This is a genomic window from Limosilactobacillus urinaemulieris, assembly GCF_932750685.1.
Lineage (GTDB): Bacteria > Bacillota > Bacilli > Lactobacillales > Lactobacillaceae > Limosilactobacillus > Limosilactobacillus urinaemulieris.
Genome location: NZ_CAKOBX010000001.1, coordinates 230685 through 288355 on the forward strand (window position 1 = coordinate 230685; position 57671 = coordinate 288355).

The 57671-nt window shown below is 40.2% G+C and carries 54 protein-coding genes, 1 tRNA gene, 1 other RNA gene, 2 pseudogenes and 1 other annotated feature (2 of these 59 cut by a window edge); of the genes and pseudogenes, 13 read left to right on the forward strand and 45 right to left on the reverse strand.

Features of this window, described 5'->3' with window-relative positions; genetic code table 11:
• The 3 genes from MR181_RS01040 to MR181_RS01050 form a co-directional block, all read left to right on the forward strand.
• Nucleotides 1-1593: the 3' portion of an ABC-F family ATP-binding cassette domain-containing protein gene (locus MR181_RS01040; protein ID WP_242333840.1), read on the forward strand. The gene continues 360 nt to the left of window position 1, outside the view; the window shows 1593 of its 1953 coding nt (coding positions 361-1953); the start codon falls outside the window, past its left edge; the stop codon is at nt 1591-1593.
• A 223-nt stretch (nt 1594-1816) separates the two neighbouring features.
• Nucleotides 1817-2617, forward strand: coding sequence for a glutamate 5-kinase (gene proB / locus MR181_RS01045; protein ID WP_369807494.1), 801 nt, complete (start codon nt 1817-1819; stop codon nt 2615-2617).
• Nucleotides 2618-3050: 433 nt separating this feature from the next.
• A complete protein-coding gene (locus tag MR181_RS01050; RefSeq protein ID WP_242333846.1) occupies nt 3051-4292 on the forward strand; it encodes a glutamate-5-semialdehyde dehydrogenase in 1242 nt (413 codons plus the stop codon).
• Between the two features lie 111 nt (nt 4293-4403).
• Here MR181_RS01050 and tsaD read toward each other — a convergent pair whose 3' ends face one another.
• The 19 genes from tsaD to tadA form a co-directional block, all read right to left on the reverse strand.
• Nucleotides 4404-5429 (reverse strand): tRNA (adenosine(37)-N6)-threonylcarbamoyltransferase complex transferase subunit TsaD, encoded by a 1026-nt coding sequence (gene tsaD / locus MR181_RS01055; RefSeq protein ID WP_242333849.1) that lies wholly within the window; start codon nt 5427-5429, stop codon nt 4404-4406.
• A 2-nt stretch (nt 5430-5431) separates the two neighbouring features.
• Complete coding sequence (gene rimI, locus MR181_RS01060; RefSeq protein ID WP_242333852.1) at nt 5432-5992, reverse strand: ribosomal protein S18-alanine N-acetyltransferase; 561 nt, start codon at nt 5990-5992, stop codon at nt 5432-5434.
• A complete protein-coding gene (gene tsaB / locus MR181_RS01065) occupies nt 5976-6701 on the reverse strand; it encodes a tRNA (adenosine(37)-N6)-threonylcarbamoyltransferase complex dimerization subunit type 1 TsaB (RefSeq protein WP_242333855.1) in 726 nt (241 codons plus the stop codon). The genes rimI and tsaB overlap by 17 nt, the downstream gene beginning before the upstream one ends.
• Nucleotides 6702-6859: 158 nt before the next feature.
• Nucleotides 6860-7855 (reverse strand): UDP-glucose 4-epimerase GalE, encoded by a 996-nt coding sequence (gene galE, locus MR181_RS01070; RefSeq protein WP_191911940.1) that lies wholly within the window; start codon nt 7853-7855, stop codon nt 6860-6862.
• A 135-nt stretch (nt 7856-7990) separates the two neighbouring features.
• Nucleotides 7991-8956 carry a Ppx/GppA family phosphatase gene (locus MR181_RS01075; RefSeq protein WP_242333858.1) on the reverse strand — a complete coding sequence of 322 codons (966 nt, stop codon included), beginning with the start codon at nt 8954-8956 and terminating at the stop codon, nt 7991-7993.
• A complete protein-coding gene (locus tag MR181_RS01080) occupies nt 8949-11201 on the reverse strand; it encodes an RNA degradosome polyphosphate kinase (RefSeq protein WP_242333862.1) in 2253 nt (750 codons plus the stop codon). Before MR181_RS01080 ends, MR181_RS01075 begins: the two co-directional genes overlap by 8 nt.
• A gap of 1 nt (nt 11202) precedes the next feature.
• Complete coding sequence (locus MR181_RS01085) at nt 11203-12720, reverse strand: exopolyphosphatase (RefSeq protein ID WP_242333865.1); 1518 nt, start codon at nt 12718-12720, stop codon at nt 11203-11205.
• 147 nt (nt 12721-12867) lie between these two features.
• Entirely contained in the window at nt 12868-13623 is a 756-nt protein-coding gene (locus tag MR181_RS01090; RefSeq protein ID WP_242333869.1) for an acyl-[acyl-carrier-protein] thioesterase, read from the reverse strand.
• An 8-nt stretch (nt 13624-13631) separates the two neighbouring features.
• A complete protein-coding gene (gene rsmI / locus MR181_RS01095; protein ID WP_242333871.1) occupies nt 13632-14498 on the reverse strand; it encodes a 16S rRNA (cytidine(1402)-2'-O)-methyltransferase in 867 nt (288 codons plus the stop codon).
• Between the two features lie 10 nt (nt 14499-14508).
• Nucleotides 14509-14862, reverse strand: coding sequence for a DNA replication initiation control protein YabA (locus MR181_RS01100; RefSeq protein WP_191911945.1), 354 nt, complete (start codon nt 14860-14862; stop codon nt 14509-14511).
• 13 nt (nt 14863-14875) lie between these two features.
• Nucleotides 14876-15880 (reverse strand): DNA polymerase III subunit delta', encoded by a 1005-nt coding sequence (gene holB / locus MR181_RS01105; RefSeq protein ID WP_242333874.1) that lies wholly within the window; start codon nt 15878-15880, stop codon nt 14876-14878.
• Nucleotides 15881-15898: 18 nt separating this feature from the next.
• Nucleotides 15899-16222: a cyclic-di-AMP receptor gene (locus tag MR181_RS01110; RefSeq protein WP_102168639.1), complete on the reverse strand. Its 324-nt coding sequence runs from the start codon at nt 16220-16222 to the stop codon at nt 15899-15901.
• A gap of 31 nt (nt 16223-16253) precedes the next feature.
• Nucleotides 16254-16895, reverse strand: coding sequence for a dTMP kinase (gene tmk / locus MR181_RS01115; protein WP_242333877.1), 642 nt, complete (start codon nt 16893-16895; stop codon nt 16254-16256).
• Nucleotides 16896-16906: 11 nt separating this feature from the next.
• On the reverse strand, nt 16907-17158 hold the full coding sequence (locus MR181_RS01120; RefSeq protein ID WP_242333880.1) for a YaaL family protein: 252 nt from the start codon (nt 17156-17158) through the stop codon (nt 16907-16909).
• 3 nt (nt 17159-17161) lie between these two features.
• A complete protein-coding gene (gene recR / locus MR181_RS01125; protein WP_003717549.1) occupies nt 17162-17761 on the reverse strand; it encodes a recombination mediator RecR in 600 nt (199 codons plus the stop codon).
• A gap of 2 nt (nt 17762-17763) precedes the next feature.
• Nucleotides 17764-18072 carry a YbaB/EbfC family nucleoid-associated protein gene (locus MR181_RS01130; RefSeq protein WP_003717548.1) on the reverse strand — a complete coding sequence of 103 codons (309 nt, stop codon included), beginning with the start codon at nt 18070-18072 and terminating at the stop codon, nt 17764-17766.
• A gap of 16 nt (nt 18073-18088) precedes the next feature.
• Nucleotides 18089-19915, reverse strand: a complete 1827-nt coding sequence (gene dnaX / locus MR181_RS01135) for a DNA polymerase III subunit gamma/tau (RefSeq protein WP_242333883.1) — start codon at nt 19913-19915, stop codon at nt 18089-18091.
• Nucleotides 19916-20073: 158 nt separating this feature from the next.
• An RNA gene (gene ffs, locus MR181_RS01140) (signal recognition particle sRNA small type) lies at nt 20074-20160 on the reverse strand.
• Nucleotides 20161-20188: 28 nt separating this feature from the next.
• Nucleotides 20189-20710 (reverse strand): tRNA adenosine(34) deaminase TadA, encoded by a 522-nt coding sequence (tadA, locus tag MR181_RS01145; protein WP_242333886.1) that lies wholly within the window; start codon nt 20708-20710, stop codon nt 20189-20191.
• A 244-nt stretch (nt 20711-20954) separates the two neighbouring features.
• On the opposite strand from tadA, the gene nrdH reads away from it, so the two are divergent.
• From nrdH to adhE, 4 genes are all read left to right on the forward strand, one after another.
• The gene (gene nrdH, locus MR181_RS01150; protein WP_003717545.1) at nt 20955-21185 is read left to right on the forward strand and encodes a glutaredoxin-like protein NrdH; all 231 of its coding nucleotides are present in this window, start codon (nt 20955-20957) and stop codon (nt 21183-21185) included.
• A gap of 143 nt (nt 21186-21328) precedes the next feature.
• Nucleotides 21329-23500, forward strand: coding sequence for a class 1b ribonucleoside-diphosphate reductase subunit alpha (nrdE, locus tag MR181_RS01155; protein ID WP_191911952.1), 2172 nt, complete (start codon nt 21329-21331; stop codon nt 23498-23500).
• Nucleotides 23501-23608: 108 nt separating this feature from the next.
• Nucleotides 23609-24628, forward strand: a complete 1020-nt coding sequence (gene nrdF / locus MR181_RS01160; protein ID WP_102168633.1) for a class 1b ribonucleoside-diphosphate reductase subunit beta — start codon at nt 23609-23611, stop codon at nt 24626-24628.
• Nucleotides 24629-24992: 364 nt separating this feature from the next.
• Nucleotides 24993-27623 carry a bifunctional acetaldehyde-CoA/alcohol dehydrogenase gene (adhE, locus tag MR181_RS01165; RefSeq protein ID WP_102168632.1) on the forward strand — a complete coding sequence of 877 codons (2631 nt, stop codon included), beginning with the start codon at nt 24993-24995 and terminating at the stop codon, nt 27621-27623.
• A gap of 65 nt (nt 27624-27688) precedes the next feature.
• On the opposite strand, the gene menC is transcribed toward adhE, so the two are convergent.
• Genes menC through MR181_RS01180 form a run of 3 tightly spaced genes read right to left on the reverse strand, consistent with a single transcriptional unit; the run spans nt 27689 to nt 31372 of the window.
• Nucleotides 27689-28795 (reverse strand): o-succinylbenzoate synthase, encoded by a 1107-nt coding sequence (gene menC, locus MR181_RS01170; protein ID WP_242333889.1) that lies wholly within the window; start codon nt 28793-28795, stop codon nt 27689-27691.
• An 18-nt stretch (nt 28796-28813) separates the two neighbouring features.
• On the reverse strand, nt 28814-30019 hold the full coding sequence (locus MR181_RS01175) for an MFS transporter (protein ID WP_242333892.1): 1206 nt from the start codon (nt 30017-30019) through the stop codon (nt 28814-28816).
• Between the two features lie 18 nt (nt 30020-30037).
• Nucleotides 30038-31372 (reverse strand): M20/M25/M40 family metallo-hydrolase, encoded by a 1335-nt coding sequence (locus tag MR181_RS01180; RefSeq protein WP_242333895.1) that lies wholly within the window; start codon nt 31370-31372, stop codon nt 30038-30040.
• A gap of 111 nt (nt 31373-31483) precedes the next feature.
• On the opposite strand from MR181_RS01180, the gene MR181_RS01185 reads away from it, so the two are divergent.
• A complete protein-coding gene (locus MR181_RS01185; RefSeq protein WP_242333898.1) occupies nt 31484-32341 on the forward strand; it encodes a LysR family transcriptional regulator in 858 nt (285 codons plus the stop codon).
• A 151-nt stretch (nt 32342-32492) separates the two neighbouring features.
• Here the strand turns inward: MR181_RS01185 and MR181_RS01190 are convergent.
• The 4 genes and pseudogenes from MR181_RS01190 to MR181_RS01205 all read right to left on the reverse strand — a co-directional run bounded on the left by MR181_RS01190 (nt 32493) and on the right by MR181_RS01205 (nt 35236).
• A pseudogene (locus MR181_RS01190) lies at nt 32493-33396 on the reverse strand (metal ABC transporter solute-binding protein, Zn/Mn family).
• Nucleotides 33397-33538: 142 nt separating this feature from the next.
• Nucleotides 33539-34303: a DUF4097 family beta strand repeat-containing protein gene (locus MR181_RS01195; protein ID WP_242333904.1), complete on the reverse strand. Its 765-nt coding sequence runs from the start codon at nt 34301-34303 to the stop codon at nt 33539-33541.
• The gene (locus MR181_RS01200; protein ID WP_242333907.1) at nt 34287-34916 is read right to left on the reverse strand and encodes a DUF1700 domain-containing protein; all 630 of its coding nucleotides are present in this window, start codon (nt 34914-34916) and stop codon (nt 34287-34289) included. The genes MR181_RS01195 and MR181_RS01200 overlap by 17 nt, the downstream gene beginning before the upstream one ends.
• Entirely contained in the window at nt 34916-35236 is a 321-nt protein-coding gene (locus MR181_RS01205) for a PadR family transcriptional regulator (protein WP_102168625.1), read from the reverse strand. Before MR181_RS01205 ends, MR181_RS01200 begins: the two co-directional genes overlap by 1 nt.
• Before the next feature lie 173 nt (nt 35237-35409).
• On the opposite strand from MR181_RS01205, the gene mscL reads away from it, so the two are divergent.
• Nucleotides 35410-35784: a large-conductance mechanosensitive channel protein MscL gene (mscL, locus tag MR181_RS01210; protein WP_242333910.1), complete on the forward strand. Its 375-nt coding sequence runs from the start codon at nt 35410-35412 to the stop codon at nt 35782-35784.
• Between the two features lie 374 nt (nt 35785-36158).
• The gene (locus tag MR181_RS01215; RefSeq protein WP_102168623.1) at nt 36159-36440 is read left to right on the forward strand and encodes a hypothetical protein; all 282 of its coding nucleotides are present in this window, start codon (nt 36159-36161) and stop codon (nt 36438-36440) included.
• A gap of 107 nt (nt 36441-36547) precedes the next feature.
• On the opposite strand, the pseudogene MR181_RS01220 reads toward MR181_RS01215, so the two are convergent.
• The 3 genes and pseudogenes from MR181_RS01220 to rplJ form a co-directional block, all read right to left on the reverse strand.
• A pseudogene (locus MR181_RS01220) lies at nt 36548-37512 on the reverse strand (DUF5692 family protein).
• A gap of 248 nt (nt 37513-37760) precedes the next feature.
• Complete coding sequence (rplL, locus tag MR181_RS01225; RefSeq protein ID WP_191911005.1) at nt 37761-38126, reverse strand: 50S ribosomal protein L7/L12; 366 nt, start codon at nt 38124-38126, stop codon at nt 37761-37763.
• 63 nt (nt 38127-38189) lie between these two features.
• On the reverse strand, nt 38190-38690 hold the full coding sequence (gene rplJ, locus MR181_RS01230; RefSeq protein ID WP_242333913.1) for a 50S ribosomal protein L10: 501 nt from the start codon (nt 38688-38690) through the stop codon (nt 38190-38192).
• Between the two features lie 31 nt (nt 38691-38721).
• Nucleotides 38722-38840 (reverse strand) — a sequence feature (ribosomal protein L10 leader region).
• A gap of 145 nt (nt 38841-38985) precedes the next feature.
• Between rplJ and hemH the strand changes: the two genes are divergently transcribed.
• Genes hemH through MR181_RS01245 form a run of 3 tightly spaced genes read left to right on the forward strand, consistent with a single transcriptional unit; the run spans nt 38986 to nt 41892 of the window.
• Nucleotides 38986-39921, forward strand: coding sequence for a ferrochelatase (gene hemH / locus MR181_RS01235; RefSeq protein WP_242333916.1), 936 nt, complete (start codon nt 38986-38988; stop codon nt 39919-39921).
• Nucleotides 39921-41225, forward strand: a complete 1305-nt coding sequence (locus tag MR181_RS01240; RefSeq protein ID WP_242333918.1) for an Nramp family divalent metal transporter — start codon at nt 39921-39923, stop codon at nt 41223-41225. Before hemH ends, MR181_RS01240 begins: the two co-directional genes overlap by 1 nt.
• Before the next feature lie 10 nt (nt 41226-41235).
• The gene (locus MR181_RS01245) at nt 41236-41892 is read left to right on the forward strand and encodes a phosphatase PAP2 family protein (protein WP_242333921.1); all 657 of its coding nucleotides are present in this window, start codon (nt 41236-41238) and stop codon (nt 41890-41892) included.
• Nucleotides 41893-41945: 53 nt separating this feature from the next.
• Here the strand turns inward: MR181_RS01245 and MR181_RS01250 are convergent.
• The 16 genes from MR181_RS01250 to radA all read right to left on the reverse strand — a co-directional run.
• Nucleotides 41946-42020, reverse strand: a tRNA-His gene (locus MR181_RS01250).
• 166 nt (nt 42021-42186) lie between these two features.
• On the reverse strand, nt 42187-43623 hold the full coding sequence (locus tag MR181_RS01255) for an amino acid permease (protein ID WP_191911009.1): 1437 nt from the start codon (nt 43621-43623) through the stop codon (nt 42187-42189).
• A 22-nt stretch (nt 43624-43645) separates the two neighbouring features.
• Nucleotides 43646-45484, reverse strand: a complete 1839-nt coding sequence (gene tdc, locus MR181_RS01260) for a tyrosine decarboxylase (protein ID WP_242333923.1) — start codon at nt 45482-45484, stop codon at nt 43646-43648.
• Between the two features lie 277 nt (nt 45485-45761).
• Complete coding sequence (gene rplA, locus MR181_RS01265; protein ID WP_102168614.1) at nt 45762-46454, reverse strand: 50S ribosomal protein L1; 693 nt, start codon at nt 46452-46454, stop codon at nt 45762-45764.
• A gap of 95 nt (nt 46455-46549) precedes the next feature.
• Entirely contained in the window at nt 46550-46975 is a 426-nt protein-coding gene (gene rplK / locus MR181_RS01270; RefSeq protein ID WP_003717526.1) for a 50S ribosomal protein L11, read from the reverse strand.
• 423 nt (nt 46976-47398) lie between these two features.
• Nucleotides 47399-47944 (reverse strand): transcription termination/antitermination protein NusG, encoded by a 546-nt coding sequence (nusG, locus tag MR181_RS01275; protein WP_040531564.1) that lies wholly within the window; start codon nt 47942-47944, stop codon nt 47399-47401.
• 119 nt (nt 47945-48063) lie between these two features.
• The gene (gene secE, locus MR181_RS01280) at nt 48064-48240 is read right to left on the reverse strand and encodes a preprotein translocase subunit SecE (protein ID WP_003717524.1); all 177 of its coding nucleotides are present in this window, start codon (nt 48238-48240) and stop codon (nt 48064-48066) included.
• Between the two features lie 16 nt (nt 48241-48256).
• Nucleotides 48257-48406, reverse strand: coding sequence for a 50S ribosomal protein L33 (gene rpmG, locus MR181_RS01285; protein ID WP_003717523.1), 150 nt, complete (start codon nt 48404-48406; stop codon nt 48257-48259).
• 188 nt (nt 48407-48594) lie between these two features.
• Nucleotides 48595-49161: a sigma-70 family RNA polymerase sigma factor gene (locus MR181_RS01290; RefSeq protein WP_277956475.1), complete on the reverse strand. Its 567-nt coding sequence runs from the start codon at nt 49159-49161 to the stop codon at nt 48595-48597.
• Between the two features lie 497 nt (nt 49162-49658).
• Nucleotides 49659-50405 (reverse strand): 23S rRNA (guanosine(2251)-2'-O)-methyltransferase RlmB, encoded by a 747-nt coding sequence (rlmB, locus tag MR181_RS01295; protein ID WP_003717521.1) that lies wholly within the window; start codon nt 50403-50405, stop codon nt 49659-49661.
• Entirely contained in the window at nt 50395-50808 is a 414-nt protein-coding gene (locus MR181_RS01300; RefSeq protein WP_191911120.1) for a Mini-ribonuclease 3, read from the reverse strand. Before MR181_RS01300 ends, rlmB begins: the two co-directional genes overlap by 11 nt.
• A 15-nt stretch (nt 50809-50823) precedes the next feature.
• On the reverse strand, nt 50824-52242 hold the full coding sequence (cysS, locus tag MR181_RS01305; protein WP_242333930.1) for a cysteine--tRNA ligase: 1419 nt from the start codon (nt 52240-52242) through the stop codon (nt 50824-50826).
• A gap of 152 nt (nt 52243-52394) precedes the next feature.
• Nucleotides 52395-53060: a Fic family protein gene (locus MR181_RS01310; protein ID WP_242333933.1), complete on the reverse strand. Its 666-nt coding sequence runs from the start codon at nt 53058-53060 to the stop codon at nt 52395-52397.
• A 669-nt stretch (nt 53061-53729) separates the two neighbouring features.
• Nucleotides 53730-55388 carry a formate--tetrahydrofolate ligase gene (locus MR181_RS01315; protein WP_242333936.1) on the reverse strand — a complete coding sequence of 553 codons (1659 nt, stop codon included), beginning with the start codon at nt 55386-55388 and terminating at the stop codon, nt 53730-53732.
• Nucleotides 55389-55499: 111 nt separating this feature from the next.
• On the reverse strand, nt 55500-56660 hold the full coding sequence (locus MR181_RS01320; RefSeq protein ID WP_242333939.1) for a PIN/TRAM domain-containing protein: 1161 nt from the start codon (nt 56658-56660) through the stop codon (nt 55500-55502).
• A 21-nt stretch (nt 56661-56681) separates the two neighbouring features.
• Nucleotides 56682-57671, reverse strand: the 3' portion of a protein-coding gene (gene radA / locus MR181_RS01325) for a DNA repair protein RadA (protein WP_242333942.1). The gene runs 390 nt beyond the window's last position; 990 of the gene's 1380 nt are visible here — the last part of the coding sequence; its start codon lies off the right edge, out of view — the gene reads right to left on this strand; it ends in the stop codon at nt 56682-56684.

The following is a 57671-nucleotide window of genomic DNA, read 5'->3' on the forward strand; positions in this document are numbered from 1 at the left end:
ACTACGGAAAAATATTCCCAACTCCAATCCGCTTTCAAGAAACAGGGTGGTTTTGAGTACGAGTCGCGAATGCGGGGAATCTTAAAAGGATTTGGATTTGAAGAGGCTGATTACCAAACCGCGATTAATTCCTTATCTGGGGGACAAAAGACAAAGCTGGCTCTTGCTAAGATCCTTCTGCAGTCTCCTGACCTTTTGATCCTAGATGAACCAACAAACCACTTAGATATGAACGTCCTTGCATGGTTAGAAGATTATCTAAAAAGCTACCAAGGCGCACTCCTTGTTGTTTCTCACGACCGGTACTTCCTTGACCGAGTTGTTTCCGATATTTATGATCTCGATAACCATACATTGCGGCATTATACCGGTAATTACACCCAATTTATGCAACACAAGCAGGAATGGCTTACCGCTGAATGGAAGCACTATGAACAGCAACAAAAGAAGATTGCGAAGCTTGAAGACTTTGTCAATCGCAACATTGTTCGGGCATCAACCACAAAACGTGCTCAAGCGCGCCGGAAACAATTAGAAAAAATGGAACGGCTGGATCGTCCCGAGACTGACGATCGGTCAATCCACTTTCATTTTCACAGTGATAAGGATAGCGGTAATGAAGTCCTGGACGTTGATCACGCAGTTGTTGGTTATAATGATCAAAAGCTTGCCGGGCCACTGTCGTTTTCCGTTCGCAAGCCCCAACGAGTTGGAATCATTGGACCTAACGGAATTGGTAAATCAACCCTGTTAAAGTCAATTTTGGATCGGATTCCACTGGTTAGCGGTTCAATTAAACTAGGCGCTAACTTACAAATTGGTTACTACGATCAGGAACAGCAGCAACTTCATCCCGAAAAATCAGTTTTAAATGAAGTTTGGGACGATCATCCAAACATTCCCGAAAAGGATATTCGCTCTCTCCTTGGTAGTTTTCTCTTTGTTGGTGATGATGTTTATAAACTGGTTCATGACCTTTCCGGTGGAGAAAAGGCCCGGCTAGAATTAACTAAACTTTCTTTTAAACCAATTAACTTCTTAATTCTTGATGAACCAACAAACCACTTAGATATTGATAGTCGTGAAGTCCTTGAAAATGCAATCAACGAATTTTCTGGAACGGTCCTGTTTATTTCCCACGACCGGTACTTTATTAACCAGGTTGCTACGGATGTTCTTGACATGAGTGCTACCGGAATTAAGCATTATGAAGGTGACTATGATGACTACCTTGAAGCCGTTAATAAGGAATTAGCTTCATCTACGAACCAGGATAGCCAACAAGTTAACTCTGCAGCTAAACCAAAGAAATCCAGTGCTCAACAATCTTACCAACAAAGTAAGGAAACCCAGCGTGCTCGGCGAAAGCTTCAGCGCCAAGTTGACAAGTTAGAAAACCAAATGGCTTCCCTTGAGGAACAGTCACAAGCAATTCAAGAACAGATGAGTCAACCAGAAATTGCTACTGACATTGGACAACTTGCGGATTTACAAAAACAACTGAATAAGTTAAATGAGCAATCTGAAGAAGTCGAGTTAGAGTGGACTAATGCAGCTGAAGAATTAGAGAAGTTCGATCAAGAAAATAGTTGACTTTTAGCCAAGAAGAAAGTAAACTGCAATCAAATGATCTAAGTAGGAAGTTCCAGAGAATGGTGGTCACCGGCTGAGAGCCACTTACATAATTCCGAATCCTAATCATTTCTAATCCAACACGTAAATAATATTTTTGAAAAAGAGTAAAGCATGTCTTTGAACGAGGATGGTAACGCCGTAACTGGTGCCTCGACATAGGCATGCTTTTTGTTTAGAAGGGATGGTTAATATGGGAAAGCAACATCAACGCATTGTCGTTAAGGTCGGGACAAGTAGTTTAATCTACCCCAATGGTCAGGTTAATTTACGGACAATTGACCGTCTTGCGTATACCCTCGCAACTTTAAATCATCAGGGTTACGAAATGGTTTTAGTTTCTTCCGGTGCGATTGGTGTTGGCCTTGCCAGTCTCGGCTTGACAAAACGCCCAGCTGAAATCGCCCAGCAACAGGCCCTGGCCGCAATTGGTCAAACCGAGTTAATGCGGATCTATTCCCAACGCTTCTTGGACTACCAGACTAAGGTCGGACAAATACTATTAACCCGCGATGTTCTTGATTATCCGGTTAGCCGACAACATATTCTAAATACAATTGAGACCCTTCTCGGTGATGCAGTCGTACCAATTATCAATGAAAACGATCCAGTTTCAGTTGATGAGCTGGATCACCACACCACTTTCAGTGATAACGACGAACTCTCTGCTCAGGTTGCTACTAAAATTAAGGCCGATCTGCTAATCGTTCTTTCTGATATTGACGCTTTCTACGATCGTGATCCGCATAAATTTACCGATGCACACCCCATTCGTCACGTTAGCGAAATGACCCCGGAATTAGAACAAGCCGCAAGTGGTAGCAGTACCCAATTTGGAACTGGCGGGATGGTTACTAAACTCCGTGCCGCTGCTACTATTATGCAAGCTAACCAACACATGGTTCTTTGCAACGGCCGCGATCCCAAAATTATCTTCCAAATCCTCGACGGTAGCAAAGAAATAGGAACGAGGTTCGGAAAATAGAGTGCCTTCGTCTCAAAGAGTTTCCGGAAGGCTAGCAATTTCTCCTGACGAAGGCGGCTTGCGCCTAGGAAGGAGGTTGCTAGCTCTAGGAAACTCAGGCGAAGCACGTTTCGGCTATGCAGCCTAGAACGTTAGCTCAAGGAAGCTTAGGCTGAACGCATTTCGACTAAGCCGCAGTAGAACGTTAGCTCTAGCAAGTTCCTGGCGAACACATTTCGGCTAGAGTGTGAGCCGCGACGAATTAGCCACCGAGTACTAAGAAATCCCGGACGATGATTGTTTGACAATCAAGGACGGGATAGTTAGACGGAGGTGGCGGTCGCGGCAAACACGTTTCAACTCAGTCGCCTAGAACGTCATCTTGAGGAAGCCCAGACTGAGCAGAGCTTAACCATATAACAGTAGAAAAAACTCAACCAAGGAGGATCATATCATGACATCACTTAATCAAATTGGTCAACAAGCCAAAACTGCCGCACATAAATTAGCACTTCTCGATACTACTACTAAGAATCATGGACTCCAATCAATGGCTAATGCTTTAATTGCCAACCAAGCTACTATTCTTGAAGCTAATAAACAGGATCTAGCAAATGCTAGTGAAATGCCAAAGAAGTTCGTTGATCGTTTAATGCTTAACGAGCAACGGATCACTGATATGGCAAATGGTCTTCGTTCTATCGCCCAGCTTCCTGATCCGACTGCACAAATTGATCGGGGATGGATCAGTGATGATGGTCTTCAAATCATTCAACGACGAGTTCCGCTTGGTGTCATCGGAATTATTTTTGAAGCTCGACCAAACGTTACTGCCGATGCAACTGGCTTAACCTTTAAGAGCGGTAATGCCGTCATTCTTCGTGGCGGTAAAGAAGCCTTACAAACTAATCTGGCAATTGCTAAGACTCTCCGGGAAGCATTGGTTCAAGATAACCTTCCCGCTGATGCCGTTCAAATGGTTGCCGATCCGAGTCATGAAAGCGCCCAGGAAATGATGAATTTAACAAACTACATTGACGTTCTGATTCCGCGAGGTGGTCGTGGGTTGATCCAACGAGTAGTAAAGACCGCCACTGTTCCAGTAATTGAAACTGGAGCCGGTAACTGTCATATTTACATTGATAAGGATGCTGATCTCAAGATGGCTACCGCGATTACCGTCAACGCAAAAGTACAGCGTCCTTCCGTCTGCAACGCTGCCGAAAAACTACTAATTCACAAAGACGTCGCTAAGCAATACTTACCAACTGTTGCCCGTGCTTTAATCGATCATGGTGTTCAATTACGCGGTGACCAAACTGCCTGTGAAATTGTTCCAGAAATTGCACCAGCAACCACCGAAGACTGGGACACCGAATACAACGATCTCATCATGGCAGTCAAAGTAGTTGATGACCTTGATAAAGCTATTAATCACATCAACAATCACAGTACTCACCACTCCGAAACCATTATTACTAATAGTCTTGAACGGGGTCGCCAATTCCAAGAACAAATCGACTCCGCGTGCGTTTACGTTAACGCTTCTACCCGTTTTACCGATGGCGGAATGTTTGGCTTCGGGGCTGAAATTGGTATTAGTACCCAAAAGCTTCATGCTCGCGGACCAATGGGATTACACCAATTAACTACCATTAAATATGAGATTACTGGTAATGGTCAGGTAAGAAAATAGTTAAGAAGACGACAGTGCTTTCATCTTTCCATCTTTCACAAGTACAAATAGGGACTCCAGCATTCGGATTTACCGGATACTGAAGTCCCTATATTTATTACATATCTATCCTTACTTCATTCGCCCATACATTAATCCCGGCTCTGCATTCAAATCCATTCCAGCACGATCACCGTGTTGATAGCACATATATCCAGCCGCACCGATCATTGCTGCATTATCACCACATAATTTCAGTGGTGCCTGAAGCATCGTTACGTCTGGATGATACTTATGCATATCATGGTCTAATCGAGAGCGAAGGCCATGGTTAGCAGCAACCCCGCCAGCTAAGATCAGTTGTTTTACCGGATAGCGATCAAGTGCCCGCATCGTTTTTTCTGCCAACACATCAACAACGCTTTGTTGAAAGCTAGCTGCTAAGTCATACTTATTTAGTTTTTCGCCCCGTTGATCAGCATTATGAACCGTATTAATAAAGGCACTCTTTAAGCCACTAAAACTAAAGTCATAGTTTGCTTCTTTTTCCATTGCTCGTGGGAAGTGGAAATTATCCTCCCCCTTAGCTGCCCATTCATCAATCGTTTTTCCAGCAGGATAATTAACCCCAAGGACTCGGCCAATTTTATCATAAGCCTCACCTGCAGCATCATCACGAGTTTCACCAATGATTTCAAATTCATGTTCAGCTTTCATGTAGACTAATTCTGTATGACCGCCCGAAACAAGCAATGCCATTTGTGGGTATTTAAACTCGCCAACATAGCGGGCAGCATATAAGTGACCAGTCATATGGTTTACTGGCACTAATGGTAATTTGTGTGCCCATGCAATTGCTTTGGCTGCAGTAACTCCAATTAATAATGAACCGACAAGTCCCGGACCATAAGTAACCGCGACAGCTGCTATATCGTTATATGAAACGTTAGCTTCTGCTAGTGCCTGATCAGTGCACCGGGTAATCCATTCAATGTGGTGCCGACTAGCCACCTCTGGAACAACCCCACCAAATCGTTGGTGGCTATCAATCTGAGTTGCAACAATATTTGACAAGATCTTGGTGCCATTTTCGACAACCGCGACACTTGTTTCATCACAGCTCGTTTCAAATGCCAAAATTAACGTTCTCTCTGCCATAACTAAGTATTTTCCCCTCTACTTTGCAATTTTACTTCCATCTCAACCGCGTCTTCGCGATTATCAATATAATAGTGCGCTTTTATACTGGTTTGATGAAATCCAAGTTGTTCATACAATTTTCGTGCTCTTAGGTTATGAATCCGGACTTCTAGTGTCATTCGCGGATAACCATGGTTGCCAGCATAGGTCTTTAAAATTTGGATCAAATTAGCACCAATCCCCTGATCCTGATAAGCCGGACTTACACCAATATTAGTAATGTGGCTTTCATGTTTATACCAGTTAAATGAACAACCAGCATAGCCAACCACTTGTCCGTCATAGACTGTTACAAGATACAATCGATCGTGATCCCGTTCTAGTTCAATTTGAAAAGCATTGGCGTTCCAGGGAGCCGTCCCGTAAATCAATTCTTCAATCCTAATAATTGAAGGGATATCAGTGAATCTTGCACGACGAATGGTAAACTGACGTCCGTTGATTAGCTTCGGTTGTTGATCAAATGTTAATTGATCTGCTTCCTGATGATGTTTAAGCCAGTTTTTAAACTTCGCGAACATAATTTTGCCTAGTCTCACCCGGATGAAGTTTTTGCCAGTTAGCCTCAGCCTCTGTAATCCGTAGATAATGCGGAATCAGTGAATCAATATCCGTAACTGGCTGAGCATTTTCTCCAGCAAGTGCTAACTGGTAAGTTGAAGGAATGGCAAATGGTCGTGGAGCTAACTGGATGTTGGCTGGCATTTCTCCCATTGTCTTCTCAATTCGTTCAGTTAAGTGTCCAACTAACAAGATTGGCTGTTGTAATTGATCAAGTTGCTGGAGGAGGTCCTTCATTGCCAGATGTTGATCTGGAATCCGATTAACCAATTTTCCATCTTGCCACTGGTATGCACCTGCAAAAACATTACCGCGCCGGGCATCAAAAAATGGCACAATTACTTCTTTAGTTGTTGGCACAACATTCCGTGCTAGTACTTCAAGGCTCGAAATACCAACTAGTTCCTTCTTCAAAGTATCAGCGAGGACCTTGGCGGTTGAAACTGCAATTCGAATACCGGTATATGATCCCGGTCCCTGAGCAACAACGATCCTGTCAACGTCTTCTGGTTGCCACTTAACAAGGTTAAATAGCTTATCAATTGTTGGCATCAAATAAATACTATGGTTACGCACCATGTTCAATGTTTCAGTTGCCAAAAGCTGATCATCCTCAACTACCGCAACACTCATTGGATGGTTTGACGTATCAATGGCAAGTACTTTCATTTCTTCGATCATCCTTTCAATCATCTAACATCTTATCACACCAACCACTTTTTGCATTAATTTAGGCCAAAATAAAAAGCAGCGTTTAGCTAAACTCCCCCTGCTAAACGTTACTTTTTGAAGGTTTATTATTATGAATACATTCTAAACTTTTCTAATTAGTCGCGGTCATCATAGCCCTTTGGGTGAGTTGAATGCCACTTCCATGCTGTTGCGATAATGTCATGAACATCATCGTATTTTGGATCCCAGCCAAGAACGTTCCGGGCCTTGTCACTAGCGGCAACTAATGAATCAGGGTCTCCTGGACGCCGTGGAGCAATCTTTGCGGGAATTGGTTCGCCAGTAACTTCTCGAGCTGCTTCAAGCATTTGCTTATTAGAGAATCCGGTTGAGGAACCTAAGTTAAAGGCATTACTTTCATTGCCAGCTTCAAGGTACTTAATTGCTAAAATGTGGGCATCAGCCAAGTCCATAACATGAACATAGTCACGAACATTGGTCCCGTCTGGTGTGTTGTAGTCGTCACCAAAGATACTCAACTCGTCACGCTTACCTTGAGCAACTTGCAAAATAATTGGAACTAGGTGGGTTTCAGGGCCGTGATCTTCACCAATGGTTCCGTCTGGTGCGGCACCGGCAACGTTGAAGTACCGAAGAGCAACAAACTTAATTCCGTAAGCCTTGTCAGCCCAGTGCATCATCTTCTCCATCATCAGCTTACTCAAACCATACGGGTTAATTGGATTTTGTGGATCCGTTTCCTTAATTGGCATATGCTCTGGAACGCCATAGGTAGCAGCGGTAGAGCTAAAGACAATGTACTTAATATTGTGATCACGCATTGCTTCAAGCAAGGTAATCATCCCACCAGTATTGTTATCAAAGTACTTCAATGGCTTGCTCATTGATTCGGGAACAATTGAGAAAGCAGCGAAGTGTACAACTGCTTCAATGTTTTCATTATCAAAGATCTTGTCCAAGAACTTCCGGTCGCGAATATCCCCTTCGTAAAATTTAGCCTTAGGGTTAATTGCGTCACGGTGACCTGTAGAAAGATTATCAGCAACAACAACATCTTGCCCATGTTCTACTAAATCCTTAACCATGTGTGAACCGATATAACCGGCACCACCAGCAACTAAAATTGCCATGTTGTTTCCTCCTTATCCGACAACATCTGCTAATACCAGACTGTCTACTAATTCCTTGTTCAAATACGATTGTAGCACTTTTATAATTGGCCGTTTAGTAAAATTAAGTAAAATTTTAGTGAATAGTGTAACCGATTACAGGGTGATTAAATTTTCTAAGCTGGTTTCATGTTCAAGATACCGAAATAGTAATCCTTCACGAAGACCACTATCACTAAATTGGATTTGTTGAATTTGCTGCTGACGAACAATACTCATTAATGGCAATAGACCACCTACAATAACATCAGCCCGTTCCTTGTTAACGCCACGAATCTTAGCCCGTTCACTTCGCGAGCTTCTTAATAGCTGCTGCATAATTGTGGATGCCTCATCGGGACTCATCGTTAACCCGTGGACTGGTGCGACCCGACTTGAATTAACTGCTTGTTGCCAACGGAAAATTTTTGCCAATGCTCGGTTACAGCCCCCTAGTGCAACCAGTTCACCATGGCGAATACGATTTAGCCATAACTCCTTACTTAGGACCTGATCAACTTTCACAATCGCGTTAAACAGGTTGAGAGCACTAACTTGATCCCCAAGTCCATACCGTTGCGAAAGTAAAACTGAACCGAGTGGGATACTTACTACTTCTTCAGCCTGCCCGTCATTAACCAGGATAATCTCCATACTAGCACCACCGGTATCTAGGATGGCACCATTTTTCAGGGCTAAAGTATGACTAACCCCGATATAATCAAGGTAGGCCTCCTGTTCACCGGAAATCACGTGAATTACAAAGCCAGTTTTTTTCTGAACTTGCTGTAAAAAATCACTTTGATTCTGTGCCTGACGAACCGCTGCTGTCGCTACAGCAAGAATTTTTAGATGCTTATATTGATCACAAATCTGGCGAAATTCGGTAAGCGCTCTTAGCGTTCGTTTAATTGGTTCCGGTTTTAAAATCTTTTCTGGTCCCATATCTGATGAAAGACGAACATATCGTTTCTCGTACTGTTTTGTCTGGTATGAACCATCAAGGTTAATCTGATCAATCTTTAAGCGGACAGAGTTAGAACCAAGATCGATGATTGCTAGGTATTGAGAGTCCTTACTCATGGTGTTCACCCTTTCGTGAATCAAGGTGGAGACTTGGAACGTGGCGACTTAACGTTTCAAAGACATTTGAAAAATGACGTTTCGACTTTTCTTGGCGTTTCGTTTGTTTGCTTTCAACATTTGCCCGTTGAACAAAGAATTCTTGTGCATTAAATGGCTCTTCACCACGATTATCAATCCGCTCATAGTGATCGCCAACAAGGATCCGGGCCTTGACGTTATCCTTCCACATATCGTCAAGGATTGAAATTGCCTTGGCCTTTGTATCTGCCTGTTCTACTGGATAAAGTTCCTCAACCCGCCGATTAAGGTTGCGGGTCATCATATCAGCACTTGAAAGGTAAATTTCTTCATTACCGTTACCTTCAAAGTAGTAAATCCGGGAGTGTTCAAGGAACCGACCAACAATTGAGTGAACCTCAATATTCCCGTGCAGCTCCGGCAAATCATTCCGCAAACAGGTAATTCCCCGAATAATCAGCTGAATCTTAACTCCCTTAGATGCTGCTTCATACAGGTGTGCAATAATTTGTTTATCCGAAAGTGAATTCATCTTCATTCGAATCAAGGCTGGATTGCCGCTCTCAGCAATTTTAATTTGTTGATCAATCTTCTGGTTAATAAAGTTCCGAATTCCGTTTGGCGAAACACGAATCTTATTGAAGTATGGTGGCCGAGCAAACCCGGATAACATGTTAAAGAGGTTTGTCATATCCATCCCAATTTCCTGATCACAGGTAAGAAGCCCCATGTCAGTATAGAAATGGGCAGTCACATCATTATAGTTCCCAGTCCCCAGGTGCATGTAACGACGAAGACCATCCTCATCGCGCCGAATAACCAGAGCAACCTTACAGTGTGTTTTAAGGCCGACAAGTCCATAAATTACGTGACAGCCCATTTGCTCTAATCGTTGAGCCCACCGAACGTTGTTTTGTTCATCAAACCGAGCCTTAACTTCTACCAGGACAGTTACTTGTTTTCCTCGTTGAGCAGCCATCCCTAAATACTTAATAATCGGTGAATTTCCAGATACCCGGTAAAGGGTCATCTTGATCGCAAGGACTTCTGGATCAAGGGCCGCCTGGTGAATAAAGTTAACTACTGATTGAAAACTATCATACGGGTGCTGCATTAAATAATCGTGCTTCCGGATAGCAGCAAAAATATTATGTTCCATGTCTAAAGCAGGGTTTTGATAAGCATGGAATGGTGGGAAGCGGAGATCGTCATGCCCATCAACCATCCCCGAAAGCTTCTTCAAGAAGGTTAAATCTACTGGACCATTTACCCGGTAAATTGAACGTTCATTCACGTGTAGGTTGTCAATCAGCTGATCTTCTAGCCACTCATCAATCGAGTTTTCTACTTCAAGCCGCATTACTTCACCGTGTTCCCGTTCACGTAACTGGTGCTTAACGGCTCGTAATAGGTCAGAAGTATCTTCTTCTGCCACATCCAAGTCCATATCCCGCATTACTCGGTAAGTTGCTGAAGCTAAAATTTGATAACCAGGAAAAAGCTGCCCAAGGAACCGTTTAATCACTTCATCAATTAAAATAAAGTTATTCTCTCCCGGCAAACGAACTAGCCGCTTGTAAATAGATGGAACACGAACGGTAGCAAATTTAATGTCCGATTCCCGGCTATCATCGTGAGGTTCAAGCTGGCGACTCTTAACTTCCTGATCGCCTTCAAGGATTTCCTGTTCCTGGACAGCTTTCTTTTGCTTTGGATCCCGCCGTAATTGAATAGCAATGTTAAGTGAATTGTTAGCAATAAACGGGAATGGCCGTGATGTATCGTCAGCCATCGGTGTTAATACTGGCATTAGTTCATCACTAAAGTACCGCCGAATAAATTCCTTTTGCCGATCATCTAAATCAGCTAGTTGCATGATCTTAATATGGTGTTGTTTTAGGTCAGGAATAATTTGCTTGTTGTAGACTTCGTAGCGTTCCTTTACCATTTCATGTTCTTTCTTATTAACAGCCGTTAACTGCTCCTCAGGTGTCATTCCTGATGCATCCGTCGTCGTTACATTAGCAGCTGCCAATTTATGAAGTGACGCAACCCGTACCATGAAGAATTCATCAACGTTACTTTGGGTAATTCCTAAGAAATTTGCCCGTTCAAGAAGCGGGTTACTAGTATCGGTTGCTTCTTGAAGAACCCGACCATTAAAATCGATCCAACTAAGTTCCCGGTTAACGTAATTTTGTGGTTTATAAAATTCCTTGTACATTTTACCGCCCCTCTTTTTCCTTTAACACCGGTTTAATACCAAAGACATCACCAAATAGTTGCGACTTATGACTAAATGACCAGCTTTCTAGCACTAAATCATCTGAGCTAGTCGCTTTGATAATTAATCGGCCGTTCTTTAACTTCAACTGAATTCGACTAATCTTCTGCTGCCGTGAATCATCTAAGGAATCAACTAACCTTAAGATTGCTGCTAACTTAGCAACTGGCAATTGAATATCTTCGTCCAGATGACGATAATGTGACTGATTGATGGTTGGACTTTCCGTACTGTGATAACGGGCAACCTCAGCAATAATCAAGTTATCTTCATCTGAAAGCCCGATCATCGGGTTAGCCTCCAAGATATATGCTGAATGGCGATAGTGGCCTTGTTGATTTATAAAATTCCCAATATCATCAACCTTAGTTGCCACTTCCAACAGCAACCGATAATGGTTACTTAACCGGTGAATTGGTCGTAATTCGTCAAAGAATTGGAGCGCATACTTCTTAACAAAGTCTGCATGAGCAAAGTCAATTCCATACCGTTTAGCAATATTATCTGCAGATGTCCGGATCATATTATTTACGGTAGCTTGAGAAACGTCATTATCTGTCGCAATCCCGTTTGCAATCCCATCCATAATTGAAAGGTTGGTAACGTAAAGGCTTGACGGGTTAATCAATTCTGACATTCGAGCAATTACCAAATAGTTCGGTAAAATATATTCATCTTGTGCCTCTGCCAGATCAATATCATTGTTGTACATATACCGATCTTGAGGAATCAGTAGGTGATTAAACGTTTCCCGAAACTTTTTCCGATCAATTTCACCAATCTTTTGGTGTTTATCTACATAGTGTTTTGCTAACGACGGTGCATTCTGGACAATCATCGTTGTCTTCTGCTGTTGTGTTAGTTCAGGCGCTAAGTAACCAAGCTTACTACCAATATAATCCTGAATAATTTCTGTTGGATTAGTCGTTGTTTGTCGCAGCTGGTTAACTAAGCGGTGAATCTGGGCACCACCAAGATCAATTTCCCATGAAGTTTCAAAGTTACCATGGTGGAAGAATGCCAATGTTGAGCTGTCTAAACCAATACTCAAAATATACAAACAGTGTTTACTGAGCTTCTTAAATTCTGGTAACTGATCAACAATATAACTCATTGACTGGGCCATTAATTGATTATTATTCAGCCACTCAATTTTTAGCCCTGTACGAACCTTTAGCTGGTCAGCAACATAACTAGCAGTGACACTATCCATGTCTTCATAGGCACCATAGAATCTAATATTATCAACTTGATAATCACTGATTAGTTCCTTAAATCCTTCTATATTATCAGTAATCGCTGCCATATTTTTACGATAATTAGCGGTTTTATCATCTTCACCGATATCAAATAACCCTGAACGGACGTCATTAATTACTTTAAGGCTTGGGAGCTCAATAATCCGTAAGAAAATCTGGTCCGGTTGTAAATAAATTACTGCCGTCAACGAATTTTTCATTCTAATCACCCCTCAATGTTTTTCCACTTTAAGTCTACCATTAATGAACAAAAAGAGAGTGCTAAAAAGGGTTCAGAAAAAACAAAATGTCTTTTCTGAACCCTTTTTTAGTACAGTAGTTTTCGAACGGCTTAATTCGACAATTTTTTAACTTAACCAGCCAAACTCAGCCATTGTACAAAGTGTACCGTTACTTTTAATCTGGTGAAGACTAGTATGCGGATCTGCCATCGTGAATTCACTAATAATATCGTGGTCGGCACGAACTTCTTGGTGGTATTGAATTGAAAATGACTTTAATTGGTGAGTCGTTAAAAATTCCTCACCAAGCGGATCTAAAAGCCAATCAAAGTAACGAGCATTATTAACATGTCGATTAGCATCTAAATCAAAATAGCGAACATGATATTGTTTTTCTGATAATAGTGCATCTTCTGCAATCGGCTTAGGGCGCTTGCCCCGTGATACCCGCTTAACTTTTGGCGCTTGATAAGCTGCAATTACCTTTTCAGGAATCTGCTCCATCTTTCGACTAGTTAAATTCATAAATACTAGTAACGCTTGTACATGAGCATATTCTTTTTGACTATCCTTATCACGAACCCAAAACTCACGGGTAGCGAAAAAACGGTTATATCCTGTTGCTCGTGTCCCCAGAATAACAGTGTCACCACTTCTCAAAGATTGAAGATCAAGCTTCCCTTCAAAATTCACAAAGACCCACGAGCCACCTGTCGATTGAACAACTTCCTGATTTAATCCTAGTTTGTTGCTTTGTTCATCAGCAACAACAGAGAGCATGCTCATTACCATACTCAAAGTAGGGTGATCTAATTCATCACACTCATAGTAAGTTAGTTGATGTGGAATTTCATATTCTTGTGCTGATTGTTTTAATTCCATTTTTACTCCTAAATATTATGGTACTGCTTATAGAGTTCCTGACGGTTTAGCTTATTCTTCTTGGCAACCAATTTAATTGCTTCATTAGTGGATAACCCTTCACTAATTTTCTGGTCAACCTGTTCAATTGGCGTTCCAGTCTCATTATTTTGAACCTCTTCGTCAGGATGAGGATTCCCTGCTATTAACACAACATATTCCCCTCGTGGCTGGTGTTCATCATAAAAAGCAGTTATCTCAGCTAAGCTTCCCCGACTAAACTCCTCATACCGTTTAGTCAATTCACGAGCTAAAACGGCTTGTCGATCGTCACCAAAAACCTCAGCCATCACTTTAAGAGTTTTCTTCAACCGATGGGGTGCTTCATAGAAGATCATGGTCTCTGAACGATTCCGTAATTGTTCTAATTCCTGAACTTGCTGTTGGTGCTTCCGTTCAAGAAAACCATAAAAGTAAAACGGCTGGGGAACGAGACCGGAGGCAATTAATGCGGTCAAGCCGGCGTTAGCACCTGGCAATGGCACAACCGGGATCCTCTCTTTTACTGCTGCTGCAACTAATTCTTTTCCGGGATCAGAAATTGATGGCATCCCCGCATCACTACATTGAGCAATCGTAATTCCAGCTTTTAACTTACCAATTAATTCTGGAATCCGTTGTTCTGTATTATGTTCGTGGAAACTAATCTCAGGCGTGTGAATATCAAAATGGTTTAATAATTGTTGAGTATGCCGCGTATCCTCAGCTGCAATCAAGTCAGCCTCCGTTAGCACCTTAACTGCCCGAAATGTCATATCGTCCAAGTTGCCGATCGGTGTTGGTACAAGGTATAACGTTCCCGAATCCTGATTTTGAAAACTACTAACTTGTTGCATTTTCCTCTCCCTACTTAATTGTTGGCTGATCATGACCAAAAATCGTGTCTAAGCAAAAAGTACACGATTCATTCTGCTCAAGCCGCTTACCAAAGTATTCACTGCAAACATGAAAACCCTGCTGGTACAACTTTTTTAAGTTTTCCCGTGAACCGGAAAGGTGATCATCATCATGCTTTTGTTGATGCATCTTCTTTAGCATCGTTCGTAAATGATCATTTTCAATTGAAAGTTCAGCATTAGTTTCCATTAATTCTGTCACCTGGGCCTGGAGCTGTTCCATATTAGCAACTAGGTCATGTGTTTGCTTAGTTACCTGAGCGAAGCGATCATAAATATTACTTGGATTACTATGTTCACTCATTGTGATTATCCTCCTATGCCGAAAGTGCTTGAGCAATTTTGATGGTTAACTGTTCTGCAACGTTCTGAAATGCCATGTTTTGGTCTAAAAGGTGTCGACTAGCCAATGTTTCCTGACTAATTTCCAACAATGTCTGTACAGAATATTGTTGAGCGGTTGTTGTTAGGAGTTCTTGATCCTGTAAAAAGTGCAGATCCTCTTCAGCAGTCATTCCGTTTGCAACCAGTAAAGTATCTCGCCAAATTAATGCCATGAGATCGAGAATCAGCTGCTGCTTCTCACGATCAGTTGCTAACTTAACGATCTCTGTTTGAACATCAACGAAGCCTAACATGTTTGCATTACTGATATGCCGGTACCACAATGAGATTACTGCAATTGCTTGCTTTAACCAGTCATCTTTTCGCCATTCCAGAATTTCGCTTACAGAATCAGTTAATCCGATAGCAACGCTTCGTTCTGTTCGGGGAATTTCTTGCTTAGCTAAAGCTTTTTCAAGCTCAGCCCGCGCTAATGGACGCAACTCAATTACTTGTGTCCGCGAACGGATTGTGGGTAACACTGCGCTCTTATTAGTGGTTAACATCAAAATATAAATTCCTGGACCCGGTTCTTCAATAAACTTTAACAAGCTATTGGCAGCATTATTCGTCATCTTTTCGGCATCATGAATCACAAAGAGCTTTTTATTTCCCTCAACAGCACTTTTAGTAAATTCATCCTTCAAGTGACGGATCTCATCAACCTTAATTTGCCGTCCCTCAGGTTTAGCAACGACCACATCAGGATGGTTGCCGCTTAAAATTCGCTGGCATTCTGGACAGGTAAGATCAGGCTCACCATTTTGTAAATGGAGACAGAAAAGCCGTAGTGCTAACCACATGGCCAATTGACTTTTTCCTGAACCGGTTGGACCAACAAAGAGGTAAGCATGCGCTAGTTCATGATTTTTTATTACCGTTTGCAATTGTTTAACAATTAAGGGCTGCAAACGTTCTGCCTGCAATTGGTCAGCCACTTCTTTTCACCTACTCAACTAAAACTTATGGAACTGCTCTACTGGCATTACAAAGACAGTTGCTCCACCAATTTGGACATTAACCGGAAAGGCAGAGCCACCTTCAACATCCATGTGCATTTGTGACGTAACATATTGTTCACGAGATTTAGCGTTCTTCTTAATAATATCAAGAACATCTTGAACGCGCTCATCTTCAATCCCGATCAAAAATGTTGCGTTCCCTTCACGGAGAAAGCCACCGGTTGTAGAAAGTTGAGTCATTTGGATATGGTTGTTGGCAAATGCTTTCCGAAGCCGATTACTGTCCTTGGATTGAACAATCGCAATTATCATTTTCATAATAAATCACCTTTCCTTAAATGCCACTGCCTTAAAATAAATCATTAAACTTTGCATGAATTGTTTGTTTAACATCGCTAATTACCTTAGGCAGCGACTGACTAGCATCAATCAACTTAATTCTTTCTGGATCTTCTCGTTGAAGACGAAGAAATGCTTCACGAACGGTTTTGTGGAAACTTAGCTGTTCTTCGTCTAACCGGTTAACTTGGTTGGCTCGGTGTTTAGCAATTCGCTGTAAACCTAACTTTGACTCAACATCCAAATAGATAGTTAAGTCAGGCAGCAACCCGTCAATTGCATACTGGTTAATTTGCCAAATCTTTTGCTCACCAAGATGGCGCCCAGCTCCCTGATAAGCAATTGAACTATCAACATAACGATCACAAAGAATTACTTTACCTGCTTTTAAGGCTGGCAAAATCTCCGAAACGATGTGCTGACGACGGGCAGCCGCAAATAATAACGCCTCCGTCCGGCCATCCATATCAGTGTTATGCTCGTCAAACAAGACCCGGCGAATCTGCTCAGAAATATGGTTGCCTCCAGGTTCACGCGTATACATTACTTTTTCATTGCCAAGCTGTTGCTCTAACTCGGCTTGAATTGCGGTAATTACACTTGTTTTTCCAGCACCATCCGGTCCTTCAAATGAAATAAATTTTCCTACCATTAATCCTCTTCCTAACGATCGATTACGCTCTGGTTTAGTTCACCATGTACTTTAAATTTGCGCGCAATTCGGTAAAGGTACAAATACTTTTGCTCTTGTAAGCGACTACGATAATGAAGTTCCGTACTTGCATTGGCCTCATAAACAGCTCGCTCGGTTTCCTTTGCGTGATCCCAGCTTGCCTTTGTTTCATAAATTAAGTTCAATAGTCGCTGGTCACGCTCTTGCTTTATCTCTTCTTGATTCCGACGATGAAAAAGCATTCGTTACATCTCCGTTCGTCCTTGAACAGCCTTAAACAGGGTTACTTCATCCGCATAATCAATATCAGCCCCGACAGAAAGTCCGTGGGCTAACCGCGTAACTTTAATTCCGGCAGGCTTAATCAATTTTGCAAGGTAACTAGCAGTTAGCTCACCATCCGATGAAGCGTTAGTTGCAATAATCACTTCTTTTATCTCATCGTCCTTTTTCAAGCGATCTAATAAGCTAGTAATATTAATATCCTCTGGGCCAGTTCCCGCAACGGGTGAAATCACACCATTTAAGACGTGATATAAGCCGTGATACTCATGCATTCGCTCCATTGCCATAACATCCTGTGACTGCTCAACTACAAGGATTTGTGAACGATCACGAGTCTTATCTTGACAAATTGGGCACGGATCATCTTCAGTAATGTTGCCGCAAATACTACAACTATGAAGATCGCGCTTGGCTGACAACAATGATTTAGCAAAGTTCGTAACATCATCGCCTTGCATCGTCAGTGTATAAAAAGCTAGCCGGGTAGCCGTCTTTTGACCGATACCCGGTAGTTTGGTGTAGCTTTCAATTAGCTTTGCTAGCGGTTCAGGATACTGCACTCTTACATCCCCAAGCCACGAGTGTACTTACCCAAAGTACTTTGGGTAGCATCGTTGACCTTCTTCATTCCATCATTAACGGCTGCCAATACAAGATCTGAAAGCATATCAATGTCATCAGGATCAACAGCTTCTGGCTTAATTTCCAAGTTAACCAACTTATTATCACCAGTAAAGGTTGCGGTTACCATGCCATCTGGTGCTTGACCAACAAATTGTTGCTTAGCAAGTTCTTCGTGTTCAGCCATCATTTTCTTTTGCATTTCTTTAGCTTGTTTTACCATTTGTTGCATGTTCATACCGTTCATCATAATTTATCATTCCCCTTTAATTATTTTCTACCTTAACAATATCACTGCCGAACAGCTCTTGGGCAGTCGTAACCAAATCTTTTTGCTCGTCCGACTTTGGTTGTGGTTCTTGAACCGTTACCGGAGCAGTTGAAACCGGCTCCTCTGCTGGTTCCTCAGCACTGGCTGCCGTAGGTTGAGAATTATCACTAGCAGGACGAGAAGTCCCTTTACCTAAACCATGACTTTGAATATACTCTTTCCGTATTTGCGGCCATTGATCCTTAGGGACAAACACAACTTTTCGTTGATCACCACTCAGGCGTTGAAGACCATCTTCCATCGCTTGAATTAAAGCTTGATCATCAGTTGCCTGCTGAAAAAGAAAAGCATAGTCAAACGCTACGATAATCCCATCCGGGCTGGCAGCCACAGGTTGAGAAACGTGTAAGAGCGATCGCTGGGGGACACTAAGCATATTCAGCATATCTCCCCAGAGTTCTTTCATTTTAGCAAGATCCTGACGCGTGGCTGCACCAAGAACTGGATAAATCTGGTGCAAATTGACACGGTTACTTCGTGATTTAACACGTGGCTGCTCTTTAACCGTTTTAGAAGGACTTTTTGCAACCGGCTTAATAGTTGTGGTTCCTTGTTGCTGAAGTTCTTTAACGGTTTGCTGAAGAGCTTGAACCTGTGCTTGAAGTTTATCAACTTCCGTTTGATTGGCTTCTTGATTAGCTTGAGTTGGCTTTGGCACGCTAGTAACAGGCTGATCTGCTTCCGGCTGAGATAGCTTAACTGTTAGAACCTCTAAATAGACATCTGGATGGGTCGTAAACCGCATTTCCATCTGAATATTATTTAGGTCATCAATCATTCGGTATAGCGTTGTTGACGAAGCTGCTTTACTTAGTTCTGTAAAGTCCTCATCTTTTAATCCCGTACTCTCAACCTTGACCAAATCAGGCGATTCCTGATACAAAAGGACATCTCGAATAAACGAGATTAAATCTTCAATAAATCGCTGACCATCTTTCCCTTCGCCGAGAATCTGCTTCATTGTTTCCAGCGCAGAGGCACTTTGACTTTGACAAACTTCCAAAAAGTACTTCTTTAGCAGCTGCTTAGTAACACTCCCAGTTACTAAAAGGGCATCATCGAGCTTAACCTGGTTATCACTGAAGGAGAGGACCTGATCCAGAATACTTAATGCATCCCGCATTCCACCTTCTGCAGCATTTGCAATCACCCATAACGCTTTTTCGTCATACTTCACCCTTTTCTGGTCCAAAATGTACTTCATGCGTTCAAATGAATCAGTAGCCGAAATACGACGGAAATCAAACCGCTGAACCCGAGAGATAATTGTAAGCGGAATCTTGTGCGGCTCAGTTGTTGCCAAAATAAAGATTACATTAGCAGGCGGTTCCTCCAGTGTCTTAAGTAAAGCATTAAACGCCCCTGTTGAGAGCATATGAACTTCATCAATAATGTAAACTTTATAGTCCGCTTGCGTTGGTGCATACTTCGCCTTATCGCGAATATCACGAATCTCCTCCACACCGTTATTCGATGCAGCATCAATTTCAATAACATCATTTAGTTGACCATTAGTAATTGCTTTACAAGTATCACACTCATTACATGGCTCACCATCTTGAGAATGATGACAATTAACAGCCTTGGCGAAAATCTTAGCCGCAGAAGTCTTCCCAGTCCCCCGTGGCCCAGCGAAGAGGTAGGCATGACTAATTTGGTGAGTAATAATGGCGTTTTTGAGCGTCCGGGTAACAACTTGTTGACCAACCATATCGTCAAACCGCTGTGGACGCCATACACGATATAATGCCTGGTAACTCATTAATCAGCTTCCTTTCCGTAATTTTAATGCTGCTTAATATTATACTAGCTTTTATCAAAAGAAAAATCATTTGAACTGAATTTAAGACAAATAAAATTTTCAATTATAAAATTAAAGAGGCCAGGAAATAAAATCCCAGCCTCACGGTTAATTTCTCAAAAAACTTAGAGCACAAGATACATCAAACTTAGTGCTGCTTCCTTCCGGACCTGACACGGTTCGTAAGCATACCCTTGCTCTAAGGCCTTACGGCAAATATCATCATACAACATTTTAATTAGAATTACTAGTCTTTTTCTTTTTTCGGGCAAGTTTCCTCTTTTTCCTTACTGCCCGAAAAAAATCCTTTAACATTTGACTACACTGTTCACCAAGAACACCAGCAGTCACATAAACCTGATGATTCAATCGCTCATCATCAAGCAAATGATACAAACTATCAACCGTTCCTGCCTTAGGATCAGTCGCCCCGTAAAAAGCATTTCTGATTCGCGCATTTACAATTGCTCCGCTACACATCATGCACGGCTCAAGAGTAACGTATAGGTCACAATCTTCAAGGCGCCAACTATGAAGGTAGGAACAAGCTTCCATAATTGCTAGCATTTCTGCATGATAAGTCACGTCCTGAAATTTTTCCCGCATGTTATGACCACGACCTATAATTTTTCCTTGATAGGTCACTACCGCACCAATGGGAACCTCATCTAACAACGCTGCTTTTTTTGCTTCAGCAATGGCCGCTCGCATAAACTTTACTTGTTCTTCTTGGGGAACCGTTACCCTTTCCCTCATCGTAAAAATTCTCCTTTAATCCATGTTAAATTTCTCTTTTCAGTGTATAATATTAGTTTGTTGATCAATCTATCATCTATCAAGAAATAAATCAAAAAGTTTCACATACATAATTGCCCACCTCATGTGCTATATATTGTGTTTCACCATTTAAAGTCACACAATATATAGCACTTTTTCATTGATTTTTTACATAAGATCGCTATACTAGAAAACATCAAATAAGACGAGCGAGGGGATCAAAATGGTTACTGTGTTTTCTAAAAATAACTGCATTCAATGCAAAATGACTAAGAAATTCTTAAAAGCCCACAACATTAATTTCGTTGAACATAATATTGATGAACAACCAGAATTTATTAACAGTTTAAAGTCAGAAGGTTTCATGGCAACTCCAGTCGTTAAATTGCCAAATGGTAATGCCTTTTCTGGTTTCCGTCCTGACGAATTAAATAAATTAACTCAAGCTATTTAATCTAATCGCAAGGACTATTCAAAATTCATCAACCTATACCGAAATTTGATGATTTTAGAGTGGTTAGTGATAGAAAGTATTTTTTATCGCAGCCACTTTTTTTATTCGCTATTTTTAATGAATGATAGAAAGTGAGAAAAAACATGGCACTGTCTGATATTGATTTAACACAAGTTAAGTACTATGACCTTAACAATGAGGTTAATATTCCTAAAGATGGCAAGATTCAGTTAGACAAGGATCAAGCCGCTCTCAAAGACTTTATTGAGAATAATGTAAAACCTAATACCAAGCAATTTGCCTCCGTAACTGCTCGCTATAAGTGGTTAGAAGACAATGACTACATTGAAGACGGCTTTATGGACAAGTATAGTGATACTTTTATTGAAAAGTTATACGACTACTTGAAGCAACAAGATTTTCATTTTCATTCATTTATGGCCGCTTACAAGTTCTATGCTCAATATGCCTTGCGAACTAACGACAAGGAATATTACCTTGAGAACTATATCGACCGGGTTGCAATGAACGCCCTTTACCTAGCAAACGGGGATGAAGATTTAGCAATGATCTTGGCCGATGAAATTATTCACCAACGCTACCAACCAGCTACCCCAACCTTCTTAAACGTTGGTCGGAAACGGCGGGGAGAGTTCGTTTCATGCTTTGCCATTCAGCCAACAGATAACATGAATACAATTGGTCGGACAATCAATTCCGCACTCCAGCTTTCCAAGATTGGTGGCGGTGTGGGAATTAATTTGAGCAACCTCCGTGAAGCTGGGGCCCCAATCAAGAAAATCGAACATGCTGCTAGTGGCGTTGTCCCGGTAATGAAATTGTTAGAAGATAGTTTTTCCTATTCTAACCAGTTGGGACAGCGTCAAGGTGCTGGAGTTGTTTACCTTAGCGTCTTCCACCCGGATATTATTGAATTTCTAGGTGCCAAGAAGGAAAATGCTGACGAAAAGATTCGGCTAAAGACCCTCTCTCTTGGAATTACCGTTCCTGATAAGTTCTATGAATTGGTTGAAAAAGACGAAGATATGTACCTTTTCAGCCCTTATGATGTGGAACGGGTTTACGGTAAGCCATTCTCCTACGTTGATATTACTAAAGAATACGATAACATGGTTGCCAATGATGAGATTCACAAAAAGAAAGTAAATGCCCGTGACCTCGAAGATGAAATCAGTAAGCTTCAACAAGAGTCCGGCTATCCTTACATTATCAACATTGACACCGTTAACCGGGACAATCCAATTGACGGTAAAATCGTGATGAGTAACCTCTGTTCTGAAATTGCTCAGGTTCAGACCCCATCTGTGGTTGCCGATGATCAAAGTTACGAGACGCTCGGTACTGATATTAGCTGTAATTTAGGTTCTACTAATATTGCCAACATGATGAACACACCAGATTTTGGTCGCTCAATCCGCGCAATCGTTCGTGGCCTAACTCGGATCAGTGACGTTGAAAGTCTCGACGTGGTTCCTTCAATTAAAAAGGGGAACGAGCTTAGTCACTCAATTGGCCTTGGAGCAATGGGACTTCATGGCTACTTGGCAAAGAATCACATTCAATACGGAAGCCCAGTTGCTGTTGAATTCACTAGTGTTTACTTCATGCTACTTAATTACTGGTCACTAGTTGCCTCTAATGAAATTGCAAAGGAACGCCACGAAACGTTCCATAATTTTGAAAAGAGCAAGTACGCTGATGGTTCATACTTTGACAAGTACGTAAGTAAGGATTGGGGGCCTAAGTCTGACCTTGTTAAGAAGCTTTTTGCGAATATCCATATTCCAACGATTGATGACTGGAAGAAGCTAAAGGATGACGTTATGGCTGATGGACTTTACAATGAGTATCGATTGGCAGTTGCTCCAAACGGGTCTACTTCCTACATTAACGATTCAACTGCAAGCTTGACACCAATCATTAATCGGATTGAAGAACGTCAAGAGAAGATGATTGGAAAAATTTACTATCCTGCTCCTTACCTTTCTAATGACACAATGCCATACTACCGTTCTGCATATGATATGGATATGCGAACAGTAATTGATACTTACGCGGCTGCTCAACAACATGTTGATCAATCACTATCGCTTACCCTCTTTGTTCGTTCAACAATGCCAGAAGGCCTCTATGAATGGAAGAATGGTCGAACAAATAAAATGACCACTCGTGATCTCAACATTCTTCGGCACTATGCTTACAAGAAGGGGATCAAGTCAATTTACTATGTCCGGACATTTACTGATGATAATGATGAAATTGGTGCAAACCAATGTGAAAGCTGTGTTATCTAAGCGAGATTAAATTGATTTTCAGATTGATGCTTGCTAAACTTAAAAATATATGAATTTTAAAAATTCACATCTTATAAAATGGTTGATTGTGAATAAGGAGCCTAATAAATGAAGCTTGAAGAATATAAACCTTTGACAGAATACAAAGCGATTAATTGGAATGAAGTTTCTGATATGATCGATAAAGCAACTTGGGAGAAGCTGACAGAACAGTTCTGGCTCGATACGCGAATTCCTGTTTCGAATGACTTAGATGATTGGCGAGAACTTGATACCGATCACCAATGGACTGTTGGTCACGTTTTCGGTGGACTAACCCTTCTGGATACTGTTCAGTCTGAAGCTGGTTTAACTGCCTTAAAGCAAGACGTTAAAACCCAACACGAAACAGCGGTCTTGAATAACATCCAATTCATGGAATCTGTTCATGCTAAGAGTTACTCAACTATTTTCTCAACATTAAACACCCCTGAAGAAATTAACGAAATTTTTGACTGGTCAGATTCTGAAGAGTTCTTGCAAAACAAGGCGGTTCAAATTGCTAATATTTACCGTAATCCAGAAGAAGATCCATTAAAGAAGAAAGTTGCCAACGTTTTCCTTGAAACTTTCCTCTTCTATTCTGGTTTCTATACCCCACTTTATTATCTAGGACATAACAAATTGAACAACGTTGCCGAAATTATTAAGTTAATTTTACGGGACGAGTCAGTTCACGGAACTTACATTGGTTACAAGTTCCAAGTGGGAATGCATGACCGGACAGAAAAGCAGCAACAAGATATGAAGGATTGGATGTATAACTTCCTTTACGAATTATATGATAACGAAGAAAAGTACACCCACCTGCTTTATGATCAGGTTGGCTGGACCGAAGACGTCTTAACCTTTATTCGTTACAATGCCAATAAGGCACTGATGAACCTCGGACAAGACCCACTCTTCCCCGACACCGCTTCAGATGTTAATCCAGTTGTTATGAACGGGATTTCCACCTCAACTGCAAATCATGACTTCTTTAGTCAAGTAGGTAATGGCTACCGTTTAGGGGCTGTTGAAGCGATGAACGATGACGATTACAACGTTGCTGATCCAAACGCTTCAAAAGATAAGAACGATAAAGAGTAAAATTAAATATCCTAATAAAAACTGCAAGATAATCTCAAATAGTGATTATCTTGCAGTTTTTGTTTAGTCTGTTCAGCTAAGAACATAGCCATCAAATATGCACTAAATATTTTTATTATAAGATTGTGAACTACATTTCAATCAATGAAAAATAAAAGATTCTTCATTAGTGGACTAGCCCAAAAATAATACCAATATTTTTATTGTTTTCTCAGTCATCGAAGTAATAAAGTTGGAAACGCTAACACTTCTTTTTACCATTGTTCATTCAATCACATAGCTATTTACTTTTTCAAAAAATATAGTATATTTACTTATGTTCAATGATTAACAAAAACAAAAAAAACTAAAGGAGCTTATTCTCATGGCTAAAGATAAGAAAAATCTTGAAACTACAACAACTGTTGATAAAGAACAAGAAGCTCAAACTATGATTAATGACTTGGTAGAGCGTAGTCAAAAGGCTTTTGACAAATTACGTTACTACAGCCAAGAACAAGTTGATAAGATCTGTCAAGCAATGGCATTGGCAGCAGAAGAACACCACATGGATTTAGCCGTAGACGCTGCAAACGAAACCGGTCGTGGTGTTGCTGAAGATAAAGCAATTAAGAATATCTATGCTAGTGAATACATCTGGAACAACATTCGTCATGATAAGACTGTCGGTATTATCAAGGACGATGATGAAGACCAAACAATTACAATTGCTGATCCACTAGGAATTATCGCTGGTGTTGTCCCAGTTACTAACCCAACTTCAACTACAATTTTCAAATCCATTATTTCTGCTAAGACAAGGAACACAATCATTTTCTCCTTCCACCCTCAAGCTTTAAAGTCATCAATCAAGACCGCGAAGATTCTTCAGGAAGCTGCTGAAAAAGCCGGTGCTCCTAAGGACATGATTCAATGGATTCCACAATGTAGTCTCGAAGCTACCAATGCATTACTTCGCCACCCTAACATTGCTACTATTTTGGCAACTGGTGGTCCTGCATTAGTTAAGGCTGCTTACAGTTCAGGTAATCCTGCATTAGGTGTTGGTCCTGGTAACGGTCCTGCCTACATTGAAAAGACTGCTAACATTGCTCGTTCTGTTTACGACATTGTCTTATCCAAGACCTTTGATAACGGTATGATTTGTGCTACTGAAAACTCAGTAGTTGTTGATGATGAAATTTACGATCAAGTAAAAGAAGAATTCAAGAAGTGGAACTGTTACTTCGTTAAGCCAAATGAATTAGATACCTTCACTGAAGGATTTATCGACACAAAGCGACACCAAGTACGTGGTCCAATCGCTGGTCGTTCCGCTAACGCAATTGCTGAAATGTGTGGTTTGAAAGACGTTCCTGAACACACTAAGGTTATCATTGCTGAATACGAAGGTGTTGGTGACGATTATCCACTTTCAGCTGAAAAGCTTTCCCCAGTTCTGACTATGTACCGGGCAACTTCTCACGAAAATGCCTTTGATATTTGTCGTCAATTACTTCACTACGGTGGTGAAGGACACACTGCTGCTATCCATACACTTGATGATGATTTAGCTACTAAGTACGGTCTTGAAATGCGTGCTTCCCGGATCATCGTTAACTCACCATCTGGTATCGGTGGTATTGGTAATATCTACAACAACATGACGCCATCCCTTACTCTTGGTACTGGTTCATACGGTGGTAATTCGGTATCACACAACGTTACCGATTGGGATCTGTTAAACATTAAGGTTATTGCTAAGCGTCGTGAAAACCGTCAGTGGGTTAAGATTCCCCCAAAAGTATACTTTCAACGCAACTCACTAAAAGAATTGCGCGACATTCCTAACATCGACCGTGCTTTTATCGTTACCGGTCCAGGAATGAGCAAGCGTGGTTACGTTCAACGAGTAATTGATGAATTACGTCTTCGTCAAAACGAAACTGCTTTCCTAGTTTTCGATGATGTTGAAGAAGATCCATCAACTAACACCGTTGAAAAGGGTGTTGCCATGATGAACGACTTTAAGCCGGACACCATTATTGCCCTTGGTGGTGGTTCACCAATGGACGCTGCTAAAGCAATGTGGATGTTCTACGAGCACCCAGAAACTTCCTGGTACGGTGTTATGCAAAAGTACCTTGATATTCGTAAGCGTGCTTACCAAATCAAGAAGCCTACTAAGTCACAATTAATCGGGATTCCAACTACTTCAGGAACTGGTTCAGAAGTTACCCCATTTGCCGTAATTACTGATTCCAAGACCCACGTTAAGTACCCACTTGCTGACTACGCATTAACTCCAAACATTGCGATTGTCGATTCACAATTCGTTGAAACTGTTCCTCCCAAGACCACTGCTTACACGGGTTTGGACGTCCTTTGTCACGCTACTGAATCATACGTTTCGGTAATGGCAACTGATTATACTCGTGGTTGGTCACTTCAAACCATCAAAGGGGTTATGGAATACCTTCCTAACTCTGTAAAGGGTGACAAGCTTGCTCGGCGGAAGATGCATGACTTCTCAACCATGGCTGGGATGGCATTCGGTCAAGCATTCCTTGGAATTAACCACTCTCTTGCCCACAAGATGGGTGGAGCATTTGGCCTTCCTCACGGTTTATTGATTGCAATCGCCCTTCCACAAGTTATCCGGTTCAACGCTAAGCGACCACAAAAGCTTGCTCTCTGGCCTCACTACGAGACTTACCACGCAACTAAGGACTATGCTGACATTGCTCGTTTCATCGGTCTTCAAGGTAACTCTGATGAAGAATTAGCTGAAGCATACGCCAAGAAAGTAATTGAACTTGCTCACAAGTGTGGTGTTAAGTTAAGCCTTAAAGACAATGGTGTTAGCCGGGAAGACTTTGACAAAGTTGTTGATAAGCTTGCAGTTCTTGCTTACGAAGATCAATGTACAACTACTAACCCAGTTGAACCACTCGTTAGCCAACTTAAGGAACTCCTTGAACGTTGCTACGAAGGTACTGGTGTAGAAAACGACTAATCAACTGATTAAATCTAAAAAGAAGATCGAGTTTTCTCGGTCTTCTTTTTTGCTACTTAAATTCCTTACTTTAATACCAGTTCCGCTTTACAAAATTTTCTCATATTGTCCCAATCAATTTCGTAGCCTAGCCCGGGGCGATGAGGAACATTGACGTAAGTTCCATTTAGCTCAACTACTGGTTTGATAATATCTTGATTATAATAACGAGTTGAGGCAGCGATATCATTAGGAAGTGTATATCCTTGAAGAGTAGCAATTGCAACATTTTCTGCCCTTGCCACTCCAGAATCTAACATCCCGCCACACCAGCATTGAATACCATGCTTACTTGCATATTCCTGAATTCGTTTTGCTGCTCCCAGTCCGCCAACCCGAGCAACCTTAATATTAATAATCCGACCACTACCTAATTGAATCATTTTCTTAACATCAGCTAACGAAAGAATACTTTCATCCAGACAAATAGCTGTCTTTAATTTGGATTGAAGTTGTGCATGATCAACTAAATCACCTGGTTCTAATGGCTGTTCAATCATGATTAACCCTAATTCGTCAAGTCGTTGTAACATCGGTAGATCTTTTAAGCGGTATGCCGAATTAGCATCGGCCATTAGCATTGCTTTGGGGAACTCGTCCCGGACAGCTTTTATGAATTGATAATCAGCTCCCGGTTTTATTTTCATTTTTATTCGCCGATAGCCATCATTGAGATAGCCGCGAACTGTTTCAACTAATTTCTCTGGTGAGGGTTGAACACCAATACTAACCCCAACTTCAACTTTTTGTTTGTCTCCGCCTAGTGCTTTTGCTAACGGCAGCTGAAGCCGTTTAGCATATAAATCCCAGAGTGCACAATTTACACATGCCTTACTCATATTATTTCGCCGAATATAACTAAATAGTTGATAAATATCATCTGGATGATTAATGTCATGGCCAACAACTTTGGGTAATAATTGTTCTTTTAATAAGTCCCATGCTCCTGAGCGAAATTCTTCATTATAAAATGGAACATCAAAAGCTGAACACTCTGAATATCCACAATTGCCATCCTGATCCGTCAACTCTAAGATAATCGTGCGCTTATACTTAATTACCCCGAAGCTAACCTCAAAAGCGTTCCTTAAGGGTAAATCAATTTTAAATAATCGTGCCTTTTCAATTTTCATCTCATCACTTTCTCCCTACTAATTTGCCTTTTTACCATGGATAGTTAATGAAGCAACAAATGCCAGTAATGCAAAGAATGTTAATACCAAGAAGGCTGCTGTATAGCTATGAGTACCTTGGATAACAAGACCAATTAAAATTGGTGCTAAGAAGCCCGCGAGTTGTCCACCAAAATTAACTACCCCAATTGATGCTCCGTAATTTGTTTTTGCAACCAATTGTGCCACAAACGCATAGGAGGCAGCGAAACCAATTGATTTAGTAAAGTAGGCCAATACTTCAAAGGTAATTACTCCAGTTAAGCTTAGCGAATGGAACATTCCATACATGAATACCATAGTCACTAACGCTGAAAGAGAAATTAACCATTTCTCATGACCGGTAAAGAACTTAACCATGATGAATCCGGCAATAAATGATCCAATCCCTGCCGTAATGGAAGGAAGGGGAACTAACCAAGCAATTCCTTTTAGATTAATATGGCGTGCTTGAAGAAGATAAGTAGGCATCCAAGTATCTAATCCCTTTGTAATCACACTAAAGCCAAACACAACTACCGAAAAGCTTAATACTCGCCAGTCAAACTTTCCTTTGACCTTTTGATCTCCTGTGTCATAATCTGGAATTTCGCGATTTAATGGTCGTTCGAAGAAGTAATAGAACGCCAAATAAACAAGGCCTAACGCTCCAACAACATGAAACGCGCCACGCCAACTTAACAGGGCAATCAAGGGAGCCACAATAAACGGTGCTAGTGCGTTCCCAATATAATTAGATGAAATAGCAACCGCGGATGCTTGACCACGTTTATTTTCCGGGAATGCCAAGCGAACCTGTTTCATTGCTGCTGACGGATATGAGCCTTCACCAATTCCAAACAGAACCCTAATAATAATCAGCGAAGTAAATGACCAGGCAAATCCTGTCATCACGGTAAATACTGACCAGGCCAAAAGCGAAATCACCGTCATCCATTTAGTGCCAAAGCGATCAACCAGCCAACCACCCGGAACCTGCATTAACGAATAGCTAAAGAAAAACGCAGAGCCGACTACTCCTAATTGAGCCGGAGTTAACGTAAAGCTTTTTCCAACATAAGCAAGCGCAATATTCATTGCGGAACGATCAATAAAACAAACAATAAATCCCAAGAAAACCAATACTAGTGTTCGATACGACTTTGGCCTTTCATTCTGGCCCATTAACTGTTGTGATTCATCCATAAGGTAACCTTCTTTCCACTATTTAGAATTTAAATTTCGACAGAGGTAAGTAATAATTTTTATTCCATCAAGAAAAGCATCAATTGTTATATTCTCATTTGGTGCATGATTATGCTGATCATAATTTGCCAATGGAATAGTAAATGGCGGAATCCCGACAATATCTTTCCAAATATAATTAGGCACACTGCCAGGCATTACCGGCTCAATCAGTGCTTTACCGGTGGCTTCTGTAATTGTCGAAACCAGCCGAGGGATTAATGGGTTGCTTGCTGCAATTTTTACAGGATCAAGCTTAACCAAGTACTTAATTTGGATTTGTTCTTCATTTAATTCCGCTTTAAGCGTATTGTTAATTAATTTAATTACCTCATCACATGTCTGGTTAGCAACCAAGCGGCAGTCAATAATTGCAGTTGCTTTACCAGGAATAATTGTTTTTACCCCGTCACCCTCATAGCCGCTACTCAAACCATTAATTGTCATTGATGGTTGAAACATTAGCCGATAATAATAATCAAATTTATCCTTATAAATTGGTGCTGGAATATTGTCCGGACTTGGCAGAGAACTTAGCCACTCTCGTTCTTGACTGCTTGGCTCAACCACTTCTTTATAAAATTCCTTAATTCTACATTGACCAGTTAGTGGGTTAATTAGCTTATTTAAAACCCGCATAAGCTCAATAGCCGCATTCTTACTAACATTTCCAAAATTCCCTGAATGTAGGTCGTTTCCGTTAGTCCTTACTCCTAGCCTAAACGATAAGACACCCCGGTTTCCTAATCGTAAAACATGGTCTCCTGATTGGCTCATTGATCCATCCATTACAAAAACTGCTGAAAGGTTATTTAGGTACGGATCCTTCAAGGCACGAACTGTTTGAAGAAGGTGCGGACTCCCAATCTCCTCTTCACCCTCAATGAGAATTCTGGCTGTAAAAGGTAACTCCCCATATAATTGCTGATAAACATAAAAGCCACATATTTGTGCCATTAATTGGCCCTTATTATCGCCAGTACCGCGACCATACAAGCGGCCGTCACGCTGAGTTAATTTGAACGGCTTTACTTTCCATTCAGCCAATTTTCCTGGCAACTGAACATCATAATGCCCATAAAACAAGTATTCATTATCCTTCCCTGGAGAAAGGGTTGCGATAATAATTGGATTACCGGCCGTTTCAATAATCTCAACTTTCGCATGAATGAATTGTTCTAAAAGTTCTTTCAAGAATTTAACCGTTGCTTGGATTCCTTCTCCTGTTTGACTAAGACTTTTTTGACTTACAAAGTTAGCTAATAGATTAATAAACTGCTGCTGATTTTCCCTCACATAGTCATCAATCGTCATTTCATCACCTCCAAAATTATAATATAATTAGAATATTCTCATTTATTTTCAAAATCCAATATTACTTTTTATGTAGTTAATAACAAAATTGCTATGAAAGAGGTAACAAAGATGAACTTAACGCAATTAAAATACTTTACCGAAGTCGTCAAAACAATGAACATGACAAAGGCAGCAACTAAATTACATGTTGCTCAACCATCTATTAGTCGCAGTATTCGGGAGTTAGAGAACGAATTAGGCGTTTCGCTATTTATTCGTCAAGGGAAAAAGTTAATCTTAACCGCTCAAGGTAATTATTTCTTTACGGTAGTTAATCGTTCATTCAATCAACTACGGTTAGCAAAGGAAAATGTAAAGGCAATTCACTCACTTAACAATAAAAAGATCACTATTAAGATGTGTGAAACTACTCCCTTACTGGTTTCATTTCTCAAAATCATTCATCACAAATATCCCCAAATTAATCTTCAATTTATCCAAAGTAAAATCGATAACGATCCTCGGCATTATGATTTTCAGCTTGTACCTCTACCGGTTCCTGAGCAACATAACGAATTGTTATTATCCGAAGAAGTCTTTTTGGCAACGAGTAAGGAAAATCCACAGTCAACATTTCAATTGGAAAAAATTAACCAACTACCCCTAATTGAAATGAACGAGTCACCATTTGCTGACTTTATCCAACGCTTTCTTTCTGCACAAAGAATAGATCCTCAAGTTGTCTTGCGAACAGGAGATCGTAATCTCATGATTAATTTAGTAGCTCAGGGCTATGCTTCATGCTTTGTTCCTGAGTTATCCTGGAACTGTACAACTAACCTTGAAAAGATTTCATTACATAGAATTGGGAAGAATGGCTTTCATAGAAGGATTTATCTCTCCTATCCCTATGGGCCAAGAACAAGCATCCAAGAGCAAGTTGCAACGCTCCTTCTTAATTACTGTCATTCCTTAAAAAAGACATAGTTTCCCCAAGTTAACTGAAAAGGAAAAGGTCAAATATAAGAAGCTAATCCTTATTACTTAAATAAAGGACAGGCAATGAATGCACAAACGGCCCCCAGTGCTCGGCAAATCCGAACTCTGGAGACCGTTTTTCATTATTGAGAGATTAAAATTATTGTTGCTGAATAGATGATAATTCCTGATATTGTTTCATCATCCAGTCTGTATAAGTCATCTTTTGACTTGGCTTTGTTTCAGTTACCTTTAAAACTGGAACATGATTCTTTTTAGCAAGCTTAACAAGATTATCTACAACATGATCACTTGCTTGGGTATTATCAACAAAGAAAGCAATTTGGTGGTTCTTGATTGCAGTCTGAATTTGAGCAATATCTTTAGGTGAAGGATCGGTTCCCTCTTCAATTGCCTTTTCAAAGTGTTGATCCATTACTTTATAACCAAGGCTTTCCAACGCGTAGTCAAATACTGGTTCACTTACCGCAACTTCCTTCTTTTGCGGATTTACTTGGCTCTTAACTTGGGCAATCTTTTGGTCAAGTTGATCCAATGATGCAATATACTTTTTAGCATTCTGCTGGTAGTAGTCAGCATGTTGAGGATCAATTTTACCATAATCCTTAGCTAACTTATTAGCGAGTTTCTTCATGGTATTTGGTTGATACCAAATATGTTCGTTGTCACCAACTTTTTTACCCATCAGGGAGCCAACGTTAACCACCTTAATGTTCTTCTTATTATCACTAGATTTAACCAGCCTATTCATCCAATGATCATAACCGATCCCATTTTCAATCACGACATTCGCTTGTTCAACCTGTGAAGCCTGCTTGATTCCTGGGTTATAGTCATGGGGATCAATCGAGGAATTATTAATAAAGGAAGTCACCTTCCCTTGATTACCAGCAACGGCTTTGGCAACTTCACCGTAAAATAAGCCCTGTGACTACCTTAATTGGTTTTTGACTACTAGCACTTACTGTATGGGTCATCACTAACGGCAAAATTAATGTTAATGATAACCCAACTATTACAAGTCTCTTAAAAAAATGCTTCATATTTTTTCTCCTTAATCGTAATAATTACTATTTACAACAATAAATATATTAAACACTCCTTACTAAAAATGCAAGCCTTTTTTAACAAGCAACAAAAAAGGTCTTAGTACTAAGACTTTCCTAATACTAAGACCGTTTAACCTTATTGGACCGCTTTAATGTTAATTACCGAATTATCACCGTCATTTGACTCCAAGCGAAGAAGGTTCGCTGCTGATTCATTTTGCTGAAGGTCTTCAGTTCCATGGTCAACCCCATCGAGTTTATTATCACCGTCATCAGTATGGAGAATAAAGCCATCGGCATGTGAAGCAATCACCTTATTGTCACCGTCATCAGTTTTTACCGTGTAGTGTCCCTTAAAGATTACTCTGTTACTAGTGAAGTCACCGTCGCCAAGAGTTGTCTTTCCTCCAGTTACCGTGAGATTATTATAAACAACGTCACCATCAGCAACGTTAACATCCATGTTCTCTAAATCAACATTTGTAATACTCAAATCGCCATCAGCAACATCAAGTTTTCCGGCTAATTTAGTCCCCTTAGGCACTGTAATAATAATGGTATCGTCTCCATTATTGTAGGAAAAGAATGTCCCATAAGCCTCACCTTGATGAATGGTTGCGGACTGATTAGTTACCGTAACCTTAGGAAGTCGAGCATTACTACCTTGGTAACTAATCGCAAATTTTGATCCTGTCTTGATTAAAACATTAGCACTTGAACTAGTAAGATTAACTCTATTAAACTCTTTAGCTGTGCTTAATTTTTTAGTAACTTGTTTCTCAATTACTGGGGTAGCTCCCTCAAAACTAATATTTTTCATTCCGTGACCAGCAAAGCCAACTACCATTAAAACAATCCCAATAACAAGTATTCCTAGACCAATCTTAAATGTTTTTTTCATGCTTCTCAGCCTTCCTTTGAAGTAGTTTTTGGTAAATATACTTAGCTAAATTAGCAATTGCCTGTGCTAACCAGCGAATTATCCAATATCCTACGGGGATACATAAGAGTAAAAAACCGATCATTGTTACCCCAATTCCGGCATACAGGATCCCCGTCATTGGTGCAGCAGCAATAACTCCAATTCCTGAATAGATCATTACCCCGCTACCAAAAATCAAACCAACTAGTGTTCCTAATATTCCCACACTAACCCCAAAGACAGCTGCTAAGGCGCAAATAAGTACGATTAATGCTCCCAGACTTAACACAAACGTAATTGGCGATGTAATGATTGCAATAACTACTAACCAAAAGACCCGCCAGTTGGAACGGGGTGATGCTGTATGACTGTTCTTAATTTCCTCATTATTAGCCTTAATTGAGTAATCCGCCAGAATCTTATGACTTAGTTGTCGGGGATTTCCTAGCTCCTTAATAATCTGCTGGTAATTATCATAACCAGCATCCTCAATATATTCATTATAAAAATCTAACGCGTCCGTTCTTTCTTCAGTAGTTAATGGCGCTAAAAATCTTTTCAATTCTGAAATATACTTTTGGCGAGCATCCATTATTTTTCTCCACCCTTCTGATAAAAAATCTGATCCAAGTTTTGCTTATACCCTTCCCATATTCGCAAGATTTCCTGTAATCTTTGTTCACCAATTTCTGTTATATGGTAATAACGTCGGTTTCTCCCTTGAAATGGCTTATCATAAGTTGTCAAATCACCATTCTTTTTTAAACGGCGAAGGACCGGATACATTGTCGACTCTGAAACATCAATCACATTTTTTACCTTTTGCGTTAATGCATAGCCGTAATAATCGTCTTGTTTCAGAATTGCTAAAACCAATCCATCAAGGAGTTCAGCTGTTATTTGAATCTTCATTTATCCTTCCTCCTTAATACATCCAATATTATATAGGATATAATATTGGATGTAAATATAATAATGAATATTTTTAAATTTGATTAAATTTATCACTGATTATCAGATACACTATAATCTTGTTTGATAAAATATAACTTACCTAATAAGTAGTTAACAAAAAGGAGGACCATATGATTAAAGAATTTAAGGACTTTATTGCGCGCGGCAACGTTGTTGATATGGCCGTCGGTATTATTGTCGGTGCTGCGTTTACATCGATTGTAAAATCATTAGTGAATAACCTTATTAATCCACTACTCGGTATCTTTGTCGGTAAGATCGATCTCTCAAACCTTACCTGGACAGTTGGTGAAGCTCAATTTAAGTATGGAAGCTTTCTCAATGCAGTCATTAATTTTTTGATCATCTCCTTTGTGGTTTTCTTGATGGTCAAAGCAATTAACCGTTTTCGAATAAAGAAAGATGAAGAGCCGGCTGAACCAAGCGAGGAAGTTCAGTACCTGAAAGAAATTACTGAACTACTAAAGGAAAAAAAGCATAACTAAAATCGAACCTGCCGATGAAATTATAACTTTCATTGGCAGGATTTATTATTTTTATTATTTACTTATTATTGGATTTACGGCAACTTTCTTGTTAATATAACTTAAAGGGGGTAGTAATAAGTGAGGTGATTATTGGCAGGACTTCTGAAGATCTACCTATATCGTTAACTGCAAAGGAATCCGTACTACCCACGTTGATTTACTAATTAAATATCAGCAATTATTTTCTAAGGTTAGCTCTTATTAAATAAAGGCATTTAATTAGTATTCACTTATTCCCTTCACTAACCGGTATTGGCTAAAATTTTACTCTTGTTTAACATGTAACTGCTGGTCTTGTTTCATTCGCATGAATTGTAAAGGAGAGATGCATTATGTTTAACACTATTTTCTGGATTTTAGCTATTTGGTTCGTTGTTAACGTTATTTGGATGTGGTTCCAACTCGACAACCAAACCCTTCAAAAGACATTTGCTTGGATTAATGTCTGTGCTGTCTTCATTGGATTCTGGGTTTACTATGGAGTAACCCACGATGCCAGCATGTTAAATGGCTGGTTCGTTGCCTTGAATTGGATCAACATCGTTCTTGCCGCTATTCAATTCTACTTTGGCTACCGGATTGTTACTACTCACCACACTCACCCGGCAAACTAGTTTAATTGATGGCACGGCGATTAGCTGATTTGTTCACTAAAAAGGACGTAACGAGGAAGATTTTCCTGGTTGCGTCCCTTTTTCGATCTTAATAAAATAATGGTTCACTACTTTTGTGCCCGAGCCATTGCTTCTTCATAATCCTTAGTTCCAACAAAGACTTCATGAGTGTAAGGGTTGATCCCCATACTAGTAGCCCGCTTCCAAATAATAGCAAAGACCACAACGTTAATCGCAAGCGATAGGATCGCAATTACGCCCATCATTGTCGGATCAGCAGCTTCTGGATGAACTACTGGATTCATTACACCGTTCTTGTACAGAACAGGTAAAACTGAGAATCTTCCACTATCCTGAAATTCTGGAATTACTTGAGCAAACATGCACCAGATTGCTAGCGTATTTGCCCGGTTCCACCCTTATTCCAAATGGCAGCTGCAAATGTTGGTGCAAGCAAAAGAGCAACACCACAGTACCATGAATGAGTTGGAAGGTTACTATAAGTATACTCAAAGTTCCAAACGTCATAGGCGAGAATAAATAGCCAAATCATGTCAGGCCACAGCATGTCGTCCTCATTCTTTGAGGAATAAATTCCCCACCAACCGGTCATACAGAAAACATTAATAATTCCGGCAATGCCATTGAGGACATTCCACCAGCCACCGTAAAGCCAAACACCTTCAGAAGAAAGCCACCACTGACTTCCAGTAGTTTGTAACGCATTCATTCCCCGAATAGCTGATTCAAAGTCGCTCCCCACAGCGATAAAAATATTAATTGCAACAATTACAAACGGGAAGCACTTAAACCAGTATGCTTTTCCCAATTTACCCCAATGATATTTAAGGATCATAAACCCGATACAGCCAAATGTTGCAGCGTATAACTTCGCATAGTGAAACCAACTATTCATATGGACATAGGTCTGGTTATGTAATGCCCATGCCTGTCCTTGAGCAGCACCAATATAAATTGCTGTGAAGTAAATTGTCAATGCAATCGGTAAGACAACGAAGAAGAACAGGCCACCAGCTCTACTCCGCCGTGCTATTTCATTTGTGATAATCAAACAAGCAAATACTAATACCCAACCGAATAATTACCAACCTGATTGGCTACCATAAATTTGAAATAACATACTATCTCCTCCCTATAATGTATGTTAGCGGTTACATAGAACCTACTTTTATTTTCTAAAAGGATAATAGAGATAGCAAACTCATTTCGGGATATTTGTCTTATAAGGCAACATTTTTAAACAAAAAAAGAGGCTGAACATAATTGTTCAACCCCTTCCTTCGTTTATTTGAAGTTAGACTACTTAAGGGTAACAGTAGCACCAGCGGCTTCAAGCTTTTCCTTGATGTCGTTAGCTTCGTCTTCCTTAACGTCTTCCTTGATTGCTGAAGGAGCACCGTCAACAAGGTCCTTAGCATCCTTAAGGCCAACACCAGTGATGTCCTTAACAGCCTTGATAACCTTAACCTTAGCAGCACCTGGTTCAGTCAATTCAACAGTGAAGCTGTCCTTAGCAGCAGCAGCGCCACCAGCGGCACCTGCAGCTGCAACTGGAGCAGCTGCAGAAACGTCGAATTCTTCTTCGATAGCCTTAACAAGATCGTTAAGGTCAGAAATTGATGCTTCCTTTAATGAAGCAATGATAGCATCCTTATCAAAAGCCATGATTATATTCCTCCAATATTTAGGTAATTAATTTTGATTTGATAATATATGGTAATACGACAATTATGCGGCTTCGTCTTCCTTGTCGGCAACGGCCTTGACTGCACGAGCAATCTTCCGCATTGGGTCTTGCAATGCAGATGCAAGCATTGACAACAGATCTTCACGACTAGGCATAGTAGCGTATTCGTTAATTTCATCGAGAGTCTTAACTTTCTTTTCGATGAAACCACCCTTGATTTCAAGAGCGTCGTGGTCATCGGCAAAGTTCTTTAAGATCTTTGCTGGAGCAATTGGGTCTTCGTCAGAGAAGGCAACAGCAGTTGGGCCAACAAAAGTGCTCTTAAGATCTTCGTAGTCAGTACCTTCAACGGCACGGTCAAGAATCTTGTTCTTGATAACTGACATCTTAACACCGGCGTCACGAAGTTGCTTACGTAAATCAGTAACTTCAGCAACAGTTAAACCACGGTAGTCAACAACGATAGCTGATTCGGCATTGTTAAGTAATTCAACGGTTTTCTTAACAATTTCAGCCTTTTTAGCAATAGCTGCTTCACTCATGAATTTTCACCTCCTGCAATGTAGTTTGACCGGATTTATAAAAAAATCCCTATGACCGCAGACATAGAGAAGGAACTTAATTTCTTCCTCGGCAGGCTATATCATTAAGGCTTTCGCCACCTGAGTCTTAGGCAGAGTCATATTTAATCAACTTTAGTAGTATAACATCTTCGTTTTTTCTTGTAAAGGACAATTTAGCATTATTCATCAGGGACCAGGAATTATCCCCAAGCTCACCTTAGATTAGTTTTGTTGTACAATTAACTTACTAACTTACTTCAAGGAGTACCGATTTATGAAAGACTATGGTCTATTACTTGTTAACCTTGGCTCTCCCGCTGAGCCAACCACACCAGCAGTTAAGAACTATCTCCGTCAATTTCTCGGGGATCACAACGTTGTGGAAATGCCACCTGCACTTTGGAAACCGCTTTTAAATGGTATTATCCTTCCGATGCGGTCTTGGCGCTCCGCAACATTTTATCGCGATTGTTGGTTAAAAAACGGCTCTCCATTAATTGTTAATACTAAAAAACTAACTGCTAAGGTTCAGCAAATGCTTCCTGAGTGGTCAGTTAAAATGGCAATGACTTATGGCAAGCCAAGCATCAGCGACACCCTCCGACAAATGAAGCAGGAATGTAAATATATCATCGTTCTTTCCCTATTCCCGCATTTCACTAAGAGCACAACCCAATCCATTATTGAACAAGTCCAGGCTGTTGATCCAACTTTACCAATTATTGATCGGTTCGCTGACGATCCACGATACCTCACCGTTCTTAGCAAGCACATTCAAGAAGTTTGGGACAACGGAAATTACGACATGTTGATTATTTCTTATCATGGTATTCCCGTTTCAATGGTTAAGCACGGTGATCCATACCAGGATGAAACTGAACGAACTACAATCGAACTAAAAAAGCGGCTTACCATCCCCAAAAATCAAATTGAGATGGCTTACCAATCTAAATTCGGCCCAATGCCCTGGCTAAAACCTTATTTAAAAAACCGTCTACTCCAGTTAGTTCAACTTGGCAAGCGGAATATCTTAATCGTTGCTCCATCATTTGTTACTGATTGCTTAGAGACGATCGAAGAAAATTCAGTTCAAAACTACCAAGCATTCCGTGAAAATGGCGGTAATACTCTTGATGTTGTCTCATCTCTCAATGATGACTCCCGCTTTGCTGAATTTATTGCTGATCTCGCTAAGGAGCAACTAAATTAATGAAAAAGAAAAGCTTAGATGAAATCAACGGAAGCGTCAATGTCCCTACTGTCTATGAATCAGCATTTTGGCAAAAATTTCTTGCGTATAGCGGTCCAGGCGCGCTTGTTGCCGTTGGTTATATGGATCCTGGTAATTGGCTAACTTCACTGGCTGGTGGCGGACAGTATGGCTACACGTTGTTAAGCGTCCTCTTCGTGTCAATTATCGTTGCTATGATCATGCAGTCGCTTTCAATTCGCCTCGGTGTTGTTACAAGGACTGATCTAGCTCAAGCGATCGCTCAACGAGTCCCTAAACCAGTGCGAATTAGCTTATGGCTATTAAATGAGCTTGCCATGATGGCAACAGATTTAACTGGGGTAGTTGGAACTTCGATTGCTCTCTACCTTCTTTTCCACCTTCCGTTAATTGTCGGTATCTTCCTAACCGTTGCAGACGTCCTGATTGTGCTTGTCTTTTTACGCTTTGGAATTCGTCGGGTTGAATTTATTGTTCTGACAACAATTCTTGGCGTTGGCATAATCTTTACAATTGAAGTTTGCCGGGCACACCCGAGTTGGCTTGCAATCCTTAATGGCATTATTCCCCAATCAAAAATTATCACTAACCATTCAGAGCTGCTTATGAGCCTTGGAATCATTGGAGCAACAATTATGCCCCATAATATTTATCTCCACTCGGCGTTAGCACAAAGTCGGCGATACGATGAGCATGATCCAGCACAGGTTATTGAAACGCTTAAATTTGCTAACTGGGATTCAATCATTCACCTTATTGCTGCCCTGATTGTTAATGCCCTCCTTCTTATTCTTGGCGGAACCCTTTTCTTCCACACCGCAACATTAAATAGTTTGGCAGATGTCTTCTACGGACTGAAAAATCCTCACATTGTTGGTGCGCTATCTAGTTCCGTTATGAGCTGGTTATTCGGTTTTGCACTTCTAATCACAGGGTTAATTTCATCAATTACCAGTACTTTAGCTGGTCAAATCGTTATGGAAGGTTACATCAACATCCGTCTTCCGTTATGGAAACGCCGCTTACTTACCCGTTTTGTAACTCTAATTCCGATTGTTATCATCGGTTGTTTAATCCGCTTTAACGAGCAACAATTTGAACAATTAATCATTTATTCCCAAATAGTTCTCAGCATTGCACTCCCGTTTACCCTGTTCCCACTTGTTGCCATCACGAGTGATCAAAAATTAATGGGAAACCATGCTAGTCCTACTTGGCAAACAATTATTGAATATGCTCTTGTCCTCCTATTAACTGGCTTAAATATCACAGCATTGTTCTAAGGAGAAAGTAATGAAGAAAAAAACGTTAACATTAATTAGTGGGATCGTCTGTTGGTTACTATTTGGGATATTTCTAGTTGGTGTTATCCAGAATGCACACTGGATTAATCAAGTGGATCGTTTTGGTTATCAGTTAACCCAGCCCACTTCCCATTTAAAAACGCAAATCATGATTGCCCTAACATACTTTGGAGATCCAATCATTATTCAAGTTCTTCCCATTTTCCTTGCGCTCTACCTCTGGTGGCAAGACAGGTTCAACGAGAGCTTATGGTATGTACTTCTTCAATTTATTGGTTATTCACTAGTTATTTTGACTAAGTATAACGTTCTCCGTGCTCGTCCAAGTAATAAGCTTTTTCCGGCCAACGGTTATAGTTTTCCTAGTGGGCACACTTTCGCTACAGCAATCTTTGTTTTTACTCTACTTGCCGTGATTCTTCCTTACCTTCACTTTCAAGGAGCAAGAATTGGGGTAACCTTAATATTCTTCCTCTGGATTATTATAATTATGGTTACCCGGGTTTATCTCCGTGACCATTTTACAAGCGATGTCATTGGCGGCTTCTTACTGGCAAGTGGCTGGTGGCTAATTACCAAGGCGTTTCGTCACCAACTTTCCCAATGGCTAATCAAACCGATTACGAGAATTCAAAGGAGAAATTAAGACAAAAAAGAACTCAGAAGAAGAAACCTTCTCCTGAGTTCTTTTTAGGTCAGGGCGGTATGTGGGATTCGAACCCACGCGTGCCGGACCCACAAACCGGTGTGTTAACCAAACTTCACCAATACCGCCATAATGACTCCACAGAAAATAATATCACATATTGGTTCAGTAATACAATAAAAATCAAAAAGACTTTGTAATGGTTACTAATTTAGTATAAATTAGCACCATCCAAAGCCTTTTTAATCAGGAACATCATCATTTGCTGTTAAAAGAATTAATCAGTATTTTTAGTTACTTTTCTGCCTTTTTACTTACCTGATCACTTTCTGCCATTAATTTCTTAACTTCTGGAGTCCATGAATCTTTCCGAATTCTTACAAACCAGAATGGCAAAAGAATTAATACTGCACTAATAATTGCAACAATGATAAAGTCCTTAAGCGTTCCTACAGCGAACGTTGCAACTAGGGCAATAATAATGGTAGCAATTAAAATCAGTGCAACTAACCATGCTACAAAAGTATTACCAACCTTAAATGGTCGTTTCAAATTTGGCTGTTTAATCCGTAATTTAATGAACCCGATTGCCATAAAGATGTAAACAGCACAATAAAGAACAGTAGTAGCATTAACTAATTCCAAGAATGCCGAATTAATACCGGGAATTAGTAAGTAAACAAGTGCAAAGAAAGAAATGATTGATGCTTGAGTGATTAGAATAGCATGCGAATCACCAAAGCGATCTGTCTTCCAGAACTTAAACTTAGGAGGATACAATCCCTTCTGAGCACTTGAAATAATGGTCTTACCTGGACCTGATGCCCATGCAGATAATTGAACACTAACACCGATGAAAACTAAAATACTAAATACATTAGCAATCCATGATGGTAAGCCCAAGATTTTATCATATACGATAACTGGTTGCACAATGTTATTGAGATCAATTTTGCTTGACGAAACAACTGATGCTTCAAGGAACCCGTTAACGATGTTAAGGAAGAACATGAAGACTAATGTAACTAAAACACCAATTGGGTAGTAAGATACCTTTTTAATCCGCGTAATATAAACAGAGGACATTTCAATTCCCGTATAAATGAAGATAATTGGTGAGAAGAAAGTCAGTGACTTCATGTCTGTAGGATCTGGTAACAATTTACCAGCTGAGAAGTTACCTAGAATTGATGAAGGGTGAATTCCAGATTTAATAACTGCCCAAATTCCTAAAACAGTCATTATAACTAGTGGAATATAAATCCCAGCCCAAGCACCTATTTGACCAGTAATCTTCGCCATATCAAATTTCATGTTAAGGAAAGTAATTATCCAATACACAACTAAAATAACAATTAACGTAAAAATGTTGTTATTACCAAGACTTTCTCGGTTAATTGCAGTTGCTAAAAGCGGTGGCAAAGCTGAGGCAACCATAACCATCCCTGGGAACATTTGAACCCATAGTAACCAAGAAGTGGCAAAGCCATAACTTCCTCCTAAAGAGTTACTAACCCATAATTCTGGCCCACCTTTTTCAGGAAAGGCACTACCAAATTCACCGGCAATTAGGCAAATTGGCAAAGCGAATAGTAGACTAGCTACTCCCATATAGAAGAACATGGTCCATCCAGAACCAGCTACATCAGGGATATTACGAATACTTGCCGCCAAAGCAACCGTCATCCCAATAAAAGTTATGAGGCTAACCTTTGACGTTTTACTTTTCATACGATAAACTCCCCTCTAATAATTAAAGAATTTCATTTAGCTTCTTTTCCATTGACTTAGCGATACCTTTTGAGTAGAAGTCGAAGAGTTTAGTATCATTTAAGTAAGGTGTCATAATAGCAGCCCGTAACAATGTCACTGCGCCAACTTTATTCCACTCGTCTTCAGAAAAACCAATCCGCTTAATAAATGGAACTGGTGAATCACCATACGTATCTTTTCTAAAGATAGTATGAGATGTTATGAAGCGATTAGAATAAACATGGCTATCATAAATTGATGAGAAGTTAAACATCTTTTCGTTTAATTCGTTTGTCTTCTTTAGACTAGTTTCACCGTTAATCTTTAAAACCCAATCAACCATATTGAAGTCTGGGTTATCAAGAGGATATACGTCAACTTCCTTACCCTTAACATTAAACTTTAACTTCTTAAGGAAGTCACGGAAACGTTGAGCAGTTTCAATAGAAGAACCAATTAAACGACCATAGCCAGTTACATTAAGTGGCAATGTCCGGTGAGCAGCCCAAACAGCGGCAGCAGTAGCACCAGACTTCGAACCACCAATAATATAAGAACCAAGCATATCTGGAGCTTCAGCAGTTTTCTTTTCGAAAACATAAGGAGCAAAGTAAGAAATAACATTTCGCATGCTTTGGTACTTAATAGCAATTCCACCAGCTGAATATGGAACGTACCCCATCTTATGAGGGTCAATAGTTACTGATTCAGCATCCTTGATTGCTTTGAAACCACGATATACATGCTCAGAAATACGAACTGGGTAGTTGAAGACGTGGTGCTTCTTAAGCATATCTGCTAATTGATCGTATTCAACGAAATTGCCATTTTCATCCTTAAACAGTGCACGACCATAACCACCATAAGCAGCATCGACGTGAAGATAGAAGTAAACACCTTGCTTCTCCATTTCTTTACGGAACTTAACGATCCGATCAACTTCATCAACTTGACCTTCTTCAGTGGTTCCGACAACGGCAACTACTCCGAGAATTGGGGTCTTTTCGGCAGCTAACTTCTTAATCGTATCTTCTAGGATATCAATATTCATCCGAAAATCGCTCTTTACCGGAATTTGAATCATTTGATCAAGACCAACACCAGAAATATCAAGAGCTTTAAGCCAAGAATAGTGTTTAGTATATGGAACAATAAACTTCCCAAGTTTTTGAATATTCTTACCGCTTCGTGATGAATGAGCCTTAACAGCATTAATTTCATCTGGAGTAAGTGTTGCTAAAATCTTAAGAACCTTTTCAACTGACATGTTAAGAAGTTCCCAATCGCTTAAGCCTTTAACTTTATCAGGAACTACTTCCTTAAAGGCTAATGGCATTGACTTGAATTGCCGAGCATACCATAATCCTTCAAGATTAGCCATTGAACCATCATGAGTAATGTGACCCCAGCCATCTTTATAATCAAATAGCTTGGCAAAGTCTTCACCGACTTCCGATTCCATCTTTGAAGTAGCAACTGATGATTCCAACGCAACGTTATTACTGTTCCATAACATGGCATAACAATATGCTAGCATGGCTGGCATCAATGTATCAGAGTTCATTTGACCCCAATAACGACCAGCTGACATCCAAGGAATAGTACCTGGACGTAACCGTTGATCAAGTTCAGTTAACACTTCATGTTGACGACGCAATGAATCTTGATATTCTTTCTTTGTTTGATCACTGTCAGTAATTGCTGGAATATCTGAAGGAATATAATCTTTCCGCCAGCCTAAATGATTAGTGACTAATCGTTTTAATTCATCCATATAGACTGAGCCGTTTTCTGATTTATCACCAATAAATAGTGATTTATAATTCATATCTTCACTCATTAGTTATTCTCCTTCCAGAATAGCGATCTCTTAAAAGCGCTTTTAAATTTATAAAAATATAAAAATAATTATTTTCATATTTTTATGATAAACGATCTTAGTCGTTTTACCAAACAAAAAGCCATATTAATTTTATAAGTCATTAAAAATGAGCGAATAAATAACATAAGTAAAATAAAAAAGCATTATCAAGGCAATGTGTTAAGTCATTGCCTTGATAACGCAAAAAAGGATGGGATCATCTGATTCCATCCTTTTTATCTTCTAATTACTAAATTTAGAAGCTTTCCAAATCAAGTGTAACACTTGGTCCGAAAGTTGAAGCAATTGAAGCGTGTTGTACGTAAGTACCACGTACAGAAGCTGGACGTGCCTTCATAACAACATCTTCAATAGTCTTTAAGTTTTCAACTAACTTATCAGTGTCGAATGAAGCCTTACCAAATGGAACAGCAACATTACCATCACGGTCAGTCCGGTAAGTAACCTTACCAGCCTTAGATTCTTCAACCGCCTTAGCAACATCCATAGTAACTGTACCAGTCTTAGGGTTTGGCATTAAGCCCTTAGGTCCAAGAATCCGACCTAAACGACCAACAACTGGCATCATGTCTGGAGTTGCAATTGCAACGTCAAAGTCTAACCAACCGTCTTGGATCTTGTCAGCCAAGTCAGCGTCACCAACAAAGTCAGCACCAGCATCCTTAGCTGCCTTAGCATTGTCTCCCTTAGCGAAAACAATAACTGTTTGATCCTTACCAGTACCGTTTGGTAAAACAACGGCACCACGTAATTGTTGGTCAGCTTGCTTAGTATCAACGTTTAACTTAAATGCAACTTCAACAGTTGAGTCAAAGTTAGCGAAATCAATATCTTTTACTAATTGAACTGCGTCGTTAACAGCGTACTTCTTCTTGCTGTCAACCTTTTTAAGCGCATCTTGGTACTTCTTACCACGATTTTTAGCCATCTTGTGTTTTCCTCCTTGCAAATGTGGTCTAGCGGAGTTAATACCTCCCACGGGATGTACTACTTTTATAGTGCATCCGGCCTGCTTCTCAGCAATTAGTCTTCAACAGTGAAGCCCATGCTCCGTGCAGTACCTTCGATCATGCGCATAGCTGCTTCAACGTCAGCGGCGTTTAGATCTTGCATCTTAGTTTCGGCGATTTCCTTAACTTGAGCCTTGGTTACAGAAGCAACCTTGTTAGTGTTAGGTTCACCGGAACCGTGTTCAACACCAGCGGCCTTCTTCAATAAGACAGCAGCAGGTGGCGTCTTGGTAATGAAGTCGAATGAACGGTCCTCATATACAGTAATAACAACTGGGATCAACATTCCTTTTTGGTCTGCAGTCCGAGCGTTAAATTCCTTAGTGAAGCCCATAATATTAATACCTGCTTGCCCAAGTGCAGGACCTACTGGTGGAGCTGGTGTAGCAGCACCGGCAGGAATTTGCAACTTGACAACGTTAGCTACTTTCTTTGCCACGAGACAAAACCTCCTTAGTCCGTGTTGTGGTCATGATGAGGCAGTAAATTTACCTCTCCCACAGTATGTCGAATAGCATACTTAGGTAACTTACCACATTTATAATTAAAATTCAAGGTAAATAGTGTAAAAACAAGATTATAACGTGCTTATTAGAAGCTTGTTAAAACTGTAAATGCAGCACGGTCGAGAACAGTTCACCGCGACCGCCACAACATCTATCCTAATGCAATTAAGCTAAGATTCATAGCATCGTCATAACGTGCTTATCAGAAACTTGCTAGAGCTGTAAATGCAACACAGTCGAGAATAGTTCACCGCGACCGCCACCTCCGTCTAAATAGTCCAGACTTGATTGTAAACAATCATTGTCTGAACTTCCTTAGTACTCGGTGGCTAGTACGTCGCGGTTCACCCTCTTTTTTATTCCACCGTATCAATTTGGTCAAAGCCTAATTCAGCAGACGTTTCACGACCAAACATTTCAACGTTAACCTTTAGCTTCATCTTTTCATGGTCAACTTCTGTAACCTTACCAGTTAAGTCAGCAAATGGTCCGGCAATCACCTTAACACTATCACCAACGCTAACGTCAATATCGTGTTGAACCGTTTGAACGCCCATTCGCTTCATAATCCGGTCTACTTCTTCTGGAAGTAATGGAGTTGGCTTTGAACCACCACCGTGTGAACCTAAGAAACCAGTAACCCCTGGCGTATTCCGTGCAATATACCAGGCTTGGTCAGTCATAACCATTTCTACCAAGACGTAACCAGGGAATGTTTTTTCAACTACTTCCTTAGCTTGGCCATCCTTAACTTGACGAACCTCATCTTCGGGAACAACTACTCGAAAAATGTAATCTTGCATCCCCATTGATTGAGCACGTGATTCTAGGTTACTCTTAACCCGGTTTTCATAGCCTGAGTACGTATGTAAAACGTACCAGCGTTTTTCGTTTGATTCCACGATGAATCCTCCTTAATTAAAATTAACTCTCATTTTCAATTTCAAAATAAAAAACCTCGCGGATCCCCACGAAGCTTGTTGCATTTAGTATAACAAATCTCTTATGCTTTGACCACTGCTTAGACAAATAACTTCATCAAGAGTTGAATCAGCCAATCGAACAGTGCAAAGAATAAGACGAAGAAAAGCGTCAACGAAATAACAATGGTTGTATCACGCCGGTTTTCACGAGCGGTTGGCCAAACAACCAGTTTCATTTCGTGGTTTACGCTTTTAATAAAACGAAACAGATGCATAATTTCCTCCAGCTAACTAACGGGTTTCACGGTGAAGAGTATATTCACCACAATGTTTACAAAACTTCTTTAATTCTAATCGTTCTTGTCGTTGAGGATTAGCGGTAATTGTATAGTTATGAGCACCGCACTTCGTACATTCCAGCGCAACTTTCTTTTGGGACATACTTTCACCTCCACACATAACTAAGATTAGCATGTTCCTTCTACTAAAACAAGTCTTTGCGTTATGTCGTTATCAATTGTTATCGAAAGCGACTAAGGGTCTCAAAATTATGTTTTTTATACCTGAGGGTTAGAAAAAGGCCGATAAAATTACCAGCCTCGTTCTTAACTTATCGATATTTGACTCAATCACTCGCCCGCTAAAATCTTGATTAATTTTGTTCTGGTTCGTGAAAGAGCACTCTGAACCTGTCGCTTGCTACATTGAAGTTTTCGGCATACATATTCAACCGATTTACCAGTAACAGTCAGTGCTAAAACATCTCGTTCAAATGACGAACTAATCCTAGCGATCTCCTTAATACTCTTATGACAGTAGACAATGTCTTCTAGTAAGACTTTTCCACCAAGCATTGTCTCACTATCACTTTCTCCTAAAGAATCTAGTTGATCAACCGGGATCCGTTTGTCTGCTTGCCTAGCACGATATAAATCAAGGAGACGATTGATCAAGCTCTGCTTATAAAAACCACTAAATTGATTAATATCTTCGCCGCTATATGAATAAATAACTTTTAGCAGGACAAGTTGCGCCTCTTGCTCCCAATCTTCAAACTCTAAATCAGCAATATAAAATTTCTGCCAAAGTCGTTTAACAAGTGAAGAGTAACAATTAAATAATGCCATAAATTGATCCTCGTTGCCGACTTGTGCCTGAGTGAGTAATTCGAGATTAGCTGAATGATTTCTTATCATTGTTTCACCTTAATTTTATTAAGGATCACCTTTCTTGAATTTGGCTCCTTCACCCATTCATTAATTGCCTGGTCGAGGGGGTCTCATTCCCATCGTCAGGAAGATTCTAATTCCTAGTACCGGTTCCTTATACTAAGTTTCTTAATCTTGGTGACTAATGCCTGAAAATAATCTACCAAACTTTTATTAGTTTGAATAGCACTTTCTTGTGATCTGGTGAACAACTATTCAAATGATAGTTAATCAACAACTTTTTTTGCATAAAAATTTGCTTCTCTAGAATGAACATTGCCACCATAATCGTCTTTTAATGCGACAAGTGTTTTAATATACTAATTATTTGTTGTTATAGGATATTTTATAATTTAAAAAATTTCTACTTTTCAAATTCTGGCTTAAGCACGTAAGGTGAATTATGCTATTCTTACCTATAATTTCATCTAAATAATTAAATCCTCCCTTCTGCTTTGAACAACCAGAAAGGAGGATTCATTTTTCTATAATGGATGACGTGAATTAAATCCTTGGTAGATTAACAGACTCGCCGCCACACTTGCATTAAGACTTTGAACGTGACCAATCATTGGAATAGTAAGCATCTCATCACAGTTCTTCTTCAATAATGAGGAAATTCCCTTTCCTTCATTACCGATAACTAATGCTACCGCTCCCTTTGCATTCCAGCGCCGGTAATCGGTTCCCTTCATATCGGTTCCAAATAACCAAACTCCCCGGTCCTTCAATTCTTGAGCAGTTTGAACCAGGTTAGTAACTCGGGCAACCGGAACGTGTTCAATTGCTCCGGTAGACGTTTTAGCGACAACCGAAGTTAACCCCACAGCGCGGCGCCGGGGAATAATAATTCCATGAACTCCGGCTGCATCGGCTGTCCGAATAATTGAGCCAAGGTTATGCGGATCCTCTAATTCATCAAGAATCAGGAAAAATGGATCTTCATCATGTTTAGCAGCATTTTCAAACAGGTCATCAATCGTTGCATAGTGGTATGCAGCAACCGCCAAGGCTACTCCCTGGTGATTTTGGTGATCACTCATCTGATCAAGTTTGGTCTTTGGGACATTTGAAATTACTAACCGCTTTTCCTTTGCTAATTTAATAATTTGTGAAATCGCATCAGACTTTAAGCCTGATTGGATAAAGACCTTATTAATTTCTTGATCGGACTTCAATGCCATCACTGCTGGATGACGGCCAATAATAAAATCATTGCTTTCAGTTTTCATGCTTCGTTCTCCCTGCTTCAACTTGCTGAATGCACCACTCTGCTAACTCTTCGATGCGATCTTGTTTCCCTGCTAATTGCAGGTAGCCCATCATTGCTTCAAAGCCAGTCGATATCCGATAAGTTAACACAGAGGTATGTTTTGCGTGCGTATGACTGTTAGCGTTTCGTCCACGTTTAAAATAACTCCACTCATCCTCAGTTAGAATATCATCCTGCTTCATCAGATCAATCAATGCTGCTTGCGCTTTTGCGGAGACATAATGAGTTGCGATGTGCTGAAGTTTAGTCGGCTTTGCTAGTCCCTGACTCAAAAGATGCTGACGGATAAATACTTCGTAAACGGCATCCCCCAAGTAAGCAAGGGCAATTCCGTTTAATTGTCGATAATCTGCTTGTTCCATTAATTCCCTTCCTGTCTACTTCTTTACTCGCTTGAACCGCGTTCCTTGTGGCGTATCTTCAAGAATAATTCCCTGGGCCTTTAATTCATCACGAATTTGGTCACTCCTGGTAAAGTCCTTATTCTTCCGCGCTTCATTTCGCTCATCAATCAACGCTTGGATGTGTTCATCATTAAGTTCATTATCACTTGATGCTAACTTCACACCAAAAATACTAACTAATTCAGCAATTAGCTTCTTCATTTCGGTTAGTGCAGCCGCCTTAACCGCTTCTTGTTGAGCATACACATTGGCAAACTTAACTAGTTCATAAACAACGGTAATCCCATTTTGGACATTAATGTCGTCATCCATTGCTTCCGTAAATGATTGCTTAAAATCAGCTAATTTTTGGGTAACCACTGGATCAGCGCCATCTTGGGCATCCTTTTGGCGATAAGTTAAATTATCAAATGCTGTTTGGATACGTTCCAGATTATTCTGAGCGTCAATTAGATTATCCTCGCTGTATTGAATTGGTCGCCGATATTGAGTAGTTGCCATAAAGAACCGCAATACTTGAGGATCAACCTGCTTAATGATGTCATGAACAGTAATGAAGTTATGCAATGACTTGCTCATCTTCTCATTGTCTTTGCCGATAGTAACAAAGCCATTATGCATCCAGTAACGGACAAATTTCTGCCCAGTTTCTGCTTCACTTTGAGCAATTTCGTTTTCATGGTGGGGGAATTCTAGATCCTGACCACCGCCATGAATATCAATCGTCTTTCCCAAGTACTTAGTCGACATCACTGAGCATTCAATATGCCAGCCTGGTCGGCCCTTTCCCCATGGCGAATCCCAGTTAATTTCTCCCGGCTTAGCAGCTTTCCAAAGGGCAAAATCCATTGGATCCTCTTTTTTATTAACTTCATCGGCACTAACATGTTCACTTGCACCAACTTCAAGATCATCAATTGATTGACCTGATAATTGACCATAGTTCTTGAATTTTCGGGCACGATAATAAACATCCCCGTCTTTTTCGTATGCATAGCCCTTATCAATCAACCCCTGAATAAATTTGATGATTTCAGGAATATTTTCGGTTGCTCGCGGGTGCATTGTCGCTGGTTCGATATTAATCGCCTTAGTATCTTCCATAAATGCTTGAATGTATTTATCTGCTAATTGGGAAACTGTGATTCCTTGCTCATGAGCAGCCTTGATCATCTTATCATCAACGTCGGTAAAGTTAGAAACATAGTTCACCTTATACCCCTTAAATTCAAGGTAGCGCCGCACTGTATCAAAGGCAATTGCTGAACGCGCGTTACCAATATGGATATAGTTATACACCGTTGGGCCACAGACATACATGTTAACAACTCCTGGGGTTTGCGGTTTAAATTCTTCTTGTTTACGAGTCAATGTATTATAAATTGTTAGCATGACTGTCTGCTCCTTTCATATCTATACCCATAATACTAACATATCTAGTTAAATGACTGATACCTGTCCTAATAAAAAAAGCTAACTGCTCAATAATCCTGGTTAGTTAGCTTAATTTCCCTTTACGTACAGTAGCTTACTATTCTTTTTATCTAAAGTTTAACCCCTTGAATTCCATTATCATAGGTCCACTGCTTTAACTCTTCCATATCACCACTAAAATAGAATTCTGAAATTAATTGATTCCACTTTGGCCACTGATCAAGTGGAACATTAATCAATCCCGCACCACTATTAATCATTATTTTATTAGCAGCTAAAGTTGCCGTTCGTTTATTTCCATCCCAAAAGATCTGATTCCGCATTAAGTGGTACATTAACGTTAATGCTTTATCAGTATTTGTTCTGGTTTTATCTGAAATTAATTGATTCAAAAACAATTCTTCTTGCTCTTGATTAACCAGCGGAGGAAGATACTCACCCTTCATCGTGCTAACTGCACCATTTCCAGTCCGTAGCTCTCCTGGAGCCAACGATTCGTTCAGGGCAACAATTTTATTAGCCTCTTTAAGGAAATCAAGATTAAGCTCCTCATCAGAATTAATAGTATATTGCCATCCCCTCTTCAATTGAACAATGATATTAATATCGTCAATTGAAACACCATCAACTCCTAGACCATCAATGATTGTTTGTGTCTGTGACAAGGTTGTTGTTAAGCCCTCAAATCGAGAATTAACATAAACCAATCGCGTCAAATTGCTCCTAGCTAAACGCTTATTTTGCTCAACAGTTAAATGATATTTATTTCTTAGCATGAAAATATTCTCTTCAATATTCTTCAAATTATGTAAAATTATCAAACTATAATTAAAAATTGGTGAACTACTCAATCATATATAATTCTTTTACACCAACGATTATACTATAATTTACTCAATAAAATAAGGCGAGCCATCATGTCTTAAAATTTTCCAATAACTTACCTCAAAAGTTTTTTTACTTAATAGTCACAATTTCTTCACATTCTCCTGGTAGTATATAAAGCGTAGTAAAGATATAACCTTTACTACTAATGAAACCTATTATTTTTCAATTACTCCTCCCAATAGTAACCGAAAAAATAATTAATACGAGGATACCCCAAGTCCTCGTAATACTCCTCAAGAGATAGCTTTTTTCTAGGCTATCTCTTTTTGGATCATAAAAAGCGGGAACGGCTAAGCTTTAGCTGTTCTCGCTTTTAGTTTTTAAGATGGTTAACAACTCCTACTGCGACTGAGTCTAAACGCGTTCAGCCTAAGCTCCCTCAAGATAACGACCTCTCTCCGCAGTAGCTGACTGAACTTTATATTCATAAAGTTCTAGTCATCCTTGCTAGGGTTCACAAACGAAAACAAGTTTTCTGGTTCACCGCTTAGGCGCTAGTCGCCTTCGTCGAGAGAAATCGTTATCATCTGGGAGCTCTTTACGGCTTCACGCTCTAACTAAAACAATCCCTTTATCCTACCCTGAGCGTCGATGGACATGTTGACGGCAGCGGGAGTTTTGGAAAGGCCAGGCATGGTCATCATGTTACCTGAAAGGGCAACGATAAAGCCGGCACCGAGCTTAGGAACGAATTCCCGAATATGGAAAGTAAAGTCTGTTGGTGCTCCAAGCTGAGTTTGATCATCAGTAAAGGAGTATTGGGTCTTAGCAATGCAGACGGGAAGATCATTCCAACCTAACTTGGCAAACTGCTTCAATTGTTTCTTTGCCTTTTTGCTAAACGAAACCTCCTTAGCTCCGTAAATCGTTTTGGCAATCGTATTAACCTTTTCCTCAATCGAGTCACTAGAATCATAAAGAGGCTTGAAGTCACTCTTTTGGTCAGCCAAGCGAACAACTTCCTTGGCAAGAGCTTGGGTTCCCTTACCGCCCTTAGCCCAACTATCAGCGACTACAACGTTAACCCCGAGGCGCTTACAATTGTCTTCAATAAACTTGACTTCAGCATCAGTATCATTGATGAAATGGTTAATGGCAACTACTACTGGTAAGCCATAACGTTGCATGTTCTTAATATGACGGTTCAGGTTCACAATTCCCTTTTCTAGTGCTGATAATTGTTCTTCCTTAATTTCGTCTAAACTAGCGCCACCATTATATTCAAGTGCCCGAACCGTAGCAACAATGACAATTGCATCAGGGTTCTTTCCTAAGACCGGTCGTTTAATGTCAAGGAACTTTTCGGCCCCCAGGTCAGCGCCAAATCCAGCTTCTGTAACAGTGTAATCTGCTAATTTCAATGCCGTTTGGGTAGCTAAAATACTGTTGCATCCATGGGCAATATTGGCAAACGGGCCACCATGAACAATCGCTGGAGTGTGGTCAAGGGTTTGTACAAGGTTAGGCTTAATAGCGTCCTTTAGAAGAATTGTAATCGCATCTTCAAAGCCAAGTTGGCCTACAGTTACTGGTTCCCGATCATAAGTGTAACCAACAACAATTCGGCTAATCCGCTTCTTGAGGTCCATTAAGTCAGTAGAAAGGCACAAAATCGCCATTAATTCTGAAGCAGCAGTAATATCAAAGCCGGTTTGCCGCGGAACTCCCTGCATAATTCCACCAAGACCAGTAATAACATTCCGTAGCGCCCGATCATTAACGTCTTCTACCCGTTTCCAAATAATCCGGCGTGGATCGAGGTTTAATTCATTTCCCCGCATTACATAGTTATCAATTAAAGCTGCTAATGTGTTGTTAGCGCTAGTTAGTGCATGAAGGTCACCAGTGAAGTGCAGGTTAATGTCTTCCATTGGGATTACTTGGCTGTAACCCCCACCGGTTGCTCCACCTTTGATTCCGAACACGGGCCCCATCGAAGGTTCCCGCATTGCAATAATTGTTTGGTGATTCAATTGGTTTAAGGCATCCCCTAAGCCAACCAAGACAGTTGATTTTCCCTCACCGGCTGGAGTCGGATTGATTGAAGTCACAAGAACTAGCTTATGCTTCTTTCCTGGTTTTTTGGCAACTGGTAATGAAATTTTAGCCTTGTACTTCCCGTATTGTTCAATCTGGTCATCATCAAGACCAATTGATTCAGCAATCTTATTAATCGGTTCGAGTGTGGCTTGGTCAGCAATTTCTATATCTGTCATTTCAATCCGCTCCAATCTTAAATACGAACTTTAGCTAAAAAAACACCGTTAAAGTTAGGAATTAACTTCTACGGTGTCTAGGATAAAAGATTCTCAGTCATTTGTAAACAACTATTTAGACTCTTTATCAGATTTTGCTGATTTTTTGTCGTCTTTTGCAGATTCACTATTCTTTTCGTTGATCCCCCGACGTGAATGGAGTGGCCGAGCAAAGATCATCCGTCCTGCATCGGTTTGCAATGCACTAGTGACCTCTACCTCAATCCGCTCATTCATAAAGTAACGGCCATCTTCAACGACAACCATGGTTCCATCATCAAGGTACGCAACCCCTTGTTGACGTTCAGTCCCGTTCTTAACAACAACAACATTGAGCGTTTCGCCAGGAATTACTCGTGGTCGCAATGATTTGGCAAGATTATTAATATTCAGAACTTGGACGTTTTGGAATTGGATAACCTTATTCAAATTATAGTCGTTAGTAACGATGACCCCGTTAACCTTTTTAGCTAACGCAATCAATTTACTATCAACTTCTGGAATATCTTCAAAGTCGCCATCATACATTTCAATTGGCACAACCTTTTCTTTCCGTAATTTGTTTAGGATATCTAATCCTCGTCGTCCCCGCACTCGCTTAATACTTTCACCAGAATCGGCAATGTATTGAAGTTCGTAAAGGACGAAATTAGGAACAAGCAACGTTCCTTCCAGAAAACCAGTCTTTACCAGATCATAAATTCGGCCATCAATTAAAATGTTCGTATCTAAGATCTTGTAATGGTGGTAATTTTCATCCTTTTGATCAATTACTTCGGTATTCGGATTTTTCGGCCGAATTCGGTGACCAGAAAGTAAGTTCTTCCAGTCGTCAAGACGGGTTGTTCCAATCCGGTAACCAAAATAACTAAAGATAATCATTAACAAGATCGGTAAAACATTATTAACAACTGGAATTCCTGTTCGCCAAAGCGGAATCGAAATTAACACCGCAAGAACTAGCCCAACAATTGTCAGTAACGTGCCAAAAAACAAGTAGACTGGGCTTAAGCTTGTCAGACTCTTTTCAATCCGTGCAACTAACTGTTCAGTTGGTTTGGCAAGTGGTAATGAAAGGAGAAAGAAAATCAAAGCACCAATAACGATATCCATAAAGACCAATAAGGCGCTATTTAAATGAAAATTAACTAAGTCCCAAAATAATGGCAAATAATAAAAACCAATTGCGGCACCAACAATAACGTATATCAACCGAATAATTCGTTTTCGCATATTACATCCCTCCTTTATAAATTAACCTAATGCAAGACGCAATGCCTGACGGAGGGTGGTTACCCCAACAACCTCGATTCCGGTTGGTGCTTGCCACCCTTTCAAATTATTCTTTGGAACAAAGATCCGTTTAAAGCCTAGTTTTTGTGCCTCAGCAACACGCTGTTCAATCCGGTTAACCCGCCGAATTTCGCCAGTTAAGCCGACTTCCCCGACAAATGCATCTGTTGCTTGCGTTCCCCTATCCCGGTAACTTGAGGCAATACTAATCGCAATTGCCAGATCAATTGCCGGCTCATCTAATTTTACACCACCAGCAGCCTTCAGGTAGGCATCCTGATTTTGGAGCATCAAGTTAGCGCGCTTTTCAAGAACCGCCATTATTAATGATACCCGATTTCTGTTCAAACCAGTAGCAGTTCGCTGAGCATTTCCATAAACAGTTGGCGTCACCAGTGCCTGAATTTCAACTAGAATTGGTCGCGTCCCCTCTAATGATACAACGACAGCCGAACCAGTGGCATCTTTTAACCGTTCTTCAAGAAAGATTTCTGAAGGATTTTTTACCTCTGATAAACCATTCGTATGCATCTCAAAAATTCCCAGTTCATTGGTTGACCCAAAACGGTTTTTAACTGATCGCAAAATCCGATATGTGTGATGAAGATCTCCTTCAAAGTAAAGGACAGTATCAACCATGTGTTCCAAAATCTTTGGTCCGGCAATTGCCCCGCCTTTAGTAACGTGACCAACAACAAAGATCGTAATATTATTACTCTTCGCAATTTGCATTAACTGGGCGGTTACTTCACGAATCTGTGAGACACTCCCGATCGCTGAAGTAACATCCGTTGCCTGCATCGTCTGAACAGAATCAATTACCACGTATTCTGGTTTTAATTCACGAATCGTGTCCTTGATGCTGTCCATATTAGTTTCTGGGTAAATATAAAAATCATCTGCTGCCACGTCAAGCCGCTCTGCCCGCATTTTGATTTGAGTAGCACTTTC

Excerpts from the sequence above, each read along its gene's own strand:
- MR181_RS01215 (WP_102168623.1), top strand. The coding sequence starts at position 36,159 with ATGTTTAACACTATTTTCTGGATTTTAGCTATTTGGTTCGTTGTTAAC.
- rsmI (WP_242333871.1), bottom strand. The coding sequence starts at position 14,498 with ATGCAACAAGTTAGTAGTTTTCAAAATCAGGATTCGGGAACGTTATAC.
- galE (WP_191911940.1), bottom strand. The coding sequence starts at position 7,855 with ATGGCAATTTTAGTTGCTGGTGGTGCCGGTTATATCGGTTCACACATG.
- MR181_RS01205 (WP_102168625.1), bottom strand. The coding sequence starts at position 35,236 with ATGAAGATTCAAATAACAGCTGAACTCCTTGATGGATTGGTTTTAGCA.
- MR181_RS01300 (WP_191911120.1), bottom strand. The coding sequence starts at position 50,808 with ATGGAACAAGCAGATTATCGACAATTAAACGGAATTGCCCTTGCTTAC.
- MR181_RS01245 (WP_242333921.1), top strand. The coding sequence starts at position 41,236 with ATGAAGAAAAAAACGTTAACATTAATTAGTGGGATCGTCTGTTGGTTA.
- MR181_RS01290 (WP_277956475.1), bottom strand. The coding sequence starts at position 49,161 with ATGATAAGAAATCATTCAGCTAATCTCGAATTACTCACTCAGGCACAA.
- rplL (WP_191911005.1), bottom strand. The coding sequence starts at position 38,126 with ATGGCTTTTGATAAGGATGCTATCATTGCTTCATTAAAGGAAGCATCA.
- MR181_RS01180 (WP_242333895.1), bottom strand. The coding sequence starts at position 31,372 with ATGACGATTGATGACTATGTGAGGGAAAATCAGCAGCAGTTTATTAAT.
- adhE (WP_102168632.1), top strand. The coding sequence starts at position 24,993 with ATGGCTAAAGATAAGAAAAATCTTGAAACTACAACAACTGTTGATAAA.
- MR181_RS01185 (WP_242333898.1), top strand. The coding sequence starts at position 31,484 with ATGAACTTAACGCAATTAAAATACTTTACCGAAGTCGTCAAAACAATG.
- dnaX (WP_242333883.1), bottom strand. The coding sequence starts at position 19,915 with ATGAGTTACCAGGCATTATATCGTGTATGGCGTCCACAGCGGTTTGAC.
- rimI (WP_242333852.1), bottom strand. The coding sequence starts at position 5,992 with ATGTTCGCGAAGTTTAAAAACTGGCTTAAACATCATCAGGAAGCAGAT.
- MR181_RS01240 (WP_242333918.1), top strand. The coding sequence starts at position 39,921 with ATGAAAAAGAAAAGCTTAGATGAAATCAACGGAAGCGTCAATGTCCCT.
- MR181_RS01195 (WP_242333904.1), bottom strand. The coding sequence starts at position 34,303 with ATGAAAAAAACATTTAAGATTGGTCTAGGAATACTTGTTATTGGGATT.
- MR181_RS01100 (WP_191911945.1), bottom strand. The coding sequence starts at position 14,862 with ATGAGTGAACATAGTAATCCAAGTAATATTTATGATCGCTTCGCTCAG.
- MR181_RS01175 (WP_242333892.1), bottom strand. The coding sequence starts at position 30,019 with ATGGATGAATCACAACAGTTAATGGGCCAGAATGAAAGGCCAAAGTCG.
- MR181_RS01080 (WP_242333862.1), bottom strand. The coding sequence starts at position 11,201 with ATGTACAAGGAATTTTATAAACCACAAAATTACGTTAACCGGGAACTT.
- tdc (WP_242333923.1), bottom strand. The coding sequence starts at position 45,484 with ATGAGTGAAGATATGAATTATAAATCACTATTTATTGGTGATAAATCA.
- rplJ (WP_242333913.1), bottom strand. The coding sequence starts at position 38,690 with ATGAGTGAAGCAGCTATTGCTAAAAAGGCTGAAATTGTTAAGAAAACC.
- MR181_RS01085 (WP_242333865.1), bottom strand. The coding sequence starts at position 12,720 with ATGAAAAATTCGTTGACGGCAGTAATTTATTTACAACCGGACCAGATT.
- tadA (WP_242333886.1), bottom strand. The coding sequence starts at position 20,710 with ATGAGGGAAAGGGTAACGGTTCCCCAAGAAGAACAAGTAAAGTTTATG.
- rplA (WP_102168614.1), bottom strand. The coding sequence starts at position 46,454 with ATGGCTAAAAATCGTGGTAAGAAGTACCAAGATGCGCTTAAAAAGGTT.
- MR181_RS01120 (WP_242333880.1), bottom strand. The coding sequence starts at position 17,158 with ATGCTTTTTCATCGTCGGAATCAAGAAGAGATAAAGCAAGAGCGTGAC.
- nrdE (WP_191911952.1), top strand. The coding sequence starts at position 21,329 with ATGGCACTGTCTGATATTGATTTAACACAAGTTAAGTACTATGACCTT.
- MR181_RS01050 (WP_242333846.1), top strand. The coding sequence starts at position 3,051 with ATGACATCACTTAATCAAATTGGTCAACAAGCCAAAACTGCCGCACAT.
- MR181_RS01255 (WP_191911009.1), bottom strand. The coding sequence starts at position 43,623 with ATGAAAAGTAAAACGTCAAAGGTTAGCCTCATAACTTTTATTGGGATG.
- proB (WP_369807494.1), top strand. The coding sequence starts at position 1,817 with ATGGTTAATATGGGAAAGCAACATCAACGCATTGTCGTTAAGGTCGGG.
- MR181_RS01200 (WP_242333907.1), bottom strand. The coding sequence starts at position 34,916 with ATGGATGCTCGCCAAAAGTATATTTCAGAATTGAAAAGATTTTTAGCG.
- mscL (WP_242333910.1), top strand. The coding sequence starts at position 35,410 with ATGATTAAAGAATTTAAGGACTTTATTGCGCGCGGCAACGTTGTTGAT.
- MR181_RS01130 (WP_003717548.1), bottom strand. The coding sequence starts at position 18,072 with ATGATGAACGGTATGAACATGCAACAAATGGTAAAACAAGCTAAAGAA.
- MR181_RS01110 (WP_102168639.1), bottom strand. The coding sequence starts at position 16,222 with ATGAAAATGATAATTGCGATTGTTCAATCCAAGGACAGTAATCGGCTT.
- menC (WP_242333889.1), bottom strand. The coding sequence starts at position 28,795 with ATGAAAATTGAAAAGGCACGATTATTTAAAATTGATTTACCCTTAAGG.
- secE (WP_003717524.1), bottom strand. The coding sequence starts at position 48,240 with ATGCATCTGTTTCGTTTTATTAAAAGCGTAAACCACGAAATGAAACTG.
- cysS (WP_242333930.1), bottom strand. The coding sequence starts at position 52,242 with ATGCTAACAATTTATAATACATTGACTCGTAAACAAGAAGAATTTAAA.
- hemH (WP_242333916.1), top strand. The coding sequence starts at position 38,986 with ATGAAAGACTATGGTCTATTACTTGTTAACCTTGGCTCTCCCGCTGAG.
- nrdF (WP_102168633.1), top strand. The coding sequence starts at position 23,609 with ATGAAGCTTGAAGAATATAAACCTTTGACAGAATACAAAGCGATTAAT.
- MR181_RS01090 (WP_242333869.1), bottom strand. The coding sequence starts at position 13,623 with ATGGAATTAAAACAATCAGCACAAGAATATGAAATTCCACATCAACTA.
- MR181_RS01315 (WP_242333936.1), bottom strand. The coding sequence starts at position 55,388 with ATGACAGATATAGAAATTGCTGACCAAGCCACACTCGAACCGATTAAT.
- rpmG (WP_003717523.1), bottom strand. The coding sequence starts at position 48,406 with ATGTCCCAAAAGAAAGTTGCGCTGGAATGTACGAAGTGCGGTGCTCAT.
- MR181_RS01320 (WP_242333939.1), bottom strand. The coding sequence starts at position 56,660 with ATGCGAAAACGAATTATTCGGTTGATATACGTTATTGTTGGTGCCGCA.
- nrdH (WP_003717545.1), top strand. The coding sequence starts at position 20,955 with ATGGTTACTGTGTTTTCTAAAAATAACTGCATTCAATGCAAAATGACT.
- tsaB (WP_242333855.1), bottom strand. The coding sequence starts at position 6,701 with ATGAAAGTACTTGCCATTGATACGTCAAACCATCCAATGAGTGTTGCG.
- rlmB (WP_003717521.1), bottom strand. The coding sequence starts at position 50,405 with ATGAAAACTGAAAGCAATGATTTTATTATTGGCCGTCATCCAGCAGTG.
- MR181_RS01075 (WP_242333858.1), bottom strand. The coding sequence starts at position 8,956 with ATGAGTAAGGACTCTCAATACCTAGCAATCATCGATCTTGGTTCTAAC.
- tsaD (WP_242333849.1), bottom strand. The coding sequence starts at position 5,429 with ATGGCAGAGAGAACGTTAATTTTGGCATTTGAAACGAGCTGTGATGAA.
- tmk (WP_242333877.1), bottom strand. The coding sequence starts at position 16,895 with ATGGTAGGAAAATTTATTTCATTTGAAGGACCGGATGGTGCTGGAAAA.
- MR181_RS01310 (WP_242333933.1), bottom strand. The coding sequence starts at position 53,060 with ATGCTAAGAAATAAATATCATTTAACTGTTGAGCAAAATAAGCGTTTA.